General features: G+C 49.0%; 47 protein-coding genes, 3 tRNA genes and 1 pseudogene (1 of these 51 only partly in view). 38 read left to right on the forward strand and 13 right to left on the reverse strand.

Annotated features, from left to right (window positions below):
* The 3 genes from EJL91_RS00255 to EJL91_RS00265 form a co-directional block, all read left to right on the forward strand.
* Positions 1 to 1,777, forward strand: the 3' portion of a protein-coding gene (locus EJL91_RS00255; protein WP_243125191.1) for a helix-turn-helix transcriptional regulator. It extends 248 nt beyond the left edge of the window; the window shows 1,777 of its 2,025 coding nt (coding positions 249-2,025); its start codon lies off the left edge, out of view; its stop codon occupies positions 1,775 to 1,777.
* Positions 1,774 to 2,832: a TRAP transporter substrate-binding protein gene (locus EJL91_RS00260; protein ID WP_125139975.1), complete on the forward strand. Its 1,059-nt coding sequence runs from the start codon at positions 1,774 to 1,776 to the stop codon at positions 2,830 to 2,832. Before EJL91_RS00255 ends, EJL91_RS00260 begins: the two co-directional genes overlap by 4 nt.
* Positions 2,833 to 2,920: 88 nt before the next feature.
* The gene (locus EJL91_RS00265) at positions 2,921 to 3,445 is read left to right on the forward strand and encodes a helix-turn-helix domain-containing protein (RefSeq protein ID WP_243125192.1); all 525 of its coding nucleotides are present in this window, start codon (positions 2,921 to 2,923) and stop codon (positions 3,443 to 3,445) included.
* Positions 3,446 to 3,585: 140 nt separating this feature from the next.
* Here the strand turns inward: EJL91_RS00265 and EJL91_RS00270 are convergent, their stop codons facing one another.
* Positions 3,586 to 5,535, reverse strand: coding sequence for an ABC-F family ATP-binding cassette domain-containing protein (locus EJL91_RS00270; RefSeq protein ID WP_125139976.1), 1,950 nt, complete (start codon positions 5,533 to 5,535; stop codon positions 3,586 to 3,588).
* Between the two features lie 160 nt (positions 5,536 to 5,695).
* On the opposite strand from EJL91_RS00270, the gene EJL91_RS00275 reads away from it, so the two are divergent.
* From EJL91_RS00275 to EJL91_RS00310, 8 genes are all read left to right on the forward strand, one after another.
* Positions 5,696 to 6,388 (forward strand): redox-sensing transcriptional repressor Rex, encoded by a 693-nt coding sequence (locus EJL91_RS00275; RefSeq protein WP_125139977.1) that lies wholly within the window; start codon positions 5,696 to 5,698, stop codon positions 6,386 to 6,388.
* Complete coding sequence (gene acpS / locus EJL91_RS00280) at positions 6,385 to 6,747, forward strand: holo-ACP synthase (RefSeq protein ID WP_125139978.1); 363 nt, start codon at positions 6,385 to 6,387, stop codon at positions 6,745 to 6,747. Before EJL91_RS00275 ends, acpS begins: the two co-directional genes overlap by 4 nt.
* A 2-nt stretch (positions 6,748 to 6,749) precedes the next feature.
* Positions 6,750 to 8,315: an NAD(P)H-hydrate dehydratase gene (locus tag EJL91_RS00285; RefSeq protein WP_125139979.1), complete on the forward strand. Its 1,566-nt coding sequence runs from the start codon at positions 6,750 to 6,752 to the stop codon at positions 8,313 to 8,315.
* A complete protein-coding gene (gene alr, locus EJL91_RS00290) occupies positions 8,278 to 9,459 on the forward strand; it encodes an alanine racemase (RefSeq protein ID WP_125139980.1) in 1,182 nt (393 codons plus the stop codon). The genes EJL91_RS00285 and alr overlap by 38 nt, the downstream gene beginning before the upstream one ends.
* A gap of 180 nt (positions 9,460 to 9,639) precedes the next feature.
* On the forward strand, positions 9,640 to 9,987 hold the full coding sequence (locus EJL91_RS00295; RefSeq protein ID WP_003504415.1) for a type II toxin-antitoxin system PemK/MazF family toxin: 348 nt from the start codon (positions 9,640 to 9,642) through the stop codon (positions 9,985 to 9,987).
* Positions 9,988 to 10,447: 460 nt separating this feature from the next.
* The gene (locus EJL91_RS00300) at positions 10,448 to 11,803 is read left to right on the forward strand and encodes a hemolysin family protein (RefSeq protein WP_125139981.1); all 1,356 of its coding nucleotides are present in this window, start codon (positions 10,448 to 10,450) and stop codon (positions 11,801 to 11,803) included.
* 112 nt (positions 11,804 to 11,915) lie between these two features.
* Positions 11,916 to 13,301: an MATE family efflux transporter gene (locus EJL91_RS00305; RefSeq protein ID WP_206429437.1), complete on the forward strand. Its 1,386-nt coding sequence runs from the start codon at positions 11,916 to 11,918 to the stop codon at positions 13,299 to 13,301.
* Positions 13,302 to 13,397: 96 nt separating this feature from the next.
* Positions 13,398 to 14,039, forward strand: coding sequence for a sugar O-acetyltransferase (locus tag EJL91_RS00310; protein ID WP_125139982.1), 642 nt, complete (start codon positions 13,398 to 13,400; stop codon positions 14,037 to 14,039).
* Here EJL91_RS00310 and asnB read toward each other — a convergent pair.
* Both asnB and EJL91_RS00320 read right to left on the reverse strand, forming a co-directional pair.
* Positions 14,026 to 15,885 carry an asparagine synthase (glutamine-hydrolyzing) gene (asnB, locus tag EJL91_RS00315; RefSeq protein ID WP_125139983.1) on the reverse strand — a complete coding sequence of 620 codons (1,860 nt, stop codon included), beginning with the start codon at positions 15,883 to 15,885 and terminating at the stop codon, positions 14,026 to 14,028. The two genes, EJL91_RS00310 and asnB, sit on opposite strands and share 14 nt — an antisense overlap.
* A gap of 78 nt (positions 15,886 to 15,963) precedes the next feature.
* Entirely contained in the window at positions 15,964 to 17,373 is a 1,410-nt protein-coding gene (locus EJL91_RS00320) for a citrate transporter (protein ID WP_125139984.1), read from the reverse strand.
* Between the two features lie 751 nt (positions 17,374 to 18,124).
* Between EJL91_RS00320 and ltrA the strand changes: the two genes are divergently transcribed.
* The 5 genes from ltrA to EJL91_RS00345 all read left to right on the forward strand — a co-directional run bounded on the left by ltrA (position 18,125) and on the right by EJL91_RS00345 (position 23,650).
* On the forward strand, positions 18,125 to 19,420 hold the full coding sequence (gene ltrA, locus EJL91_RS00325) for a group II intron reverse transcriptase/maturase (RefSeq protein ID WP_125139985.1): 1,296 nt from the start codon (positions 18,125 to 18,127) through the stop codon (positions 19,418 to 19,420).
* Positions 19,421 to 20,049: 629 nt separating this feature from the next.
* Complete coding sequence (locus EJL91_RS00330; RefSeq protein WP_125139986.1) at positions 20,050 to 20,298, forward strand: hypothetical protein; 249 nt, start codon at positions 20,050 to 20,052, stop codon at positions 20,296 to 20,298.
* A 98-nt stretch (positions 20,299 to 20,396) separates the two neighbouring features.
* Positions 20,397 to 21,125 (forward strand): YebC/PmpR family DNA-binding transcriptional regulator, encoded by a 729-nt coding sequence (locus EJL91_RS00335; protein ID WP_125139987.1) that lies wholly within the window; start codon positions 20,397 to 20,399, stop codon positions 21,123 to 21,125.
* A 283-nt stretch (positions 21,126 to 21,408) separates the two neighbouring features.
* Positions 21,409 to 21,870 carry a hypothetical protein gene (locus tag EJL91_RS00340; protein WP_125139988.1) on the forward strand — a complete coding sequence of 154 codons (462 nt, stop codon included), beginning with the start codon at positions 21,409 to 21,411 and terminating at the stop codon, positions 21,868 to 21,870.
* Positions 21,871 to 22,222: 352 nt separating this feature from the next.
* Positions 22,223 to 23,650 carry a sodium:solute symporter family protein gene (locus EJL91_RS00345; RefSeq protein ID WP_125139989.1) on the forward strand — a complete coding sequence of 476 codons (1,428 nt, stop codon included), beginning with the start codon at positions 22,223 to 22,225 and terminating at the stop codon, positions 23,648 to 23,650.
* Between the two features lie 108 nt (positions 23,651 to 23,758).
* Here EJL91_RS00345 and EJL91_RS00350 read toward each other — a convergent pair whose 3' ends face one another.
* Positions 23,759 to 24,307 (reverse strand): pyruvate kinase alpha/beta domain-containing protein, encoded by a 549-nt coding sequence (locus tag EJL91_RS00350; protein WP_125139990.1) that lies wholly within the window; start codon positions 24,305 to 24,307, stop codon positions 23,759 to 23,761.
* 278 nt (positions 24,308 to 24,585) lie between these two features.
* On the opposite strand from EJL91_RS00350, the pseudogene EJL91_RS00355 reads away from it, so the two are divergent.
* Positions 24,586 to 26,247, forward strand: a pseudogene (locus tag EJL91_RS00355) (acyl-CoA dehydrogenase family protein); the annotation flags it as partial.
* A 64-nt stretch (positions 26,248 to 26,311) separates the two neighbouring features.
* Positions 26,312 to 26,869, forward strand: coding sequence for a hypothetical protein (locus tag EJL91_RS00360; protein ID WP_125139992.1), 558 nt, complete (start codon positions 26,312 to 26,314; stop codon positions 26,867 to 26,869).
* 140 nt (positions 26,870 to 27,009) lie between these two features.
* On the opposite strand, the gene EJL91_RS00365 is transcribed toward EJL91_RS00360, so the two are convergent.
* On the reverse strand, positions 27,010 to 28,470 hold the full coding sequence (locus EJL91_RS00365) for a nicotinate phosphoribosyltransferase (RefSeq protein ID WP_125139993.1): 1,461 nt from the start codon (positions 28,468 to 28,470) through the stop codon (positions 27,010 to 27,012).
* Positions 28,471 to 28,597: 127 nt separating this feature from the next.
* Positions 28,598 to 30,718, reverse strand: a complete 2,121-nt coding sequence (locus tag EJL91_RS00370; RefSeq protein WP_164516717.1) for a PTS sugar transporter subunit IIC/EAL domain-containing protein — start codon at positions 30,716 to 30,718, stop codon at positions 28,598 to 28,600.
* A 505-nt stretch (positions 30,719 to 31,223) separates the two neighbouring features.
* On the opposite strand from EJL91_RS00370, the gene ileS reads away from it, so the two are divergent.
* The 11 genes from ileS (at position 31,224) to EJL91_RS00425 (ending at position 42,674) form a co-directional block, all read left to right on the forward strand.
* Positions 31,224 to 34,364, forward strand: coding sequence for an isoleucine--tRNA ligase (gene ileS / locus EJL91_RS00375; RefSeq protein WP_125139994.1), 3,141 nt, complete (start codon positions 31,224 to 31,226; stop codon positions 34,362 to 34,364).
* 16 nt (positions 34,365 to 34,380) lie between these two features.
* Positions 34,381 to 36,834, forward strand: a complete 2,454-nt coding sequence (locus tag EJL91_RS00380; RefSeq protein ID WP_125139995.1) for a glycogen/starch/alpha-glucan phosphorylase — start codon at positions 34,381 to 34,383, stop codon at positions 36,832 to 36,834.
* Positions 36,835 to 37,371, forward strand: a complete 537-nt coding sequence (locus tag EJL91_RS00385) for a hypothetical protein (RefSeq protein ID WP_125139996.1) — start codon at positions 36,835 to 36,837, stop codon at positions 37,369 to 37,371. It begins immediately after the preceding gene.
* Positions 37,372 to 37,492: 121 nt separating this feature from the next.
* Positions 37,493 to 38,407, forward strand: a complete 915-nt coding sequence (locus EJL91_RS00390; RefSeq protein ID WP_125139997.1) for a SpoIID/LytB domain-containing protein — start codon at positions 37,493 to 37,495, stop codon at positions 38,405 to 38,407.
* A gap of 40 nt (positions 38,408 to 38,447) precedes the next feature.
* Positions 38,448 to 39,221, forward strand: coding sequence for a M23 family metallopeptidase (locus tag EJL91_RS00395; protein WP_125139998.1), 774 nt, complete (start codon positions 38,448 to 38,450; stop codon positions 39,219 to 39,221).
* A 266-nt stretch (positions 39,222 to 39,487) separates the two neighbouring features.
* Positions 39,488 to 40,081, forward strand: a complete 594-nt coding sequence (locus tag EJL91_RS00400) for a lactate utilization protein (protein ID WP_125139999.1) — start codon at positions 39,488 to 39,490, stop codon at positions 40,079 to 40,081.
* Between the two features lie 155 nt (positions 40,082 to 40,236).
* Positions 40,237 to 40,668, forward strand: a complete 432-nt coding sequence (locus EJL91_RS00405; RefSeq protein ID WP_125140000.1) for a CBS domain-containing protein — start codon at positions 40,237 to 40,239, stop codon at positions 40,666 to 40,668.
* Between the two features lie 381 nt (positions 40,669 to 41,049).
* A complete protein-coding gene (locus tag EJL91_RS00410) occupies positions 41,050 to 41,547 on the forward strand; it encodes a spore coat associated protein CotJA (RefSeq protein WP_243125193.1) in 498 nt (165 codons plus the stop codon).
* Between the two features lies 1 nt (position 41,548).
* Entirely contained in the window at positions 41,549 to 41,803 is a 255-nt protein-coding gene (locus tag EJL91_RS00415) for a spore coat protein CotJB (RefSeq protein ID WP_125140001.1), read from the forward strand.
* A 3-nt stretch (positions 41,804 to 41,806) separates the two neighbouring features.
* A complete protein-coding gene (locus tag EJL91_RS00420; protein ID WP_125140002.1) occupies positions 41,807 to 42,415 on the forward strand; it encodes a manganese catalase family protein in 609 nt (202 codons plus the stop codon).
* 88 nt (positions 42,416 to 42,503) lie between these two features.
* Positions 42,504 to 42,674, forward strand: a complete 171-nt coding sequence (locus tag EJL91_RS00425; protein WP_125140003.1) for a DUF1540 domain-containing protein — start codon at positions 42,504 to 42,506, stop codon at positions 42,672 to 42,674.
* A gap of 127 nt (positions 42,675 to 42,801) precedes the next feature.
* Here EJL91_RS00425 and EJL91_RS00430 read toward each other — a convergent pair whose 3' ends face one another.
* Positions 42,802 to 43,344 (reverse strand): helix-turn-helix domain-containing protein, encoded by a 543-nt coding sequence (locus EJL91_RS00430; protein ID WP_423243424.1) that lies wholly within the window; start codon positions 43,342 to 43,344, stop codon positions 42,802 to 42,804.
* Positions 43,345 to 43,601: 257 nt separating this feature from the next.
* On the opposite strand from EJL91_RS00430, the gene EJL91_RS00435 reads away from it, so the two are divergent.
* Positions 43,602 to 44,969: a sodium-dependent transporter gene (locus tag EJL91_RS00435; protein ID WP_125140005.1), complete on the forward strand. Its 1,368-nt coding sequence runs from the start codon at positions 43,602 to 43,604 to the stop codon at positions 44,967 to 44,969.
* Between the two features lie 31 nt (positions 44,970 to 45,000).
* Positions 45,001 to 45,582 (forward strand): LysE family transporter, encoded by a 582-nt coding sequence (locus tag EJL91_RS00440; RefSeq protein ID WP_125140006.1) that lies wholly within the window; start codon positions 45,001 to 45,003, stop codon positions 45,580 to 45,582.
* Between the two features lie 181 nt (positions 45,583 to 45,763).
* Here EJL91_RS00440 and EJL91_RS00445 read toward each other — a convergent pair.
* Both EJL91_RS00445 and EJL91_RS00450 read right to left on the reverse strand, forming a co-directional pair.
* Positions 45,764 to 45,835, reverse strand: a tRNA-Glu gene (locus EJL91_RS00445).
* 12 nt (positions 45,836 to 45,847) lie between these two features.
* A tRNA-Pro gene (locus EJL91_RS00450) sits at positions 45,848 to 45,921 on the reverse strand.
* A 120-nt stretch (positions 45,922 to 46,041) separates the two neighbouring features.
* Here EJL91_RS00450 and EJL91_RS24440 point away from each other — a divergent pair.
* Together EJL91_RS24440 and EJL91_RS00455 are read left to right on the forward strand one after the other, a co-directional pair.
* On the forward strand, positions 46,042 to 46,200 hold the full coding sequence (locus EJL91_RS24440) for a hypothetical protein (RefSeq protein WP_164516714.1): 159 nt from the start codon (positions 46,042 to 46,044) through the stop codon (positions 46,198 to 46,200).
* Between the two features lie 95 nt (positions 46,201 to 46,295).
* A complete protein-coding gene (locus EJL91_RS00455) occupies positions 46,296 to 46,718 on the forward strand; it encodes a putative ABC transporter permease (protein WP_125140007.1) in 423 nt (140 codons plus the stop codon).
* A 101-nt stretch (positions 46,719 to 46,819) separates the two neighbouring features.
* Here EJL91_RS00455 and EJL91_RS00460 read toward each other — a convergent pair whose 3' ends face one another.
* The 3 genes from EJL91_RS00460 to EJL91_RS00470 are packed head-to-tail and all read right to left on the reverse strand — an operon-like array spanning position 46,820 to position 49,690.
* On the reverse strand, positions 46,820 to 47,878 hold the full coding sequence (locus tag EJL91_RS00460) for a ComEC/Rec2 family competence protein (protein WP_125140008.1): 1,059 nt from the start codon (positions 47,876 to 47,878) through the stop codon (positions 46,820 to 46,822).
* A 50-nt stretch (positions 47,879 to 47,928) separates the two neighbouring features.
* A complete protein-coding gene (locus tag EJL91_RS00465) occupies positions 47,929 to 49,260 on the reverse strand; it encodes an MATE family efflux transporter (protein WP_125140009.1) in 1,332 nt (443 codons plus the stop codon).
* Entirely contained in the window at positions 49,250 to 49,690 is a 441-nt protein-coding gene (locus tag EJL91_RS00470; protein ID WP_125140010.1) for a MarR family winged helix-turn-helix transcriptional regulator, read from the reverse strand. The genes EJL91_RS00465 and EJL91_RS00470 overlap by 11 nt, the downstream gene beginning before the upstream one ends.
* Before the next feature lie 133 nt (positions 49,691 to 49,823).
* Between EJL91_RS00470 and EJL91_RS00475 the strand changes: the two genes are divergently transcribed.
* Positions 49,824 to 49,894, forward strand: a tRNA-Gly gene (locus tag EJL91_RS00475).
* 185 nt (positions 49,895 to 50,079) lie between these two features.
* Here EJL91_RS00475 and EJL91_RS00480 read toward each other — a convergent pair.
* Positions 50,080 to 51,756, reverse strand: a complete 1,677-nt coding sequence (locus EJL91_RS00480; protein WP_125140011.1) for a PspC-like choline-binding domain-containing protein — start codon at positions 51,754 to 51,756, stop codon at positions 50,080 to 50,082.
* A gap of 284 nt (positions 51,757 to 52,040) precedes the next feature.
* Between EJL91_RS00480 and EJL91_RS00485 the strand changes: the two genes are divergently transcribed.
* The 4 genes from EJL91_RS00485 (at position 52,041) to EJL91_RS00500 (ending at position 57,376) form a co-directional block, all read left to right on the forward strand.
* Entirely contained in the window at positions 52,041 to 52,748 is a 708-nt protein-coding gene (locus EJL91_RS00485) for a response regulator transcription factor (RefSeq protein ID WP_125140012.1), read from the forward strand.
* Positions 52,741 to 54,081, forward strand: a complete 1,341-nt coding sequence (locus tag EJL91_RS00490; protein WP_125140013.1) for a HAMP domain-containing sensor histidine kinase — start codon at positions 52,741 to 52,743, stop codon at positions 54,079 to 54,081. The genes EJL91_RS00485 and EJL91_RS00490 overlap by 8 nt, the downstream gene beginning before the upstream one ends.
* A 213-nt stretch (positions 54,082 to 54,294) precedes the next feature.
* Positions 54,295 to 56,169 (forward strand): glycine betaine ABC transporter substrate-binding protein, encoded by a 1,875-nt coding sequence (locus EJL91_RS00495; RefSeq protein WP_125140014.1) that lies wholly within the window; start codon positions 54,295 to 54,297, stop codon positions 56,167 to 56,169.
* The gene (locus EJL91_RS00500; RefSeq protein WP_125140015.1) at positions 56,156 to 57,376 is read left to right on the forward strand and encodes a quaternary amine ABC transporter ATP-binding protein; all 1,221 of its coding nucleotides are present in this window, start codon (positions 56,156 to 56,158) and stop codon (positions 57,374 to 57,376) included. Before EJL91_RS00495 ends, EJL91_RS00500 begins: the two co-directional genes overlap by 14 nt.
* Positions 57,377 to 57,671: the final 295 nt, after the last annotated feature.

The following is a 57,671-nucleotide window of genomic DNA, read 5'->3' on the forward strand; positions in this document are numbered from 1 at the left end:
CAGCCGCCTGATGGTTTCGGGCAAAAACCTGCTTCAGCAGCAGGCGATGAACGTGGTGCAGGAGCTGTCAAATCTCGTGGACAGGGACGAGGATGTGACAGAGGCATATCTGTACCTGCCTTACTCGGACAAGGTGCTCAGTTCGGATAAAAGCGTGGTTAACAGCGAGAGCTTTTCCAGGCAGGAACTTCTGGATGTTGAGGGCGCCGCCGCAGGGAACGGGAATTTTACCGGGGCTATGAAAACAGGAGGCTTTGGAAACGGTTTATTCTGCCTGGACGGTGAGGGATGGATGATAATGGATTATCCCGATGCGAAGACACTGGCAAGGGTGATTCTCAGGCTGAATCTTCCCGAAATTTACCGGAAGATGGGACTGGCGGCGGAGCAGACGACGGGAAGCGGGATGATTTATGTCTATGACGGCAGGGGAATCCCGGTTTTCTCGGGCATGCTGGCCTATCCCGGCGCGGAGCGGCTGATGGTCTCGGAGCAGGAACAGGCAGGGGATAGGAAGGAGATTTACCGTTCCGGGGAAGGATACATTCTGGTTTACCAGTCGGACAGGACGGGGTGGTATTTCATACAGCATATGGACGGGATTCATCTGGATGTGGAGGCGCCCAGTCTGGTGAGAGCTTTGGTTACATACGGACTGTTTGCACTGGTGCTCCTGACAATTGCGTCTTTTTACCTGATATGGCGCATTTACCGGCCTTTCCGCGCACTTTTGGAATCGCTGATCTCACAGAAGAACCAGGGCGGCGGGATAGGAAACGGCGGGGTATCGGCTACCGAACAGGAGTTGCTGCGGGGAATCGTTAAGGAGGACCGAGAGCAGAACGAGAGACTGAAGGATATCCTCCAGTCGGTTGGGGCCTCGCTCAGCGAGCATCTTTTTAAACAGCTGATGACCGGCAAAAGCTGGGATGAAAATGCGGTGAGGCAGACCCTGGAACAAATCCAAAGTCCATTTCCGCTTGACGGCAGCTACCGTGTTCTGGCTCTTACCTACAGGAGCAGGGAACATGGCGGTGAAAGTGCGGTGGACGGAGAGCTGTACGGACTCCAGGTAATCCGCTGCAGTGAAGAGTACTGGGGGAAAGCGGCTCTGGTCCAGTCCGTGGATATGGAGGAACAGAAGCTTGGAATCGTACTCTGCATGAAAACGGCCATGACGGAAACAACATGGTACCGGGAGCTGGAACGGTTTGAAAAGTCCCTTCGCCGCCGTCTTGCCGAACGTGGTTTTGAAGTGGCGGCGGGAGGAAGCGATCTGGCGGGAACTTTCTTTGATTTAAACGTTCTCTGGCTGCAGGCACTGGCAGACTTGGAACAGAGGATGGAGAGCGCCAGGCCGGAGAATCCGGGCGTGCAGATGCTTGGCCGCTTATTAAAAGGAGATAGCGGGAAGAAGGAGCAGGAAGGAAACCGGGAGGTGCATATCCGCGTGGAGCGTGCAAAGGAGCTGATTAAGGACGGATATGGCGACAGCTCCCTCTCCCTGGAGAGCATCAGTGAAAAGCTGGGACTTACGGCTCCTTATCTGTCCAGAATCTTTGCGGAGCACCAGCCGCCGGGGTTCCTGGATTATCTGAACCGGTACCGTCTGGAGCGGGCAAAAGACTTTCTCAGAAAGACGGATGAGACGGTCGGAGATATTGGACTCAGGGTGGGATTTAACTCACCGCAGAGTTTTATCCGCGTGTTTAAGCGGTATGAGGGAGAAACTCCGGGCCAATTCCGGGCCAGGATAAAGGAAGGGGGAGACGCATGAGAATAAAAGGCGTTTTGGCGGTTTTCTGGGCGGCCGTTTTCTTACTTTTGTCCGGATGCGGAGCCGCACAGCCCGAGACGGAGCTTTTCAGCCTTCTTCTGAAGGAGCGGGAACCGGATACGAAGGCCGGGCAGGAGGAAAAGGTGATTCTCCTGACGCATTCCGCCACCGCATACAGTACAACCCAGAAAATTGCCGGGCGTTTCAAAATGCGGCTGGAGGAGAGCTCGGACGGTGGATTTCTCGTGGAAACATTCCCGGATGATACCTTGGGACATGTCAACGACAGCGATAAACCTCTTCTGAACGGGACGGTGGAGATGAGAATCGGACCGGCCGCCACGGAGACAATGGAGGCGATGCTGTGGGCGACCACCTTATCGGCCGCCTCCCTGGAAGAGATAGACGGACTTCTCAGGGAAGGTGAGGTCCGCCGGATGCTGGAGGAGGAATGTGAGGAGCGGGGAACAAAGCTCCTGGCCGTTTTCCCCGCCCATTACCGGGTGTTGACAAGCAACGAAAAAATAACGGAAGAAACGGATTTTTCAAAGCTCCAGATAAGGATATATTCCTCGAATGCGATGGAAGGGGCGTACTGGCAGAGTCTGGGCGCAGAGACGAAGTTATATGATATCCATCAGGTCTATTCCGCGCTTCAGCAGGGGCTTGTGAACTCCCAGGAGAATACGCTGCCGCTGATTGTCTCCAATTCCATTGAGCGACTGCAAAAGTACCTGATCCACACCAATCATAAAATCTACTTCGATTGTATGCTGGTGGGAGGGGAATTTTATGATTCGCTGAGCGGGGAAGAACAACAGATTTTGCAGGAGACGGCGGAGGAGATGGTGGAGTACGCCAGAGAGACCGACGAAAGGGAGCTTTATTCCTGCAGTGAGGTCCTGTCCGAATCCGGCATCGAGACGGTGGAGCTTTCCGACGAACTGCTTCACAGGATGAGAGAAACGGGAGGTCCCGTGGTGGAAGCCGCTTTGCGGGCCAGGGCCGGGGATGAGAAGATAGACCGACTGCTTAAGGCACTGCGCGGGGAGTAAACGGTAACATGTAAACGTTCCTTTGTAAACCACCGGTCGGGCAGACTAACCTGCCGGTCGGTTGAGGTGTTCCGGGGAAAGTGGTATCATGGAACCGATAACCGCGGGATATGCGGGAGCGCATTGGCTGCCGTGTGGTTCACCGGGAGAATGGAGGTATATGGTTATGGAAAAGCGGACGATGGGAATGACAATTGCCTCCCTTCGCAGGGACAAGAAAATGACGCAGGCTGAGCTGGCCGCAAAGATGGGGGTGACGGACAAGGCGGTTTCCAAATGGGAGAGGGAATTGTCCTGCCCCGATGTGAAATCCCTTCCAAAACTTGCAGAGATTCTGGGAATATCAATTGACGAACTGATGCAGGCCGAGGCGCCCGCCCAGGAACCGGAGAGAAGTAAGAATCTGCAAATCCATGAAATTGTTATGCTTGTTTTTAAGGCGGCTGCCCTGGCTATGGGAATCGCAGTCATTGTCCTGTCGTCCATGAGAGCGCTTGATATGAACTCGGGATTTACGCTCCTGGGAATCGGGCTTGCCTGTGTGGGGATCTGTCTGCTGCAGAAGGACGGAAAGCAGAACGGCGGAAAACAGAACGGACAGAATAAAGAATAGGGAAAAGAGCAGGAAGCAAATAGAATAATAAGAGAGGAGAACATTCAAAAATCGCTAACCGCGCTGATTTTAAAATGTTCTCCTCTTTAATTGAGTGGCAACGGGAATCCGTTGAGCCGTGCATTCTGCTTATAAAAAAGTCACTCGGCGTCTTCCGCCAGTTCCTCCCAGGTTTCATAGAGTTTTTCAAGTTTGGAAGCGATTTCTTCTTTCTCTTTATTAAGCTCCATCAGCCTAGGCACGTCTGAGAATACTTCTTCCAGGCAGAGCAGCCCGTCGATCTCCTGTTCCCTTGTTTCCAGGGCATGTATCTCATCCTCCGTCTTTTTCAGGGCATTCTGTTTTTTGCGCAGTTTGGCCTGCAGTTCCTTCTGCTGTTTCCAGTCCATAGAAGACGAAGGAGCGGAGGAAGACTCGGAGACGGAGGCAGCGTTTGGATTGGGGGCGGACGAAAGATCCTCGGCCGGGGCATAAAGCTGCTCCATCGTATCTTTCTTTTCCAGGTAGTAATCGTAATTCCCGATATAATTAATCAGGGTCCCTTTTTTCAGATCCAGGATTCTGGTGGCCGTTTTGTTGATAAAATAACGGTCATGGGAGACGTACAGCACGGTTCCCGTATAATTTACCAGGGCGTTTTCCAGGATCTCCTTGGAGGTTATGTCAAGATGGTTGGTCGGCTCATCCAGGATCAGGAAATTGGCCTCGGAGAGCATCAGTTTTGCCAGGGATACGCGTCCGCGCTCACCGCCGCTCAGATCGCGGATCAGCTTAAACACGTCGTCACCGGTGAAAAGGAACGCGGCCAGGATATTGCGGATCTGGGTGTTGTTCATGTTCGGGTAAGTGTCCTGGATCTCCTGGAACAGGGTCTTATCCATGTGGAGCACCTGGTGTTCCTGATCGTAATATCCCACCTGGACCTTTGCTCCCAGCGTAATCTCCCCGGCATCCTGTTTTACCAGTCCGTTAATGATTTTCAGGATCGTGGTTTTGCCGGTGCCGTTGTTGCCGATGATAGCAATGCGTTCGCCGCGCTTGATGTCAAAATCCACGTTCGAAAAAAGCACCGGCCCGTCGAACTTCTTGGTGAGCCCGCGCACGGTCAGGACGTCGTTGCCGCTGACAATGCTCGGCTCAAGCGTGATGTTCATCGCATCGTTTAATTCTATCGGTTTATCCAGCACGTCGATCTTAGCCAGCAGCTTTTCCCGGCTTTCCGCCCGCTTAATCGACTTTTCGCGGTTGAAAGAACGCAGCTTTGTGATTACCTCTTCCTGATGTTTGATTTCCTGCTGCTGGTTTAAATATGCTTTCATGATTCCCGCGCGCAGCATGGCCTTCTTCTCGCCGTAGGCGGAGTAGTTACCCTGGAAGGTGGTGGCTTTGCCGTTGTCCAGCTCGATGATCTTTGTCACGACGCGGTCCAGGAAATAGCGGTCATGGGCCACAATTACGACGGTTCCCGCGTAGTTGATAAGATACCCCTCCAGCCAGGCGATGGATTCCATGTCCAGGTGGTTGGTCGGCTCGTCGAGCAGGATAATATCAGGTTTCGAGAGCAGGAGCTTGCCAAGGGAAACGCGCGTTTTCTGGCCTCCTGATAATTCCTTAACCGGTTTTCTGAATTCTTCTTCCACAAATCCCAGGCCCTTCAAGACACCGGTAATCTCACTCTGCCAGGCATAGCCGTTCATCAGCTCAAACTCGTGGTTCAGCCTGCTGTAGGTCTGAAAAAGCTCCTCCAGCGCATCGCCCTCTGTATGCTTCATTTTTATCTCCAGCTCACGGATCTGCTGCTCCATCATGAGGATGGGCTTCTTGACCTCCATAAGCTCGTCATATATCGTGTTGTCGCTGCTGATATCCTGGTGCTGCGCCAGATATCCGAGGGTCTTTCCGCGGGAACAGACGACCTCCCCCTCATCGGCCGCCATCTGGCCGACAATGATTTTAAAAAGCGTTGTTTTGCCGGCGCCGTTGATTCCGACAATCGCCGCCTTCTCGCGTTCTTCTATATGGAATGACACATGCTCCAGTATGGAGTCGGTGCCGAATGCTTTTGATATGTTGTTACATGACAGAATCATAGTATCCTCCAGGTTCATTGGTGTTTATACCGCTAATGGTTAATTATAGTATAAACAGAGCGGTTTTTCAAGGCTCAGCAAAAAACCTTTGACAATAATTTGTCATATGCTATAATAATTATTAGTAATTTATTTTTCAGAGAGAAGGTGATGAAGAGCCGTGGAGCAGAAAGAGATTTCAAAAGCAGTGATTTCCAGGCTGCCAAGATACTATCGGTATTTGGGAGAGTTGCTGGAAGAGGGTGTCGAGCGGATTTCTTCAAATGATTTAAGTATCAGAATGAAAGTGACGGCTTCTCAGATTCGGCAGGATCTTAACAATTTCGGCGGTTTTGGACAGCAGGGGTATGGATATAATGTGAAGTATTTATATACTGAGATTGCGAGGATTCTGGGAATTGACAGACAGCATAACCTGATTATCATAGGCGCCGGCAATCTGGGTCAGGCTATCGCCAATTATACGAATTTCGAGCGGCGTGGTTTTATCATCAAAGGAATGTTTGATGTGAATCCCCGTCTGGTAGGTCTGGTAGTCCGCGGAGTTGAGATCAGGGGGATTGAAGACCTGGAACAGTTCATCAAGGACAACGAGGTGCAGATTGCAGCCCTCACGATTCCGAAGTCTAAGGCGCCTGAGATCGCAGAGCGTCTTGTCAAAGCAGGAATCAAGGCTATCTGGAATTTTGCCCATACGGATCTGCAGGTTCCCGACGATGTGGTAGTGGAGAATGTGCATTTATCCGAGAGTCTGATGCGTCTTTCTTACCGCGTCTGCAACATGCAGGATCAACAGGAACGGGAGAGAGAAGAGGCCCTTGGAAGAGCAGGAGACGCCAGAGAGAAGAAATGATTATAGGTGTTGGAACAGATTTAATCGAAATAGAACGAGTTAAAAAAGCCTGTGTTAAAGAGGCTTTTTTACTGCGTGCATATACAGAGGAAGAGTGCCGGCAGGCCGGGGGGAATATAACCCGGCTGGCCGGCAATTTTGCCGTAAAAGAAGCGGTTTCCAAAGTGTTTGGGACGGGATTTCGAAGCTTCGGGCCGAGGGAGATTGAGGTTCTGAGGGATGAGCTGGGGAAACCCTACGTTAATTTGTATGGGAAAGCAAAGGAGCAGGCGGACGAACTGGGGATAAAAAGGCTGTTTGTATCGATCAGCAATACGGCCCGGTACGCATCTGCCTATGCAGTGGGAGAGGGGGACTGAATATGAGACGCCTTGTAACCGGGAAACAGATGAAAGAGATAGACGCCTATGCGATTCAGACCGTGGGGATTCCGTCCATGGTGCTGATGGAGCGGGCCGCCCTGAGCGTGGCGGATGAACTGGAACTGGAATATAAAAGAACAGGGAAAAAGCCCTTTGAGAAGGCCGTTACCCTGATATTCTGCGGAACGGGCAACAATGGCGCCGACGGAGCCGCCGTTGCCAGGATTCTCCATCTGAGGGGTTTCCAGGTTTCCGTTATCACTGTGGGGGACAGGGAACGATGGACCGAAGAGATGAGAAGCCAGATAGCAATTGATGAGAAACTGGGAATTGCCGTGGAAAGCTTTGGCGGGTATCTTCCCGGCCGTTTTGACGTGGCGGTGGACGCCATCTTCGGAGTGGGGCTTACAAGAGACGTGGAAGGCGAATTTAAAGAGGCGGTGGAGTTTCTTGCCGGCTTGAACCCGGAATTTACCGTGGCGGTGGATATTCCGTCCGGTATCAGCTCTGAGACGGGGCGTGTTATGGGAACGGCGGTAAAAGCGGATCTGACGGTGACATTCGGCTATGAGAAGGTGGGAACGGCAATCTATCCGGGAAAAGGCTACAGCGGCCGTGTGGCGGTGAAAGACATCGGCTTCCCGGATTTTGACTCCTATGAAGGAAAACGCTATTTTACTTATGAACCGGGAGACCAGTTAAGGATTCCCGGACGGAAGAAAGATTCCCATAAGGGGACGTACGGAAAAGTGCTGATTGCGGCAGGTTCCAAAGGGATGTGCGGGGCCGCCTATTTAAGCGCGCTGTCGGCATACAGGACGGGAGCCGGCCTGGTGAAAATCCTGACAGTGGACGGCAATGTGCCGATGCTGCAGACACTCCTGCCCGAGGCTATTATCACATCGTATCCGGAGGAGATGGAGGCCGAGGAGCCTGAGGCGTTCAGGGAGCTTGTGGAGCGGGAATGCGCCTGGGCCAGCGTGATTGTCCTGGGACCTGGCCTCGGAAGAGGACGCCACGTGGTGAAACTGACGGAATACGTGCTTTTATCGGCTTATGTCCCTATCATACTTGATGCGGACGGACTGAATACCGTGGCGGAGTACCCGCATCTGGCGGAATTCTTTACGGAGAATGTGATTGTAACTCCCCACCTGGGGGAAATGGCCAGACTGGTGGAAAAGGATATCGCTGAACTGAGGGAGGATCTTCCCGGCGCGGCCGTCGGCTATTGTGAGGAGAAGGGCGTGACCTGTGTTTTAAAGGACGCCGTTTCCGTGGTGGCGGGGAAGGACGGTTCCGTCTATATCAACAGCAGCGGCGGAGGAGCCATGGCAAAAGCCGGTTCCGGCGATGTGCTGACCGGCCTGATTGCGGGGCTCATTGCCTTAGGCCTTCAGGAGGATGAGGCGGCGGCCATGGGCGTGTGGCTCCACGGGCTGGCGGGAGAGAGCGCTGCGGCCGGAAGAGGGGAACATTCGGTTCTCGCCAGGGAAATCGCGGATTCAATCATGCAGGAGGACAATAATGGAAGAACCATACAGCAGAATTTATGCGGAAATTAACCTTGACAATATTATAAAAAATATGGAAACGATGGGAGCCGGACTGCCGGAGGGAACCGGGATGATTGGCGTTGTAAAAACAGACGGCTACGGCCACGGCGCGGTACCGGTTGCAAAAGCCATCGATCCCTTTGTCTGCGGCTACGCGGTGGCTGCGGTCCCGGAGGCCGTAATACTCCGGAAACACGGCATTACAAAGCCGATTCTGGTATTGGGCAATACACACGAAAGGGATTATAAAACGATCCTGGAGTACGGCATCAGGCCGGCTATATATGAATATTCCAAGGCGGAGGCCCTCTCAAGGGAGGCTGTCGCGGAGGGAAAGACGGCGTTTATCCATATTGCGCTGGATACGGGGATGAGCCGGATCGGCTATCAGCCCGGCGGGGAGAGTCTCGGTGAGGTGGAGAAAATAAAGGCGCTTCCCGGTATCACGGTAGAAGGCCTTTTCACCCACTTCTCCAAAGCGGATGAGACGGATAAAGACTTTACGGCGCTTCAGTATGAACGGTATATGGAATTTGCCGAAGCGCTGAAAAGCAGGGGAATCGAAATACCGGTCCGTCACTGCGCCAACAGCGCCGCCATCATGGATCTGCCTCAGATGGGCCTGGACGCGGTTCGGGCCGGAATCTCAATGTACGGAATTTATCCCTCCGACGAGGTGAATCAGGAGATGGAACTGCGCCCCGCCATGGAGATCAGGAGTTTTATTACCTATGTTAAGGAGATAGAGCCGGGAACGCCCGTAAGCTACGGCGGAACCTTTACGGCCGACAGAAAAATGAGGATTGCCACAGTCGGAGCCGGGTATGGGGACGGGTACCCCAGAAATCTTTCGGGAAAAGGCTGCGTCCTGATCCGGGGCAGACGGGCGCCGATACTGGGGCGTGTCTGTATGGATCAGTTCATGGTGGACGTGACGGATATACCGGGAGCGGCGGAGGATGACCGCGTCACACTGGTCGGCTGCGACGGAGAAGAGAGGATTTCCATGGAAGAACTGGCCGGAATGTGCGGAGGGTTCCGATACGAGATTCCCTGTGTCCTGGGAAAACGTGTTCCCAGAGTATATACAAGGAACGGGAAGATCGTCGGCAGCAAGGACTGGTTCGATGACAAATATGCCGACTTTATGTAGAACGGCATGATAAAGAAACATGCTCAATTTTCATTTTCCGGGGAACTGCAGGCCTGTTTTTCCCATATGATAAATCAGTAGGGAATAACGGGATGAAAAAAGAATTGCGGTCGGCGGAATACTCGGGTCAAAACAGGTCAATACTAAGGACATAAAGAATTTTGACGGAGAGTGAAACAAGTGATTATCAGGCGTGGAGATATTTATTATGCAGACTTAAGACCGGTTGTCGGCTCGGAACAGGGAGGCGTCAGGCCGGTGCTGATTATACAGAATGATATAGGGAATAAGCACAGCCCAACCGTAATCTGTGCGGCAATAACATCCAAGATGAACAAGGCAAAGCTGCCAACCCATGTGGAGTTAAACACGAAGAGGTGTGATATGATACGGGATTCCGTAATCCTCCTGGAGCAGCTTCGGACCATAGACAAACAGCGGCTGAAAGAGAGAATCTGCCATATTGATGACGAGCTGTTAAAGGACGTGGATCGTGCGCTGATGATAAGCCTTGAGCTGGATACATAGGTTATCATTGACGGTTGCCGTTCATATCGGCTCTGTTTTGCGAAGCGTTTTTAGCGTTTTTTGTGTATTACAGGGCGTATTACCGCACACGGAGTGGATAGTTATGATTGACGAACCTCATGGAAAGATGATATAGTGACAGATGTCAGGATTAATATTCTGCAAAGTTTTTTGGCGCAGCAGAATGTTTAAGGTTACTGTTCACACGGATGTATCCCGCGAGGTGTTTTCACGTGTTTTTCGTGAAAATCCCGAGTTAAGCGGCGCGAAACGGAGTTTTTTGCCGTTTCTGTACATCGCGAAGCGGATTGCTGGGCACGGAGTGAACAGTAAAGGTTTAAGAACGGGCATCTGGCGGAAAGATTATAACCGTACGAATGAAACGATGAAAAGTAACCGGAGCGGAACGAATACGGCCGCAGCTTTTCACCGCTATTAATAAAAGGAGTAATTAAAAAATATGGACGATGGGTATTGGCCCTTAAGTATACTGATACTTGTTGGTTTTATTCTGATTGACGCTGTTTTATACGGCTTTGGTTCAGCCATTCAGAACATGAATGTGAACAGTCTCGAGAAGGAGGCGGAAGAAGGAAACGAACGGGCAGGGAAGCTTTTGAGGCTGATCAATAAACCTGGCGAATTTATTTATACGGTCCAGGTGATGACCAATATAATCGGAATTCTGGCAGGAGCCTATGTGATGAGGCAGTTGGGGCAGCTGTTTACGATGCTGATAAAGCATTCGCAGGATGGCCATGAGATGCTGGTTTACACAGCCTGCGTTGTGGCTGCCGGAATTGTTGTGCTGTCTGTGCTTATCAGCTTTGGGATTGTGATTCCGAAGAAGTGTGCGGCCAGAAAGCCGGAGAAGTGGGGGTATGGAGTTTTCTCCATGGTGCAGGTGATTGTGTTCCTGCTGCGTCCCTTTACATTTCTTGTGTCGGCGCTCTCGGCCCTGGTGCTGAAGCCGATGGGGATTGATTTAAATTCCGACGACGACAATGTGACGGAAGAAGATATTATGCTGATGGTCAATGAGGGCCATGAGCAGGGAGTCCTGGAGGCCGGGGAAGCCGAGATGATCACGAACATTTTCGAGCTGAACGACAAAGAGGCCGGGGACATTATGACCCACAGAACCAATATAACGGCGCTGGACGCCTCCCTGTCCTTAGATGAGGCGGTAACCTATATACTGACGGAGGCGAATAACTCGCGTTTCCCTGTATTCGAAAAGGATATCGACGATATTGTAGGAATTCTCCATATGAGGGATGCCCTGGGGTTTGCCGAGAAAGAGGAAAACAGAAAGAAAAGTCTAAGAGAACTGGACGGACTTTTACGGGAACCCCATTTCATTCCGGAAACACGCCATGTGGACACGCTGTTTAAAGAGATGCAGTCCCAGAAAATACATATGGAGATTGTGGTGGACGAGTATGGCCAGACTGCGGGAATCGTGACGATGGAGGATATCCTGGAGGAGATTGTGGGAAACATCCTGGATGAATATGACGAGGATGAGGAGTACATTTCCAAACGTGACGACGGAAGCTTTATTTTTGACGGGCTGGCTCCCCTCGATGAGGTGGGAGTAGCGCTGAATATTGAATTCGACGATGAGGATTACGAAAATTACGATACGTTAAACGGATTTCTGATCTCCAAGCTGGACCGCATCCCCGGAGAGGGGGAGCAGCCTGAGGTGGAGTACCGGAATTATCTTTTCAAGGTTCTGTCGGTTGAGAACAAGATGGTCCACGCAGTGACTGCGACGCCGGTTTCCGTGAAGAAAACGGAAGAGAAAGAATAAGAACAGTAAAAGTTTGAACGCCTGAGCGTTGCCCGGGCGTTCTTTTTGGCTTTTTGGAAGGTGCGAAAAGACAAGACAGAAGAGGAATGCAGAAGAGAAAAAGGCAGGGAAGATGAAAAAGATATTGGAAGATACAAAGATTATGATGACGGACAGGATATTCCTGTCCAAGGCTGTAAAAATAGCGCTGCCGGTAGCTATGCAGGGTATGCTGAATACAATTGTAAATATGGTGGATACCATGATGATCGGTTCCCTGGGGGCTACATCCATCGCTGCGGTGGGACTGGCCAACAAGGTGTTTTTCGTGATGACGCTTCTGGTGTTCGGAATTGTAAGCGGTTCGGGGATTCTGGCGGCGCAGTTCTGGGGTACACACGATATCAAGAATATCAGAAAGGTTCTGGGACTGGCGCTGGTTCTGGCCACCTGTGCGGCGCTTGCGTTTTTCATCCCGGCGGTGGCGGCTCCGCAGAAGGTAATGAGAATATTTACAACGGGGGAGGATGCAATACGCATCGGAGCTTCTTACCTGTCCCTGGTGGCGCTTTCTTATCCATTTATCGCGGTCAGCAATACATACGTTGCCATGCAGAGGGCGGTGGGCAAGGTAAAAGCCCCGGTAGTCATCAGCAGCTGCACGATCCTGATTAACATATTTTTTAACTATACTTTTATTTTCGGTAAATTCGGCGCGCCTGCCATGGGCGTGGTCGGTGCGGCTTTAGCCACACTGATTGCACGTATCGTGGAGATGACGGCCCTGCTTTTAGTGGTGTATTTAAACAAATCGCCCCTGGCCTGCCGCCCGAAGGAACTGTTCGGCTACTCGGCCGCTTTTGTGAAAAAATTCTTTGCCACGGCGTCACCGGTTATTGCCAATGAGTTTATCTGGGGACTGGGAGTTACGATGTATTCACTGGCATACGGGCGTATGGGGGATAATGCGGTGGCGGCGATTACGGTAGCTACGACGATACAGGACATCATGTCGGTCCTGTTCCAGGGACTGAGCGCAGCAACAGCCGTAATTCTCGGAAACGAGCTGGGAGCCGGCCAGATGAAGAGGGCCGAGCGGTATGCGAAGAACTTCCTGATTCTTCAGTTTATCATCACCGTGATTATGGCGTTCTTCTGTGCGGGTGTCCGCTGGCAGATTATTGATCTCTACAGGCTGTCCGGTGAGGTGGCCCGCGATGTGAGCCGGTGCCTGATCGTCTTTTCACTGTTTATGCCGTTTAAGATGTTTAACTATGTCAATATCGTGGGAGTGCTGCGAAGCGGCGGGGATACCGCTGTCTGCCTCTTTCTCGACTGCAGCGGCGTATGGCTGATCGGAATTCCGATGGCTTTTGTGGGGGGATTGGTTTTAAAACAGCCTATCTATATTGTCTATGCTATGGTGACGCTGGAGGAGGTTTATAAGACGGTTCTCAGTTATCTTCGGTACAGACAGAGAAAATGGCTTAAGAACCTGACGGCGGAGATACAGGGGTAGTGTAGGGAGTCACTGCAATAGCGGTGGAAATGCAGGAGCAACGCAAAGCGGTAATCCCGTACGGAGTAAAATCAGTAATAGTGGAGGGGAAGAGAAGTGAACGAGGAAGAGAAAATCTATCAGGGAAAGATGTTTGACCCCAGAAAGAAAGAACTGAAAGATATCAAACACAGGGCGCACGAGGCATGCCGCCGCTATAATGCCATGGATGAGTATGATGAGAAACGCCTGCCAATCATCAGGGAATTTATCGGAGAAATTGGAAAGACCTATTATTTTCAGGGGCCTGTCCAGTTTAACTATGGAACCCATACCTTTATCGGAGAGAATTTCTTTGCCAATTTTAACCTTATGGTGATGGATGACGCAAGAGTCTATATCGGAGATAATGTCTGCTTTGGCCCTAATGTATCGCTGATGGCGACCAACCATCCGCTGATTGCAGAGGAGAGAGTGGGGCTTGATAAGGACGGCAACACGACGATGGCGGAATTTGCAGAGGAAATCCACATCGGGGATAATGTCTGGCTGGCCTGCAACGTGGTGGTTCTTGGAGGCGTGAGGATCGGGAACGGGGCGGTGATAGGAGCCGGAAGCGTTGTGACGAAAGACATTCCTGACAATTATCTCGCTTTTGGCAATCCCTGCCGCCCGGTGCGCCCTATTGGCGCAGAGGACAGCAGGAGAGATTTGATACTTGAGGAAGACCTGGAACATTTCAGCTTCAACAGGAAATGATGACTCCGTATTCCCGCATCCAGAAATCTACCTGGATCAGATAGGCCATGAGCTGCGGGGCGGCCATCAGCTGGCCGTACCAGGGTTTTCCATAGTCGGACGGACTTTCAAGGAAACGCTCCACCTTCTTTTTATCCAGGAAAGGGAGTACCGGTGAAGAAGAATCGCCGAGAATATCACGGACCCGTCCCGCCAGCAGGGCCTCGTAGTTCCGGTCGTAAGTTTTAGGGTAGGGAGATTTGCGGCGGAACAGGATTTCATCCGGCAGAAGGCCGCGCCCGGCTTCACGCAGCAGCGCTTTTGCAACGCCTCCGCGGGCCTTCATCTCCCACGGCACGTTGAAGAGATACTCGATAATGCGGTGATCGGCAAAGGGAACGCGGGCTTCCAGGCCGCTGTACATACTGGTGCGGTCCATTCTGTTTAAAAGAGTCTGCATGAACCAGCGCAGGTTCAGATAGGAGATTTCCCGGCGCCTCGCCTCTTCTGCATTTTCACCGTCCAGCTTCGGCACCTCTGCAATGGAAGCGTCATAGGTTTGTTTGACATAGTCGTCCATTCTAAGGTAATCCAGAAAGTCGTCGGACAGGAGCACTTTTCTAGCCTCCAGATCCATCGTCCAGGGGAAGGTATCGGCCAGGAAACATTCTTTTTTATGGAACCAGGGATAACCGCCGAAGATCTCGTCTGCGCATTCCCCGGTCAGCGTTACCTTGTGCTGTTTTGCAACGAGGGAGCAGAAATAGAGCAGGGAAGAGTCCACGTCGGCCATAGCGGGAAGATCGTGGGCCTTAACTGAATCAAATAAAAGGTCTGCCTGATCCTTTGTGGAGCATTCCAGGTACGTATGCTCGGAACCGAGAAAATCCACCATTTTATCGACATAAGGGCGATCCTGGGAAGGCTGGAATGAGCTGGCCTTAAAGTTTTCTGCGTTTCCGGTAAAGTCAAAGGAATAGGTGTGAAGACGTCTGTTCTGCTTTTTTAGTTCCTCCGCACAGACGGCGGAGACGAGGGAGGAATCGACACCGCCCGATAAAAAGGTACAGATGGGGACATCCGACACCATCTGGCGCTTTACGGCGTCCCGGAGAAGAAAACCGGTTTTCTCCACCGTATCTTCGAAGGAGTCGGTATGGACATGGCTTTCCAGCTTCCAGTAGGCCTCCTGACGGTTGCCGGAGAGGGTACAGCTGAGGAAATGGCCGGGCAGCACTTCATGGATATTTTTATAGACACCGCATCCGCTGGTTCTGGCCGGACCGATGCTGAAAATTTCATTTAAGCCCTTTTTGTCTACCTCCGGACGGATTCCCGGAAAGGCGAGAAGGGCTTTTAGTTCCGATCCGAAGATAACTGTATCGCTATCTTTACGGACCGTGTAAAAAAGAGGCTTGATCCCGGAACGGTCGCGGCAGAGCAGAAGCCGGTTTTTGGACGTATCCATGATAGCCAGTGCAAAAATTCCGTTTACCCTGGTAATGAAATCACTTCCCCAGGCCTGATAGGCTTTTAACAGTACCTCCGTGTCACCGGAGGTGTCGAAGGAATGGCCTTCCAGGCGCAGTTCCTCCCTCAGTTCTTCCGTGTTGTAGAGTTCTCCGTTATAGACGATGCCAAAGCCTTTGGAACCGTCCTTCCCTATCATCGGCTGATGCCCGGTGACCAGATCGACGATAGACAGGCGTACCTGGGCCAGGCCGAAATGTTCATTCAGGAAACAGCCCTCATCGTCCGGTCCCCTGCGCTTCTGGGCCCGGTTCATCGCGTCCAGAATATTCATGTTGTTCTCTTTTTCCTGTGTAAAATCTTTGTTTGGGTTGAAAAACCCGGCAATTCCGCACATAAAGATTCCTCCTTAAATCTGCCGTTTCTGTGCATCGCGTAGCGTGATTACTGGGAACGGAGTGAACAGTGACAAAATTTATACCAACATCAGGCAGGCGGCTGCAAAGGCGGCCGTAAAACCGATTAGAACCGGAATGAGGTTCTTTCGTGCCAGCTCGATGGGGTTTACATTACAGATGGCGGCAACCGGAATCAGCCCCCAGGGAACAATAGTGCCCCCTCCTACAAAGATGGCTCCTATCTGTCCCAGGGCAGCCAGAACCGGTACGGAGGCAGAGGTTGCGGTCCCGAAGGTGTGGGCCAGGGCGCCTGTCAGCGGAAGTCCGGAGAAACCGGAACCGTCAAGGCCCGTCAGGCCGCCGATCAGAAGCTGGAAGAATGCGGCGATATAGGGATTAAGGGGGGTATGGGAGGCAAGCCAGAGCGCCCAGTCATTCAGGATTCCGCTGCCGAATCCGTCTCCCAGGATGGTGGTGATTCCGCCGCCGCCAAGGAAAAAGAAGGCGCCGATGACGATGACAGGGGCAAAGATTCGGATAGCGAACAGAAATCCATCGGTCAGATACCGGGTTACTTTTTCCGGTGAATGTTTTCCAAAGCCGATTACGGCTCCCAGGCACATGAGCAGTACGGCCGTGCCGGATACGACGCTGGTAGCGTCCCCGCCGTTCAGGTTAAAGACGAGCATGCAGACAATGTCGGCCAGAAAGGCTAAAACGACGGCTGCAGCCAGGATTTTAGCTGCCTTTGGATTCGGAATTACAGGTGTTTCCTCCTCGTTTGCCTCCTGCTTGAAATACGGAACATTATAGCGCCTGTCGGAAGAGCAGACGGTGATGCCCATGGATTTGCGGTTCAGTAAAAAAGCGGACAGGACGGTGACGCCGCCCATGACCCAGAAAACAGGCCAGGCTTCGGAGAGAATGTCGGCGGCGGAGATACCGGCCGCCGCGCCCGATACGGCGGGAGCGCCCTGGATTACAACGTCATAGCTTAAGGCAAATCCATGGCCGAACAGGTTCATGGCCATTGCGGCGGCGAGTGGTGAGAGGCCGGCGCGCACCGCAAACGGAATCATGATAGCTCCGACTAGCGCAACGGAAGGAGAAGGCCACAGAAACAGGGAAAATACAAACATCGTGATACCTAAGAGCCACCAGGTGCGGGACGGTGTTTTCATCACCTTGGACATAGGTTCCATTAATAGCCGGTCGCTTCCCAATTCCCCCATGCACTTTGAAAGTGCGGTGACTAGGGCAATGGTGCCGATTACCTCCATGAACTCCTTGGCGGCGTATAAAATTGCGTTAAACACGGTCTGAATACCGCCGATAAAGGAATGCAGCCCCAGGGCGCCCAGCAGAAAGAGAAACAGCACGCAGATGAGCGGCGTATCGCGCCTCATCACCATCACGGCCAGAACAGAAAATACTCCGACCAGATAGAGAATGTGGAGCGGAGTAAGGATTACAATAGAATCAGGCATAATTTATGTCTCCTGAGAAAAAGGATATACTACCATAATATGTAAGAAGGTGGGAGAACGTTAAAGGGGGATTAGTTGAGATGCGAGGACGCCTCTGTAAGATGGCGGACGGGGGAGTGGGTGGGTGTGTATGAGTCTTCAGTCCCGGTTTGTAAGTTGTCGTGAGGGGGAATCCAGGAGAAAAAATTCCTGCGGGGACTCGCTCCCGCTTGTGGAATGCGCAGCGGATGCTAGTGCGCCCAGAAAAGGGTGTGATATTTAACAGGTGGAAACCCTGTCCGGCAAGGTGCTAACCACACCACCGGTAGCGAGTCTTGGGCTGACAACAGTAATGCGGCCAGTTAAGCGTAGACAGCCAGGTAATAGGGTTGAGTGATAGAGCACCGAAACGCTGTGAAAATCCAGCAGGCCGACGCTTTTAGTGTAGTGGAAGGCAATATGTGGGCTTATCGATAGGGTGAGATTTTCCACACTGCTGCGGTGTCCGAGAGCCAATCATGTTATACAATGATATCATGTCAACTGGGGAGAGCCTGCCGTCTCCCCTCCTTGTGTGGGGAAGGGGTATGCCGACCGGAAAGGGAGGCAAACGGGTGGCAGGCAGTCGGAAGGCCGAATAGTACCGAAAAGGCGGGGAACCGCACCGCTAAAGGGAAGTCGAGAAGGGGCCGGGGAATCCTCCTGGCCCTGCCTTATAAGGCAATATCAAAGAGGAAACATCAACTGCACACAGAGGTAGGAGAAAAAAAAGATGGAAACGAAATTGGCGAGAATATCACAGATGTCAAGCGAAAATCCGGACATGGTATTTACGTCCATCGGGCATCTCATCAACAAAGAGCTGTTGAAGAGCTGCCATGAAAAGATGGATGGAAAGAAAGCAGTGGGAATCGATGGAGTGAGCAAAGCGGAATACGAAAAGAATCTGGAAGGGAATCTGGAAGATCTGGTACTGCGGCTGAAAAAGAAATCGTATAAGCCAAAGGCAGCCAGAAAAGTGGAGATACCGAAGGAGAATGGGAAAACGAGGCCGCTGAGTATCTACTGCTATGAGGATAAGTTGGTACAGGAAGCGTTAAAGGAACTGCTGGAAGCCGTGTTTGAACCCCATTTCTATGAAGAGATGATGGGATTCCGTCCGGGAAGAAGCTGCCATCAGGCAATAAAGAAACTGAACGGGATGCTGGAACGGGAGAAAACGAATTATGTACTGGATGCAGATATAAAATCCTTCTTTCAACATCTTGACCATGACTGGATTGTACGGTTTATAGAATCCAAAATCAAAGACCCAAATATCACGCGCCTGGTAAGGAGAATCCTGAAGAGTGGAATCCTGGAGGATTACCAGTACCATGAGACCGTGGAAGGAAGCGGCCAGGGCTCCGTATGCTCCCCGGTGCTGGCAAACCTGTATATGCATTATGTGCTGGTATGGTGGTTTGTGGAGAAAGTGAAGCCGGGGATGAAAGGCTACTGCGGCCTGGTGGTGTACGCCGATGATTTTGTAGTGTGCTTCCAAGATAAAGAGGAGGCGGAAGAATTCTATGAACGGTTGAAACGTAGGCTGGGGCACTTTGGGCTGAGCCTGGAAGAGGATAAAAGCCGTCTAATTGAATTCGGTAGGTATGCGAAGGAACGCAGCCAAAAAGAAGGGAAAAAGGCGGGGACATTCGACTTTCTAGGCTTTACACACTACTGTAGCGAGAACCGGAACGGGAAGTTCAGAGTGAAGAGGAAAACCAGTAAAAAGAAGTTGGCGAAGAAGAGCCGGGAAATGAACGCGCATATTAAGCGGAAGAGACATGAAGACCCCAAGGAGCTCATCAAAAAGCTGAACGAAATTTTAATTGGCTACTACCATTACTACGGAATCACAGATAATAGCCGAAGTATCTGGTGTTTCTACGAGCGTGTAAAAAGACGGCTGTACTACTGGCTGAACCGAAGAAGCCAGAGAAACAGCTATACGTGGGAGGGATACAGGGAGTTGTTAAAACAGTATCCCCTCAAACGGCCAAAAATCTATGTCAACGTATACGCATGATAGAAGTGAACGATGCGCCTTATAAAGAGCCGGATGCGGGAAAGCCGCACGTCCGGATTTCTGTGAGGGGTGTGCCCTGTAAGGGGCACATCTACTCGACGCTTCGTGTAAGACCTCAGCAAGCACCGGCGGATTCCAAGGTCTCCCTTCGGAAAGTTTTCTCCTTCCTTCCCCGGGCAGGTGGTCGACGGGACTGAAGACTCAGGGAAGTGTGTTGCCCCGTCCGCCGGCTTCAGGGGCTGATTGTCTCTTTTGTCAAGTGGGGAGGTGGTATTGTCGCTTCCACGATATAGTCGTAACTATTTTACATTCTGACGGCATTCTGGGCTGCATAAAAAGAGTATCAGAATAAACAATAAACAGTCTAAGATTCTAAGTTTACATAGTCTCATATTGAACAAGGTGTAGTTTTCAGGCATCCAGAGAAACGTAGCGGCAGCGACAAGCGCCTCCCCCATTGAAGAAAAAGGACAAATCAGCCGCCGCAGGCTAGGGGCCGGGCTGCTGTCTTGGCTGGGTCTTTCGTCCCGGACATAACCTTCCTGCGGGGAAGAAGGGAGAAAAAGATTCCGGAGGGAACCTGGGAGTTCATTGGTACTTACCGAGGTCTTTTCGAGGTTAGTACCATTATGTACTCCAACGAGCGCGAGCGTTTCCCGCAGGAACTTTTTCTGCCCGTATTCCCCGCCCACGACACCCTGACGCCCGGGACGAAAGACTCATCGATCCCCCTCACCACCCCGGCCCCTGGCCTGACGGCGGCGTCCTCATTTCTCAACTCCACCCCTATTTGTGCCCGAACTGTTACTAAGCCAGGAAAAGTCAGGCAAAGAGAGTGGAAAAATACTTGCTATCCGAATTCATTAGTGATAGAATAGTAAAGATTGTGAGCACAAATACCATGTAACATTTAATTCAGGGACACGGAAGAGGCGTCCCTGGAAATTATTTTAAAATAGAAAGAGGAGTGTTATTTATGTCAGGACATTCAAAGTTCGCCAATATCAAGCACAAGAAGGAAAGAAACGACGCAGCCAAAGGAAAAGTTTTCACTGTAATCGGACGTGAAATTGCCGTAGCGGTAAAAGAGGGCGGAGCTGATCCGGCTAATAACAGCCGTCTTCGCGACGTAATTGCCAAAGCAAAAGCGAACAACATGCCGAACGATACGATTGACAGAGGCATTAAAAAAGCAGCCGGAGATGCCAACTCCGTCAGCTATGAAAACCTTACATACGAAGGATACGGCCCCAACGGCGTCGCTATCATCGTAGACACACTGACCGACAACAAAAACCGCACTGCGGCTAATGTGAGAAGCGCTTTTACAAAGGGCGGCGGCAACGTTGGAACACCGGGCAGCGTTTCCTTTATGTTCGATAAAAAGGGCCAGATCGTAATCGATAAAGAAGAGTGCGAGATGGATGCGGATGAACTGATGATGCTTTCCCTCGATGCAGGGGCAGAAGATTTCGCAGAGGAGGAAGACAGCTTTGAGATTATCACAGCTCCGGAGGATTTTTCCAAAGTCCGCGAGGCTCTTGAGAAAGAGGGAATCCCGATGCTGGAGGCCGATGTGACTATGATCCCTCAGACATGGGTGGAGCTGACAGATGACGACGCCATCAAGAAGATGAACCGGATTCTGGATCTTCTGGATGAAGACGACGACGTCCAGGCAACATACCACAACTGGGATGAATAAAGAATATCCCAAAGAATGACTAAAATTAAAGCAGTCCAAAGATTATATGACGTAAAGTGAGCAAAAATCCTGCTGGTAATGGTATAAGGAGGATTTTAAGATGCTCTGTTACGGATGTGGAAAGACTCTTTTCTGAACACTGTGATGGTGGGAGGAGGGGAGTCTTTTTTATATCAAGAAGAAAGTGCTGCTATGATATAAAAAGTCCTCCGGGCCGGACACCTTCCTGTTGAAATAATCATGATAGCCAGTTACAATAAAGAAAAATTCGTGAGGTAATTTGATGAATAAGAAAAAAATAATAACAATAATAATAGCGGCGTTTGCCGCGGTTTCACTTGGAGGGATTTTAGTTGGAAATCCGATTATGGCATATAACAATCACCGGTTAAAAAAAGCCGTTATTTCTGCTGCCCATCAGGAAACCGTAGCATTGAATGAGATTATCCCTTTTGATTGGGATGCCGTGTACACATTTTCCCCGTATGCGGACAAGGCGGAAATAGAAAAGACAATCGGGTTTCACAGTACAAGCGTGAAAGCAAATAATATCAACGAAGGTATGGTTCATCTGCTTTTCGTGAAGGATAAAAAGGTGATGGCGAGTGTACTGGGATATAGTGATCATTTAGGGTACCGAATCGATTTTCCTTCAAAAGTAACGTTTGCTGAAAATGCCCTATTTCATGTATCAAATTCCGACGGTATCGTAACGTTGGCATATGTGCCGTCCGGCGCGGTGTGAACGCGGCACTTATTCCTGTTTACTGATTACCGGAATAAATAAAATTAATTAGAATCTTGACGGTAATATCTGAAAAATGTTATAATCTTACAAGGATGGTTTTAATTGCCTGATAATTGGGCTTGAATACGAATCTTATCATATCTATTACAGTTATTGAATCTGTTACCCATGGAAGTCCTTTCCATGAGAATTCCGTAAGGAAAAGAGAATTTAAAAATGCTCAAACGAGTAATACAGAGCAAAACAAGTGGGAAAAAGAGAAGAAAGTATCTGCTGATGTAGGACTGGCCTCAGTTCTTTGGACAGGCTGATGCTGTCTCTTTAAAAATAACATAAAGGAGGGTTGCTTATGCAGGATTTGAGCAACATTACGACACTGGATCTGGTAATAGTGGCGCTGTATCTTTTGGGGATGCTTGGGATTGGAGTTTATTTTGTCAAGCGGATTCAGAATGCGGGCGATTACTATGTGGCAGGCCGGAGCCTTGGTCCTTTGGTTCTGGCGGGAACGGTTTGTGCAACAATTATCGGCGGGAGCGCCATGATGGGCAGGGCGGGACTCGGATACGATTACGGTTCCATCGCTATTGTGACGGCGCTGCCCTACCTGATAGGCATGCTGGTATTTTCAGGAATCAGCGGCAGAATTCAGGAGGTGGGAGTAAAACATAACATCTCATCCATCCCTGAACTGTTTGAAAAACGGTTCAGCAAAACAGCCAAATGCCTGATTGCGCTTTTAATCGGCTATACGATGATGGGGACCGTAGCCTCCCAGATAACCGCGACGGCAGTGATTTTCAGGATGGTAGGAAGAAAAGTGGGAATTACATACGAGGTAGGGGCCTGCCTGGCGACCTTTATCTTTATATTCTACACGGCGGCTTCCGGGCTTTTTGGCGTCGTGTATACGGATGTGGTGCAGTTTTTCATGCTGATCATCTTTGTCTATATCCTGCTCCCGCTCTCGGGAATCCGCTATATCGGGGGATTTGGAACTTTCTGGAGTAATGTTCCGAAGGAGATGCTGATTCCTTCCGTGGACGGCAAGGTAATCGGCGATATTGTGACCTATCTTGTCTTTACAATGGCTGGCGCCGAGATGTGGCAGAGAGCGTTTGCAGCCAAGGACAGGAAGACGGCAAAGGCCGGTATGTTCTGGGGAACCGCAATTTACGGATGTACCATCTTTATTATTCTTTCATTGGGTCTGATGGGAAGACAGATTCTGCCGAATATTAAAGAGATGTACGGAACGGCCGAGGCCGTTGTTCCTGCGCTGGTAATCCATATTCTGCCTGCGGGTATTACGGGGCTCTGCCTGGCGGGACTTCTTTCCGTTATGATGAGTTCGGCCGACAGCTATTTGTTGATTTCCACACAGACATTTGTTCAGGATCTGGGGAAAACTCTGAATCCAAAGATGTCGGATAAAAGGGAAGTCTTTATTTCACGTATCTTATCGGCGGTTCTGGCGATAGGGGCGCTGATTATTGCCCTCTATATCAAGAACGCCTACAATGCACTGATGTTTGCATGGACCTTCTATGCGGCATCGGTCGGACTTCCGGCCCTGGCCGCCCTCTATTGGAGAAAGGCCACGAATGCCGGAATTATCTCCAGCATTGTGTCCGGTTTTGTGGTAAGTATCGGCTGGGATTTGATAGGAAAACCGTGGGGACTCGGTTCTGCGGTTCCCGGTTCACTGGTGTGCGGCCTCGTCCTCGTCACGGTGAGCCTGGCCACCTACAAGACGCAGCCATCGGAAATGATATAACATATTAACAACGAAAAGCACGCTTCGCGAACTTTTCATTGCCGCTCAATAAAACCACATCACGGGCATAAAAGATGCGGGTGATGTGGTTTTGTATTTCCGCAGAAATTAAATATTGTACGGCTTGCAGATAATTTCGTTGATTTTAGTTTCGAGAACATTGTTTGCGTGCGCAGGCCTCATAATCACGGCAGTGTCGGCGCCGCGCGTTGAACCGCCGATGGCAATAATGTCTTCACCGTAAGGAATCAGTCCCGCATCAAGCGCCATGATGGCCGTCTCCACGCAGACTTTTGTTCCCTGCCCAAACATTCTCAGGGTATCGGCGATGATTTCCACCGGATGGATTCCTCCGTATTTCCTGCTGATGCCCCTCTCGGCGCCGCTCAGCACATGGGTGGTCGAAAGAACACGGATTCCCGCCGCATTGAGTTCACGGACGGTCTCCTCAGTCATTACATTTTTCCCCGGCTCGCTGAAACCATAAGCGTATGCGACACAGACTATATTCAAATCTTTTTCGCCTTTCAAAAGTTTGGCAGTGTCGCCGTGGCTGCTTGCCACTACAATATGCCCGATATTTCTGGCTTTGGCTGTTTCAACGGCAGCTTTTACACATGCTCCGGTATTTTCAGTTCCTTTGTTTACAAAATACATAAGCATCTCCTTTCAAATAGCCGCAGTCCGACGCTGAAGCCAGACTGCTGCATGATATTTTTTTGGCTGAACAGTGAATCTTTCATTATTATAGGTGGTTTTAAACCGTATTGCAAATGTGAAAAAAAGAATTTATCCCCATCCAGGTGAATTTAAAAATAGTGTTTGACAAAAACTGGAAACAGGTATACTATTAGAATATAATAATGATAATAATTACTGATATTTATTGCGCGGGCAGATTTTACAATGAGAAGAGATGAAGGAGGAACTGAAATATGTCATTTAAAACAAGTGAGCAGCACGAAGAATTGAGAATGAGAGTCAGGGAGTTTGCAGAGACCGAGGTAAAGCCATATACCTTTTTACTGGATCAGAATAATGAATTTCCGGCAGAGGCGATCCGCAAGTTTGGGGAAATGGGACTGATGGGGATTCCATATCCGAAGGAATACGGAGGGGCCGGCCTGGATGCACTCAGCTATGCTATTGCAGTGGAAGAATTATCCAGAGTGGACGGAGGAACCGGCGTTATTCTTTCTGCACACGTTTCCCTGGGAAGCTATCCGATCTATGCATACGGCACCGAGGCCCAGAAGCAGAAATATCTTGTTCCCCTGGCAAAGGGTGAGAAGCTGGGAGCATTCGGACTGACGGAACCGAATGCGGGAAGCGATGCAGGCGGAACCGAGACAACGGCGGTTCTGGAAGGTGAATTTTATATTTTAAACGGAGGCAAAATCTTTATTACAAATGCGGACAAAGCCGACACTTATGTTGTTTTTGCCGTTACCACACCGGGCATCGGCACAAAGGGAATCAGCGCTTTTATTGTAGAGAAGGGATGGGAAGGTTTTTCATTCGGAACCCACTATGACAAGATGGGAATCCGTTCATCCGCTACGGCAGAGCTGGTTTTCAAAAATGTGAAGGTGCCAAGGGAAAATCTTCTCGGTAAAGAGGGAGAGGGCTTTAAGATTGCTATGGGCACATTGGACGGGGGACGTATCGGAATCGCCGCCCAGGCGCTTGGAATTGCCCAAGGCGCTTATGAAAATGCTCTTGAATATGCAAAAGAGAGAATCCAGTTTGGCGAGCCGATTGGCAAACAACAGGGAGTGTCCTTTAAAATTGCCGATATGGCTACAAAGCTGCGAGCTTCCCGTCTCTTGGTTTACAGTGCGGCGGAGCTGAAAGAAAAGCATGAGCCGTTTGGTATGGAAGCGGCTATGGCAAAGCAGTACGCATCCGACTCCTGTGTGGAGATAGTGAACGAGGCGCTTCAGGTATTTGGCGGAAGCGGCTACATGAAAGGCATGGCAGTGGAGCGCGCCTACCGCGATGCGAAAATCTGCACCATTTATGAGGGAACAAACGAGATTCAGAGAGTTGTAATCGCCGCTTCTATCCTCGGAAGGATGAAGAAAAAAGAGGCAGCGCCGGGAAAGAATGAGGGGGCAAAAACGGCATCCAGAAAAGGAATGGTGCTGCGGTTCGGTTCCATGAAGGACAGAGTGGAATCCCTGGTTTCCGATTTGAAGAAGGAAGGCATCGACTTTTCACTCCGCGTGGATCCCACGACTCCGATTGCCTCTGCAGAGCGCGTTGTAAGCGCAGGACAGGGGATTGGTTCAATTGAAAACATGGAGTTAATAAAAGCCCTGGCCGAGAAAACCGGCGCCGCAATCGGCTCCTCAAGGCCTGTGGCAGAGATGCACAAATTTGTCGGCATGGACCGTTTCGTCGGAATGTCCGGACAGAAGTTTAAAGGCAAACTCTACATCGCCTGCGGTATATCCGGAGCGGAACAGCATCTGAAGGGAATTGCGGATGCCGGAATCATCGTGGCAATCAACAACGACCCGGATGCGCCGATTTTCCAGAGCGCCGATTACGGTATTGTGGGGAATCTGGAGGAAGTGATTCCAATGCTCCTGGATGAGTTGGGAAAATAATCGAGATGTAAGGACGCCTCTGAAACATGGCGGACGGCAGGTGTTGGCTATGAAAAAGAAAAGTTGGCTGATTATGGCGGCAGTAGCGGCAGTAACCGTTCTTTTGTGCCTGAATACATTTCATTCCCCCTCAGTCACCGGAATTGTTTCTAAGGGAGTGAAGTTTCTGCTTGCATTTAAGGCCATGGAAGCGAACGATCCGTACAGTGCAGTGTATACACTGCGTTCAGGTATCACAGGCAGCACATTTACTGTTAATGCAGATAATTATGAAACTGGTTCCGGTTCATTTGACCGGCTTCACCTGTCGGATGATTATGGAGATATACTAGGCAGCCGCCTTAGGGCGGGAGAGGAGATAGCCCTGCCTTTTGAGGAAGGATTCAGTGTGAAATTCAGCGACTCTGGCTATATCTGGTTTTATGTCTGGCGCTCGGAAGGCGGATTTGAGCTGAAATTCGGTTCCGAGTATGCAGAATGCGGAGAAAGCGCAGAGGGAAAAAAATATCATATTAAACTGGAAAATGATGAAATGATTTTCGAGATTCCGGTGAAAGGGGACCGTTATTCGTCATATCGATTCGGTATAAATCAGAAATCCGACTAAAGGCAGAGGAACAATAACGGCATAAACAGGCAGACAGAAATCTACTTCCGATTATATTACTTCAGAAGGGGATTTCTGTCTGTTATATTGAGTGGCAATGAAAAGTTCGCCAAGCGTGCTTTTCGCTGCTGTGAAATATTCTAATTGTTGTAGTGATAACTGTCCAGGAGCTGATTCTTCATATGCCACAGTTCGTTGGATAAATCCACATGAATTTCATGTGGGTTTACAAGACGCCGGGACTCATCCCAGAGCGTTTCCTGCTCCTGTTTGCAGTAAGTGCGGATATCCATAACCTTCGGAGACTGGTAAATGCACTCGCCGTTCTTAAATACAGGGACAAGCAGTTCACGAAGCGTATAGGAACCGGGGGCCAGATGGGTCTTTTTCCAGGTTTCCACCGGATCGAAGAGCAGCAGCGAATTATTCTCGTCGTAGGCCTCATCTACAAGACAGATCAGGTCGGCAATGATTTTTCCGCTTTCCTTATCATAAACTCTGCGGATCGTCTTATTCCCGGGGTTTGTAACCTTCTCCGTATTTTCAGAAAGTTTGATCTTCGGGATGAATTTTCCGGTTCTCTTATCCTTGATGGCGGCCAGCTTATATACTCCGCCGAAAGAAGGACAGTCCTTGGAGGTGATCAGATTGGTTCCGACACCCCAGGAATTGATGGTTGCTCCCTGAATCTTTAAGCTGTCGATCAGATATTCATCCAGATCATTTGAGGCGGAGATGGTGGCATCCGGGAAACCGGCCTCGTCCAGCATTTTTTTCGCCTTTTTCGACAGGTAGGCAAGATCGCCGCTGTCTAAACGGATTCCGTAGAAGGTCAGCGGAATTCCTGCCTCCTGCATTTCCTTAAACACCTTTATGGCGTTGGGAACACCGGAGTTTAATGTATCATAAGTATCAACAAGGAGAATACATGCGGACGGATAAAGCTTCGCATAGGTGCGGAATGCGGTCAGTTCATCCGGGAAGCTCATAATCCAGCTATGTGCATGAGTGCCTTTGATCGGAACGTCAAAAAGCTGTCCGGCCAGTACGTTGGAAGTACCGATGCATCCTGCAATCATCGCTGCCCTGGCTCCGTATGTTCCGGCATCCGGTCCCTGGGCGCGGCGAAGGCCGAACTCCATGATTCCATCCCCGCGGGCGGCGTAGACGATACGCGATGTCTTGGTGGCAATAAGGCTCTGATGATTGATAATATTTAAAATCGCAGTCTCCACCAGCTGGGCCTCCATGATGGGGGCGATAACTTTTACGATGGGTTCACGCGGAAATATGACCGTACCTTCCGGGATTGCGTAGATATCACCGGAGAATTTGAAGTGGAGCAGGTAATCAAGGAAATCTTCGTCAAAAAGTCCCACGCTCCTCAAATAGTCCACATCTTCAGGCTCAAAATGAAGATTTTTTACGTATTCAATTACCTGTTCCAGTCCGGCGCAGATGGAAAACGCGTTGCCGTCCGGATTGCTTCTGTAAAAAGCGTCAAAGATGACGGTTTCATTGGCATCCTTTTCCTTGAAATATCCCTGCATCATCGTTAACTCGTACAGGTCTGTCAGTAATGTCAGGTTCCTTTGGTACATAGTCTTCTCCTTAGTTTATCTTGTTTGATAATAGTGAGAAAAACCTCACTAAGTGCTCATAGTATACCACAAATTTGGGAAAAAACAAAAGAATGACAAAAAAATGTCAAATCAATTCAATTTGGGGTTACTGTCCAAACGGGCGGCATTCTCCTTCTGATGAACAGAAAGTCTCTATGAATTCAGAAAGCGCCAGAGGCCGGCTGTAGTAATATCCCTGGAAGATGGTGCAGCCCAGCTTCAGCAGCACATCCCGGTGTTCTTTAGTCTCCACATATTCTGCAACGACACGGCAATTCAGTTTTTTGGACATCTGGATCAGACCGGATATAATTTCCTGGGAGCGTTCATTGGACAGAAGCTGAGATACAAGCTGACCATCCAGCTTGACCTCGTTGAAGATATCCGATTGAAGCTGAAGAATGGAGTTGTGCCCCATTCCGAAGTCATCCAGGCTGAAGCCGATTCCATTGTTCTGAAGAGGTTCTATCTGTTTTCTGAGATAGTCCGATATTTCTAATGCCGCGCGTTCGGTGATCTCTAATACAAGATGGACGTTCGTCAGGTTATAACTCTGTATCGTGAGAAGCACATCATTAAAAAAGCGGTCGCCCTGGATCTGTTTTGGTGAGATATTGAAGGAAAGAAAGATATCATCTTTTATCTTCTCTTCCAGGAGGCCGGCGTCCTGACATGCCCTGTTCAGGAGATACCAGGTCAATTCATCCAGGGAGCCGCTCTCATATGCCAGACTGATAATAAGCGGAGGAGAGATGTATCCCGCCACAGGGTGGTTCCAGCGGAGAAGAGCCTCCAGGCCGTGGAGCTTTTCCCGGTCTGAAACCTGGGCCTGGTAAAACAGCTGTATCTGTCCGCGTTTGATTGCATTCTGCAGATCCATGGACAGGGTTTTTGCATAATGGTAACAGGTGTAGCTGTGATGGAGGTAGCGGGGGATTATGCCCGTTTTCTCACCTACGGCCATATCCTGTTCCATTCGGTGTATGGCTTGTTTGAATTTTTCTGTTTCATTTTGTTCACTCCGCTTGATGAACGGGATGTAAATCAGGGTACCAATCATAATGTTTACAAGCTGTAACAGGCTGCCGGCCACGGAACCGGTGGCCTTATAGCCGCTAAAAAAAATCGGGACGGTCCATTCCACGGAATGGGTCACAATGGGTACCAGTCCGATGCCGGTGGCCAGGGCGCTTAAAAGCGTCAGGACAACCGGAGTGAGGACGAAGGGAATGAGCATTGTAAAGTTAAATATAATCGGAAAGCCGAATACGGCAATTTCACTGATGTTAAATAACGCGGAAGGAAAGGCCACGAGAGACATCTTCCGGTTATGGCTTTTCTTAGAGGCAACGCACAGAGCCAGTACAAAACTCAGGGCAGTTCCGCATCCGCCCAAAAAGACAAAAGTATCTAAAAATGTCTTGGAATAAATTTCAGTGGGGATTTTTCCTGCCAAAAGCAGGGCGCTGTTAATTTCAACATTCTGTTCAAACAGCCTTTTTGACACGGCATCGAGCGTGTTTGTACCGTGAATTCCCATGAACCAGAGCAGGTGCGTGATTACAACATAAAGCAGGATACCGAATATATTACCGCTGAGGCCTCCGAACATTTTGAGGAACAGAAAGGAACCAAAATTGGTGATATTGTTTCCGCCCCAGGCTATACGCAGAAGATATCCCGTTACAGCAAAGACAGAGATAATGACGGATACGGGAAACAGGCTCTGGATAGAGAGATTAAACAGATATTCCGCTCCAATGGTATGGAGCTTTTCAAAACGGCTGCAGAATATGAAAATACGCCGAAAGAGGGAGCACGAGAGCAGAGTGATGCTCATAGCTGTGAAGACCCATTCGGCATTGAAGATGTATTCGTTCTGGCTGTCGATTCCTCCGCAAAAGGCAAGAAAAGAGCAGACGGAAACAAGGGGATAGATTAGAAAACGTTCGGGCTCAGCCAGCATTCCGTAAGAAAGGCTGATCGTGATGGAGAGAACCAGGGCAAGAGAATCCAGGCTGATATTATATATGGTATCCAGAAGCGTGGAGAGCATGCCGTCCTTCCAGGAAACAAGGAAATTCTGATAGCTTTCATTAGGGAAGTTCCTGAACAGCAGGGCAAAAGAACCCAAAATGAGTACGGGTATCGCGATAGTAAGACCCTGCCTCACAGCCTGGGCCCAAATTGAGTTTTGAAATTTTGCGATAGATTCACGGCGATTCATAAGGATTCCCTTTCAGTGGTGGCGTTTCTCGTAAAAGTATACCACATTGCGATGGAAAAAACAAACAATACGGCCCGGCATTTCAACGGAATTTGATGTCATGAAATCCGGACGCCGGTCTTGACAAGTGGATGGAAAGTGTTTACAATTAAACGGATAGATATAAATTTGAAATGATTAAAACTAAAATGCAGAAAGACTTTGATAGAGACAGTAGTTCCGTTATGAAAACCAAAGCGAGGCCGGGGCGGTGGGAGCCGGCTGTGAGTAGGACGGCAATGAAGATCACTCTGGAGTTTCAGGCTGAACCTGGCGTCCGGCGGCGTCATGAGTAGGTTTTGACGGGATCCCCCGTTACAGGGAGCGCATATGAACGTATGCAGTAATAGGTGGTATAACAAGTAGGCCCTTGTCCTGTTACAGGATAGAGGCCTGTTTTTTTATTTTTACGGAGAAACCTGCGAACAGGTTTCTGATTATATTTTCAGATTAGGAGGAATGAAACATGTACGACAAAGTCTCTACAAACTTAAACTTTGTTGAAAGAGAGAAAAATATCGAAAAGTTCTGGGCTGACAATAAGATCTTTGAGAAGAGCATCGACAGCCGAAAAGACGGAGAAACCTATACGTTTTACGACGGACCGCCAACGGCCAATGGAAAGCCGCATATCGGCCATGTCCTTACCCGCGTTATCAAGGATATGATTCCGAGGTACCGCACCATGAAGGGATACATGGTTCCGAGAAAAGCAGGCTGGGATACCCACGGTCTTCCGGTGGAGCTGGAGGTTGAGAAGAGCCTTGGCCTGGACGGCAAGGAGCAGATTGAACAGTACGGTCTTGAGCCGTTCATCGAGCACTGTAAAGAGAGTGTCTGGAAATATAAGGGAATGTGGGAAGATTTTTCCTCCACGGTCGGCTTCTGGGCCGATATGGATGACCCTTATGTAACCTATCACAACGAATATATCGAATCCGAGTGGTGGGCCTTAAAGAAGATCTGGGACAAGGGCCTTTTATACAAAGGGTTCAAGATTGTGCCTTACTGCCCGCGCTGCGGAACCCCGCTTTCCAGCCATGAGGTGGCACAGGGATATAAAGATGTAAAAGAGCGTTCCGCCATCGCAAGATTCAAAGTAAAAGGCGAAGACGCCTATATTCTGGCATGGACCACAACACCGTGGACGCTGCCCTCCAACGTGGCTCTCTGCGTGAACCCGGTGGAATCCTATGTAAAAGTAGAGATGAAAGAGGACGGCACTGTATATTACCTGGCCGAGGCTCTCTGCGATACGGTTCTGGGAGAAGGCACCTATGAGGTGAAAGAAAAATATACGGGAAAAGATCTGGAATACAAGGAGTATGAGCCGTTATTCGACTTTGCCGTAGAACTTGCTAAAAAACAGAACAAAAAGGCATACTATGTGACATGCGATACCTACGTTACACTGACGGACGGTACCGGCGTCGTACACATTGCGCCTGCCTTCGGTGAGGATGACTCCAAGGTCGGCAGAAATTATGACCTGCCGTTCGTTCAGCTCGTCAATGCCAAGGGTGAGATGACGGAAGAGACACTCTGGCCGGGAACGTTCTGCAAGAAAGCGGATCCGATGGTTCTTACGAACCTGAAAGAGAGAGGCCTCCTGTTCTCAGCTCCTGTATTTGAGCACAGCTATCCGCACTGCTGGAGATGCGACACCCCGCTCATCTATTATGCAAGAGAGTCCTGGTTCATCAAGATGACAGAGGTGAAAGAGGATCTGATCCGCAACAACAATACAATCAACTGGATTCCGGAGAGCATCGGCAAGGGCCGTTTCGGTGACTGGCTGGAGAATGTCCAGGACTGGGGCATCAGCCGTAACCGTTACTGGGGAACGCCTTTAAATATCTGGGAATGCGAATGCGGCTGCCAGCACTCCATCGGCAGTATTGAAGAATTAAAGAGCATGTCGGAGAACTGCCCTGAGAATATCGAACTTCACCGCCCATATATCGACGAGGTGACAATCACCTGTCCGAAGTGCGGAAAGCAGATGCGCCGTGTGCCGGAAGTAATCGACTGCTGGTTCGACTCAGGCGCCATGCCGTTTGCACAGCATCACTATCCGTTTGAGAACAAAGAGAAATTTGAGCAGCAGTTCCCGGCCGATTTTATCTCCGAGGCCGTGGATCAGACGAGAGGCTGGTTCTATTCCCTGCTTGCAATTTCCACGCTGATCTTCAATCAGGCCCCGTACAAGAATGTCATCGTTATGGGCCATGTCCAGGATGAGAACGGACAGAAGATGAGTAAGTCCAAAGGCAACGCGGTCGATCCGTTCGACGCACTGGAGACATACGGAGCGGATGCCATCCGCTGGTATTTCTATGTCAACAGCGCTCCATGGCTGCCGAACCGTTTCCATGGCAAAGCCGTTATGGAAGGCCAGAGAAAATTCATGGGAACTCTGTGGAATACCTATGCATTTTTCGTTCTTTACGCAAATATAGATAATTTTGATGCGACACAGCATCAGCTGGAATATGATAAACTTCCGGTAATGGATAAATGGCTGCTGTCCAAACTTAACACGCTTGTGGGTAAGGTGGACGACGACCTGGCTAACTACAGAATCCCAGAGGCTGCCAGAGCTCTCCAGGATTTCGTGGACGATATGAGCAACTGGTATGTCAGAAGAAGCCGTGAGCGTTTCTGGGCAAAGGGAATGGAGCAGGACAAAGTAAGCGCCTATATGACCCTTTACACAGCGCTTGTCACCGTGTGCAAGGCCGCCGCTCCGATGGTGCCTTTCATGGCGGAGGATATTTACCAGAACCTTGTAAGAAAGATTGATAAAGAAGCGCCCGAGAGCATCCATCTCTGTGATTTCCCCGAGGTTGACGAAAGATGCATCGACAAGGAGCTGGAGTCCAGAATGGACGAGGTACTAAAGATTGTAGTATTCGGCCGCGCTGCCAGAAATACGGCCAACATCAAGAACCGTCAGCCAATCGGCAGGATGTTTGTGAAAGCGGATACGGCTCTCCCTGAATTTTATCAGGAGATCATCGAAGATGAGCTGAATGTAAAAGAAGTGAAATTTACGTCCGATGTGCGTGATTTCACATCCTACAGCTTTAAACCGCAGCTTAAGACGGTTGGGCCAAAATACGGAAAACAGCTTGGAAACATCAGGAAAGCGCTGGCTGAAATCGACGGAAATACGGCAATGGATACGCTGAATGAGACGGGAAGCCTGAAATTTGACTTTGACGGCACAGAGGTTATCCTGACGGCAGACGACCTCTTAATCGATACAGCCCAGGTAGAGGGCTATATCTCCGAAGGAGACAATTCCGTGACGGTTGTGCTGGATACGAATCTGACACCGGAACTGGTTGAAGAGGGATTTGTCCGCGAAATCATCAGCAAAGTCCAGACCATGCGTAAGGAAGCCGGTTTTGAGGTAATGAACCATATCAACGTGTTCCAGGATGAGAATGATACGATTGCGGCCATCCTCAAAAAGTATACGGAAGAAATCAAGAGTGAGGTTCTGGCAGACAACATTATGCTGGGACAGACCGGAGGATATGCAAAAGAATGGAATATCAACGGTGAGAAGGTCATGTTGGGTGTAGAGAAGACCACCGACTGATTCAGGAGGATAACGAATGCAGACTTTTAATAAGGAAGCTATAAAGAGAAGTATTATTGACAATGTGAAAAACCAGTTCAGAAAGACCATCGACGAGGCGACGCCGCAGCAGGTATACCAGGCCGTGGCGTATGCGGTAAAAGATGTGATTATCGATGAATGGATCGCCACCCAGAAAACATTTGACGAGACAAAAGCGAAAAAAGTGTACTATCTTTCCATGGAATTTCTGATGGGCCGCGCCTTGGGTAATAATATCATCAACCTGGGAGCACAGAAGGAAATCAGGGAAGCCCTGGAAGAACTGGGCTTTGATTTAAACGCCATCGAAGACCAGGAGCCGGATCCGGCTCTTGGCAACGGCGGCCTCGGCCGTCTCGCCGCCTGCTTCCTGGATTCCCTTGCCACACTGGGATATCCGGCATACGGCTGCGGCATCCGTTACCATTACGGCATGTTCAAACAGAAAATTGAGAACGGCTATCAGATTGAGGTGCCGGACGAGTGGCTGAAGAACGGTTATCCGTTTGAAATCCGCCGTGCAGAATATGCGACCGAGGTTAAATTTGGCGGCTACGTGAAGACGGTCTGGAACGGACAGCGCAACGTGTTTGTCCAGGAAGGATACCAGTCCGTACAGGCAATCCCTTACGATATGCCGATCGTCGGCTACGGCAATAACGTGGTCAATACGCTGCGTATCTGGGATGCCCAGCCAATCAACACCTTCAGCCTTGCCGCATTCGACAAGGGAGATTACCAGAAGGCGGTAGAGCAGGAGAACCTGGCTAAGAACCTGGTAGAAGTGCTTTACCCCAACGACAACCACTATGCGGGCAAGGAACTGCGTCTGAAACAGCAGTATTTCTTCATTTCCGCCAGCCTTCAGGTTGCGATTAAGAAATTTAAAGAGCATAACGACGACATCCATAAACTTCCGGAAAAAGTTGTATTCCAGATGAATGATACGCATCCGACCGTTTCGGTTGCGGAGCTGATGAGGCTGCTTCTGGATGAAGAGCATCTGGAGTGGGAGGATGCCTGGGCAATTACGACAAAATGCTGTGCCTACACCAATCACACCATCATGGCAGAGGCTCTGGAAAAATGGCCGATTGAGCTGTTCTCCAGACTGCTTCCGCGTATATACCAGATTGTAGAGGAGATTAATCGCCGCTTCCTGATCGAGGTGGGCGAGAAATACCCGAACAATTACGAAAAAGTGAAGAAAATGGCTATTATTTTTGACGGACAGGTAAAAATGGCCCATCTGGCTATCGTGGCCGGTTTCTCCGTCAACGGTGTTGCCAGACTCCACACGGAGATTTTAAAGAAACAGGAGCTGAAAGATTTCTATGAGATGATGCCTGAGAAATTCAGCAACAAGACGAACGGCATCACCCAGAGGCGTTTCCTGCTCCACGGCAATCCGCTGCTGGCCCAGTGGGTGACAGACAAGATTGGCGACGAGTGGATTACGGACCTTCCCCACATCAGCAAACTGGCTATTTATGCGGATGACGAGAAGTGCCGCCAGGAATTCATGAATATCAAGTACCAGAATAAGCTGCGCCTGGCAAAATACATTAAAGAACACAACGGAATCGACGTGGATCCGCGCTCCATTTTCGACGTGCAGGTAAAACGTCTCCATGAGTACAAACGCCAGCTGCTAAACATCCTCCACGTTATGTATCTCTATAACCAGCTGAAGGATAACCCCAATATCGATATGGTTCCCAGAACCTTCATTTTCGGGGCGAAAGCGGCGGCAGGCTATCAGATTGCAAAGAAGACAATCAAACTGATCAATTCCGTAGCCGATGTGATTAACAACGACAAATCGATCGGCGGAAAGATTAAGGTTGTATTTATCGAGGACTATAAAGTGTCCAATGCCGAGATGATTTTTGCCGCATCCGATGTCAGCGAGCAGATATCCACGGCCAGCAAAGAGGCGTCCGGCACCGGCAATATGAAATTCATGCTGAACGGAGCCCTTACCCTGGGAACCATGGACGGAGCCAACGTTGAGATCGTGGAGGAAGTAGGAGAGGAGAATGCATTTATTTTCGGCCTCACCTCCGATGAAGTCATTAATTACGAGAATAACGGCGGCTACAATCCGGTTGAGATTTTCAACACTGACCAGGAGATCCGCCGCGTGCTGATGCAGCTCATTAACGGTTACTACGCACCGCAGGATCCGGAGCTGTTCCGCGATATTTACAATTCTCTTTTAAATACGAAAAACAGTTCAAAAGCTGACACCTATTTTATCCTCAAGGATTTCCATGCATATGCCGAAGCACAGAGAAAAGTGGAAGAGGCATACCGCGATGAGAAGAGATGGGCGAAGGCCGCTATGATGAATGTGGCATGTTCCGGCAAGTTCTCCTCCGACCGGACGATCGAGGAGTACGTAAGGGATATCTGGCACCTGAAAAAAGTAAAGGTAGAGATGGACTAAATGAGAACCAGTTTTCTTTCAAAAAACCATTCCAGGAGCAGGAGATTATCCGTTTCCCTGCCGGTCGTTCTGGCTCTGGCCCTGTTTATCATTTCGGTGGTTAGTTTTATCACCTTTTCCGCCAGTAGCAGCGCCCAGGCGGAGAGGATTCTTAAAAAACTGTACACATCGGAAAAGGTGGAGGAGCTTGAGGAGGCAACCAGCGTCGGCCTGCCCCGGATGTACGAGGAGCATTTTGCCGGTGATTTAACCGACAATGGAAGAGAATCACTTCTCCCTATCGGAATCCCCTACACGCTGTATTTGCAGCAGCTTGGGGCTCCGGTGGAGCGCGTCTATGCGCAGCCGCCGGAACTTGTGAAGGAAGAGGATAACGGAAAAACCGTCAGCTACCGGTATACGGTCGAGACTGAGTTTTATCTGGAGAGAAGACTTGAACCGGTTGCGCCGGTGGTCAGGAAAACATTTATCGGCACGATTACGCTCCGGAAAACAGGATTTTTAAAATGGAAAATGGATGCTGTTACTGCCGGGTAAGAATCGGGGCGGGAGCAGTGTCCGGGTAATTGAATAGAAGTGGTTGGAATAAGAATCCGGCCCGTTACATAAAATGATAATGCGATATCTATTATTTTATGGAACGGAGCCGGTTTTTTATATGAGAAAAGCAGCAGCAATCTGCCTGATGGCAATTTTGATACCATACATAGCGACACTTGCCTGGACAGGCCGTGTGGAGGGAAATACGGAGAAAGGGAACTTATCTGGCAGGGTGGTCCTGCTGGACCGTGACGGTTCCATGTCGCCGGTGGATATGGAGGAATACCTGATTGGGATTACGGCGATTCAGATTCCGGCGGAGTACGGCGAGGAGGCAATTAAAGCCCAGGCCATTATCGCCAGGACCTATCTCTGCCGGCAGATGCAGGGAAAAGACAGGATCGAGGAGTCGGCCCTGGATCTCGATTACCTGGAGCAGAGCCAGATGGAGGAGATGTGGGGAAAAGCCGATTACCTGACAAATTACAAAAAAATCAGGGATGCCGTCCAGGCAACGGCCGGGCAGGTCATCGAATATAACGGAGATTACATAGAACCTTTATTTCACCGTTTAAGCGCCGGAAAGACGAGAACCGGGGACGAACTTCACCCTTATCTCGTTTCAGTGGACGCCGGCGAGGATGTGGAGGGAGAAAACTATCTGGGAGTATATACGTTTACCAGACAGGAGATGGCCGATAAGCTGAATTCCATGTCCGATTCGCCGGAAGTCAGGCCGGAGGATGTGCTTGAGAGCATCCAGGTCATTAAAAAGGATGAGGCCGGGTACGTGGAATCGATCCAGGCCGGGTCAAAAAGCTACAGCGGCGAGGAGATCCAGTATGCTCTGGGACTTCCGTCACCGGCCTATACATTCGAGGCTGCGGAGGAAAACGTACGGTGTACCGTGAAGGGGCTGGGCCACGGATACGGCTTTGATCAGTACGGCGCCTCGCTGAAAGCGGCGCAGGGGTGGACGGCAGAAAAAATTCTGGAATTTTATTATAAAAATATTGTTGTAGTTTTTGAATAAAAAGCTTCGGTCAGGTAAGAATATAACCGAGGTGATAAACGTGAAAAATAAGATGAATCAGTTGTTCAAGGACAAATTGTTCCTTGTCATGATGGTGTTAGGCCTGCTGACTATAGTAGCTGCGGCAGGAGCGGTAAAGATTAGAAAGGGAGATAACATTAACGAGCAGAATCCGTACCTGGAAGCGCCACAGACCCAGGGTATCCTTGCGGAGAACATACCGCAGAACAAAACCGGAAACGGTGGTAAGACGGAAAATGCAGAGACGAGAGCACAGGCGGCGGGAAGTTCAGACGCTTCCTATTCTTCCGATGATAAATCAGACTCCGCAGACAAAGGAGAAAACACTGCCAAAGCGGCAGGAGCAGCAGATGGCGCAGTAGGAGCGGTTACGCTCAATTACAGCGGAAAACGCGACCTTCAGTGGCCGGTCAGAGGAAATGTAGTGCTGGATTACAGCATGGATACAACCATCTATTTCCCGACCCTTGACCAGTACAAATGCAACCCGGCCCTGATTATTCAGGGAGATGTAAGTGATCCGGTCAGCGCACCGGCGGATGCAAGAGTCCTGGAAGCCGGCTCTAATGAGGAGATTGGCAATTACGTGGTTCTTGACCTGGGTAATGAGTATACAGCCGTATGCGGCCAGCTTAAGGACGTACAGGTAGCGGAGAATGAATATGTGACAAAAGGAACTCTGCTCGGATACGTGTCTGAACCCACAAAGTATTATTCAATTGAAGGAAACAACGTATATTTTGCGCTGCTGCACGACGGACAGTCTGTCGATGCCCTTGACTATCTGGAATAACCGGAAAACAGAAAGAACTGAGAAAACTGAATAGTGAAAAAAACATAAAAGTACCGCGGCAGTTTACGGAAGGAAAAGTTCCTTGCGTAAAGTGTGGCGGCACTTTTATTTGTGAACGGGAACGACCTGATTTATAGCGAAACTATTTCCTTTTCAGGTTTACTTCCTGCTATGACTGGATGTATAATGGAAAAAGCAGGTAATATCCATGAAAAGTGGACGAACAGGCAGCAGATATTTGTGATTTAGTAAAAAGGAGAACTGCTATGAATCAGGAATTGCTGAAAAAGAATTTTGAAAACCACGGTTTTAAAACGGCTTTTTTTGCGACGGGCAAAGAGGCGGCTGACTATCTTATGGGCCGGATACAGGGGCACAAGGTCTCTGTCGGAGGCAGCATGACGGTCAAGGAGATGGGACTTTTTGAACTTCTCCGGGAGAAGAATGAGATGGTATGGCATTGGGATGTTCCGGGCAGGGATACTCTGATGAATGCCAGGACGGCGGATGTTTATATTACAAGCGCCAACGGAGTTTCGGAGACAGGAGAACTGGTTAATATAGACGGTACGGGGAACCGCGTATCCCAGACACTGTATGGACCGGAAAAGACATATTTCATTGTTGGAAATAACAAAATCAGGGCGGATCTGGCCGGAGCGATGGACCGGGCAAAGAATGTGGCGGCCCCTAAGAATGCTAAACGCCTGAATTCCGCCACACCATGTGCGGTGAAAGGCGATCGCTGTTATAACTGCAGCAGTCCGGGGCGAATCTGCCGTTCAACGGTGATTATGGAACGGCCGTCCAATGGGATGGAAGTTGAGATTGTATTTGTGGACGAGCCGTTAGGATATTAACGGCGGATTATGCGTTCAGACCGCATAAATATGCATATTTCTTAAAATTTAATAATTCTAATGGAAATATCATGATTTGTTCACAAAGTTTTCAAAGGGGAGCGTTATAATATCAGCATGCTAAGACAGCATAGAAACACACAAGGAGAAGGCAGATGAATATTTTATTTTTTTTAACACCTAAAAGCGAAGTTGCGTATATAAATGATGACGATACGTTAAGACAGGCACTGGAAAAGATGGAATACCACAAATATGCGGCTGTTCCTATCATTAACCGCCAGGGGAGGTACATAGGTACGCTGACGGAAGGAGACTTGCTTTGGGGCATAAAAAATAAGTATGATCTATCGCTTAGAGATGCGGAGCGGATCCGCATTACGGAGATTCCAAGAAGATCGGATAATAAGCCGGTATTGGCGGACTCGGATATGGAAGATTTGATTGACAAAGCCCTGAACCAGAACTTTGTTCCGGTACTCGATGATCAGAAGAACTTTATCGGAATCATTACGAGAAAAGACATTATCAAGTATCTGTGCAAGGAGAAGGAGAGGGAACTGAGGACAGGAAAAGAAGTGAAATAAAAAGATTTATGAAGATGCGAAAGAGATGCCGGACGGTGCTTTCGCATCTTTTTTTATGTCACATTGTCATTTACAACATAGAATAGAGTATAAGTGCTCAGGAAAGGTTTAATGAATATGAATTGTTTTAATCCTCAGTGTTCAGACGGAATGGATTTCAGAAGACAGGATTCCAGGTCTGATATGTCAAACTGGTATGCTGATCAGGGTTATCCACCCTGCGGAATGCCGCCAAGAATGATACAGCCCCCAAGAGAATCAGGTTCCCGCCCATCGGGGCGCGCTCCGTGGATGCCCGCAGAATCAGGCTCAATGTCCTCCGAAAACAGGAATATGTCCGAAAGAACGGGCGGAGTGAGAGCGGGTATGAGATCCACTCCAATGCCTGCAAATATGGGAACAGTCCCGACCGATATGGGAACCGCACCGATGCAGTCCAACATGGGGGCAGTTCCGCCGAATATGGGAACAATGCCATCGAATATGGGAACAATGCCATCGAATATGGGAACAATGCCATCGAACATGGGAACAATGCCATCGAACATGGGAACAATGCCTGCAAACATGGTGACAATGCCTGAGAACATGGAAACGATGCCAGCAAACATGGGTACAATGCCAGACAACATGGGAACTGTTCCGGAGAACACAATCACGATGCCGGCAATGACCGGCAATATGCCTGCAGGAAGCGAAATGATACCGGAACCTCAGCAGAATACGATGTTCTGTGAAGATTTGGACCGTTTTCCGCTCGGTATGGGTTATGTCCCCATGCAGAGATGGTCACAGCCGTCCCCGATCGATGAAGGATTTTCAAGAGGAACAATTTTTGCCGAGCTGGATCTGCCGTTTGTAATGGGGAGGTGCATGTAAAATGAATGAAACTGCCAGAATGTTACTTCAGAGAATCGACGAAGCCAGTTTTGCCGTGGACGATATCGTCCTGTACCTGGATACGCATCCCGATGATTTGAATGCCCTGAATTATTACCATTATGTAGCCCAGATGAGAAAAGAAGCAATGGATGCCTATCAGGCTCAGTTTGGTCCGCTTCAGACGGATGGGGTAGAGAGTGATTCATCATGGACGTGGCTGACAGACAGATGGCCATGGGAAGGAGAGATGTAAGGTATGTGGAAATATGAAAAACGTTTACAGTATCCGGTAAAAATTACACAGTCAAATCCCCAGATGGCGCAGTTCATTATGAGTCAGTACGGCGGCCCCGACGGAGAAATAGGAGCTTCCATGCGCTATCTTTCCCAGCGATATTCCATGCCGTATAAAGTGGGCAAGGGACTTTTGACAGACATCGGAACAGAAGAGCTGGCACATATGGAAATAGTGGCGGCAATCATTCATCAGCTGACACGGAACCTGACTCCGGAACAGATCAAGGAATCAGGATTTGGTCCTTACTATATCGACCATACAACCGGCATCTGGCCGCAGGCCGCAGGCGGAATCCCGTTTAATGCATGCGAGTTCCAGTCCAAGGGAGATCCGATTACCGACCTCTTTGAAGACATGGCGGCAGAGCAGAAGGCAAGATCCACCTATGACAACATTCTCCGCGTCGTAAAAGATCCGGACGTATGTGATCCAATCCGTTATCTGAGAGAGCGTGAGATTGTTCATTTCCAGCGTTTCGGCGAGGGACTCAGAGATCTTCAGGAGCATCTGGACAGTAAGAATTTCTATGCTTTTAATCCGTCATTCGACAAAGTACGCAGCGAATAAAAAAAGTAAAAAATTTCCGTTTGACCTCCGCACATAATTTTTTAATATTTGCAGATAATAATAAAAAATCAAAGGAGGCATACTCATTATGGTAACAAACGGAAAAAATATTTGTATCGAATGTTCTATTAACAACTGTGCATATCATGCAAAAGACGAGAACTACTGCACATTAGAGAAAATCAAAGTTGGCACGCACGAGGCTAATCCAACCAAGAAAGAATGTACAGACTGCGAGTCTTTTGTTAACAGAGCATAAACTGCGTCAGATTGTTCTTCCTTTACAAAAAACTGTCCGGAATCCTTGCGATTACGGGCAGTTTTTTTGTGTTGAGTGGCAATGAAAAGTTCGTGAAACGTGCTTTTTGCTGTTGTGGAAATAGAATCTAAGGGTTAAATATGATCATATGCAAAATTGCGGTCTCATTTCCGATATTTTTATAGGAATGCATGTTGTCGGCTTTAAAACGGATGCTTTCGCCCTTTCCAATGACAAATTGCCGGCCGTCGGTATCAATCTCTATGTGCCCGGTAAAGACTGTGATAAATTCGATGGCTCCTTTAAGATGCGGTTCCGACTTCCAATAGCTGCCTTCTTTCAATTCCAGATAGTAGACCGCAAATTTGCGGTTGTCGTCATCCGGGAATATAGAATAGTTTTTGACATTTCCCTGATCCTCCAGAAGCGGCTGCAGTTCCGACGTTTTTACAATTTCATACGGACTTTCGGGTCGGACGGTCAAAGCGTCAAAAGGAACACCCATGCCATTGGAAATTTTCCAAAGCGTTGATATAGTCGGGTTCCCTTCCCCGCGTTCAATCTGTGCAAGCATACTCTTGCTGACGCCGCTCAGTCTGGAAAGCTCGTCCATGCTTAATTTGTTCTTTTCACGAAGCCCCTTTATGTTCTTCGCAACAATTTGATTCATAGAGTCCAAAAAAGATCACTCCCCCCTATTGACAATATAATGAACAAGATGTATTGTTATATTGTACATATGCAATATATTGCTCGTTTCATACTATTATAAAGTTTTGTGTTCGATTTGTAAAGAGGGAAGGAGAATTACAATGAAAAAAATGGTTGAAAACTTTTTTAAATGGTGGCTTTCGATTCATCCGGGTAAGGTATTGATTTCGGAGAGATGGTTGAACCTGGGGAAGAGCGGGGGAGAACGGAATTGATATGAATAGAGAGCATTTTTCTTCCCGGTTGGGATTTATAATGATTACCGCAGCCTGTTCGATCGGTTTAGGTAATATTTGGCGTTTTCCTTATATTACCGGGAAATATGGCGGTGCGTCCTTTGTTCTGCTTTACATGGTTTTTCTGGTAATCCTCGGGCTTCCCATCGTAGTGATGGAATTTGCCGTTGGGCGGGCCAGCCAGAGAAGCACGGCCCTGTCCTTCAATCTGCTGGAGCCGAAGGGGACGAAGTGGCATTATTTTAAATATGCCACCATTATCGGAAATTATTTATTAATGATGTTTTACACTGTCATCAGCGGCTGGCTGTTCTACTATTTTCTTGAAATGGTGAAAGGCCGGTTCCAGGGACTTACCGCTGCCGGAGTAAATCAGGTTTTTTCCGGTTTGCTGGCGCAGCCCGGTACCATGTTTTTATGCACGGCTCTGATGCTCAGCTTTTCTTTCGCCGTCTGCACTGCAGGTCTGCAGGCAGGTGCGGAGCGAATAACAAAAGTCATGATGTTTCTGTTGTTCAGCCTCCTGCTTGTGCTGGCAGTGCGTTCCGTAACGCTGCCGGGAGCGGAAGAGGGGCTGCGGTACTATTTGATTCCCGACTTTAGAGCTATGCAGGAGATTGGGCTGTCCCAGTGCATCTTTGCCGCAATGGGGCAGGCGTTCTTTACATTGAGCATCGGTATTGGCACTCTGTCTGTTTTCGGCAGCCGGATTGACAAAAGCCATTCCCTGACCAGCGATGCGCTTTATATGGGAATTTTGGACACCGTAGTGGCCCTGCTTGCCGGCCTTATTATTTTCCCGGCCTGCTTCAGCTTTGGCGTACAGCCGGACAGCGGATCGAATTTACTTTTTATCACGATGCCGAATATTTTTAACATAATGGGCGGAGGACGGTTTTGGGGAGCCCTGTTCTTTCTGTTTATGGTTTTCGCTGCGGTTTCTACGGTGATTGCGGTGATAGAAAACATTATTACTTATGTAATGGATGCAACAGGATGGAGCCGGAAAAAGTCGTCGGTATTTAACTTTTTGCTGCTTTTACTGCTTTCACTGCCATGTATTCTCGGTTATAACGTATGGAACGGCTTTCACCCCTTTGGAGGCGAAACTTCAATTCTTGATTTAGAGGACTTCATACTGAGCAATAACCTGCTTCCTCTTGGGAGTTTGGTATTCCTTTTGTTTTGTACTCGCCGCAGCGGGTGGGGATGGGACGGTTTCTATAAAGAAACATCGATTGGAAAAGGCCTGTCATACCCCGGTTTTGCCAGGAAATACATAAGTTATTTTCTGCCGCTGATCGTTCTTCTTATTTTCATTAGCGGCTATTCTTCTTTTTTTAAATAAGATTTTTAATGGAAGTTGGGAGGTTTTTAAAATGTTTCACTTAACAGATTTTTTAATATACTGTTTTATAACCGCATATACGCCGGGAGCCAATAATCTGATGTCGATGAGTAATGCGATCCGGTTCGGCTTTCGCCGCAGTGTACGCTTTAATATAGGAATTTTAGCCGGATTTGGAATTGTGATGTCGGTTTGCACTCTGTTCAGCGCCACTCTGTACTCGTTTCTTCCCAAAATAGAAATGGTGATGAAGATTCTGGGCGCTGTCTATATGCTGTTTCTGGCCTGGAAGGTTTGGAAAAGCGCTGTCGAGGCAGGTGAGAAGGATGGGAAAGAGGTTGGATTTTTATCTGGCATGGTTCTGCAATTCGTCAATCCGAAAATATATATTTATGCCATCACCGCAATGACGCTCTATATTCTGCCTGTCTATCATTCCGTCGCGGCTATGACGGGATTTACCGTCCTTTTGGCTGTGATTGGCGCGTCGGGCTCTTTCATATGGGCAATGTTTGGCTCGGCTTTTTGCAAATTCTTTGCTAAACATACGAAGGCGGTAAATCTTGTTATGGCATTGCTGCTTGTCTATTGTGCTGCTGCATTATTTTTATAACAACCGCCGTTTTCAACAGAACAAGGAATCCCGTTTGCGGGATTCTTGCGATGCCGCACGGTTGCTTCAGCAACTATTTACCTCTGCGCGGCATGTGCATCCTCGCGGAGCGTTTTTGATTCATAGGACGTAATTTCCTATGAATTAAAAAAAGCTGCTGCAGTAACTGCAACAGCTTTAGTGACCTGTCCGGGAATCGAACCCGGGTTTACGCCGTGAGAGGGCGTCGTCTTAACCGCTTGACCAACAGGCCTAATCTTTGAAATCGAGGCGACGTGATTCGAACACGCGACCTCTGCGTCCCGAACGCAGCGCTCTACCAAACTGAGCCACGCCTCGATGTCGTTTAATGGCGAGCGAGTTATATCATACCACCATTTTGCAGAAAAAGCAAGAAAAAAAGCAAAAAAAATAAATATTTTTTTTCGGGCCGTCCATACTAATAATGAGGTGAATAAGATGGATGAGAAAATGAGCTGGAAACAAAGTGAAGAATTACAGGAAAAAAAGAACCTGGAGAAGTTCAACAGCATTACCCAGAAGGTAAAACCGGAGAACCAGAATCAGACCCACAACGTGCGAAAAGAAGCTGTGGATACGAAAATGAGACAGGTGTAAAAAAACTCCGGGCAGGAACGCGCAGCGGCATACGGGAATGATGCCGCTGATGCGGCCATATTCTGTAAATAACAAAGAGAAAAGGATATGGTTGCATGAGCCATAAACTTTTTAACAAATATCTTATCCTGTTCGACACGGGAGGCCTTTTGTATGTGATTCTGGAGCTGCTGTGGAGAGGCTGGTCGCACTGGAGCATGTTTATTCTGGGCGGAATCTGCTTTATTGCACTGGGGCTGATAAACGAAGTTTTTCCCTGGGATATGCCTCTGTGGAAGCAAATGCTGACAGGGGCGTGCCTTGTGACGGCTCTCGAATTTATAACAGGATGTATTGTAAATCTGTGGCTTGGGTGGGACGTGTGGGATTACAGCAATCTGCCCGGCAATATACTGGGGCAGATTTGCCCGCAGTTTTTTGTCGTGTGGATTTTCGTGAGCCTGGGAGGGATTGTACTCGATGACTGGCTCAGATACAGGTGGTTCGGAGAGACATTTCCCCATTACAGGCTGTGGTAGTGAATGAAATCTTCGACAGGCGGGAACAGGACGGCCGGTTTGTCAAAATAGATGAGACAAAAGCCCCTAATGTCACTGTAACTGCACAACACCTTCTTCCATCAGGAAGCGGGAGAGGAGACCGTGAGTCCGGTTCCGTCGCTTGTGATGGTGATGGTGCCGGATTCATCCGTGCGCAGAACTGTAATATCACGTTCTTCAAGGCGTTCCAGTACGGCTTTGCCCGGATGACCATAGGAATTATCGAGGCCGCAGCTGATGACCGCAATGGATGGGTTCACCCTGTCTAAGAGTTCATCACCGGTGGAAGTGGGAGAGCCGTGGTGGCCGACGCAGAGTACATCTGCCGAAAGATCGGGCCAGAATTCCGTCATTTCTTTTTCGCTTTCTTTCTCCGCGTCTCCCGTGATGAGGAATGAGGTATCTCCATATACGAGACGGATTGCAATGGAATAATTATTTACATCGTCATACCGGTCCGAGAGCGGGGCCAGAATTTCAAAATATCCGCTTCCCAGGGGGTAACGTTCACCCGGCACCGGATGTTGAATTTCCTTTCCAAGCTCCTTTACCGTGTTTAGAAAGGAACCGTATATTTTTGTCTCGGTTTCGTAATCAGGTCCCAGAATCAGGGCTGTATTAAAAACATGGAGAGCGCCCACAAGTCCGTTTAAGTGATCGGCGTCATAATGGGATGCAACCAGATAATCGAGGTCTGTGACGCCCTTGTCCTTCAGGTAGGCGACCACAAAGGAGGAGGCGGTCCTGTCTCCGCCGTCATACAGCATAAAATGCCCGTCCGCATTGATCAGAACGGACAATCCCTGTCCGACGTCCAGAAAATTCATTTCCAGACTGCTTCCATCCGGAAGCTCAAGGTTATTGCCGCCGGAAGAGTTGCCGCCGGCCGATGAACCGTCTGTCCGATTCGGGCTGAATCCCGATCCGGTATTATCACCCGGAAGAGAACCGGGGGCCGCGTCGGAAACAGCCTCTGAGACGGCGGTATAGGCGCTCCGGAAATCAGAATCCTGGCTGAGAACTCCGGTGATCCTGCCGGAAATGGAATCCGGCAGCAGGCCGAAGATACAGAGCAGCGCAATCAGGATAAATGCCGCTTTTTTGATGTTTTTTTGGTCATTACGTTTCTTTTTTGTCATTTGTGTCCTCCTTCTATGTCATCGAAATAATAAGCCGTATTATAGCGTGTTTACAGATAACTGTAAACCTTCCTGTACTTCCAGGTCAGCGCCGCTGCCAGCAGGCAGGCGAGAGCCTCGGCGGCCGGGGTGGCGTACCAGACGCCGGTGATGCCAAAGAGAGAGGAAAACAGCAGGATAGCCGATACCAGCAGCACAAGCGTCCGCATAAAAGAGAGGACGGCCGACAGGGTGCCGTTGCCGAAGGCGGTAAAGAGCGCCGATATAAAAATACTGAACCCTTTAAACAGGTAACTCATGGCAAAAATGCGCAGTCCCGTCCGCGCCAGTTCATATACCATGCTTCCGGCCGGTGAGAAAACAGCGGCGAGCTGATCCGCAAAGAAAACCGTTCCTGCCGTCATGATAACGCCGACGCCGGTACAAAAATAAAAACTCAGCCGGAACAGTTTTTTAAGTCTGCCGTGATCCCCCTTGCCGTAATTATAGCTGAAGAGCGGCGCCACGCCGATGGAATAGCCGAGGTTTATGGCAATGAGTACAAAGTCAAGGTACAAAAGGATGGATATGGCCGCAACGCCGTCCGGTCCCACCAGACGCATCATAATGATGTTGAATAACAGGGTCGTTACGCTGGAAGACAGATTGCTGACCATCTCGGAGGATCCGTTTGTCATTGCCCGGATCAGGTTTGGAATAGAAACCTTCGGCTTTACAAAATGCAGGGGCGCCTCTTTATGGCGGGCAAAATAATACAGCCCGAATACGGCGGCGATAAAGTAACCGATTCCCGTTGCGATGGCAGCGCCGGCCACTCCCATATGGCAGACTGCAATAAAAAAGTAATCCAGAAACACATTAGCCAGTCCGCTGGCCAGTGTTACAAGAAGGCCGATACCCGGCTTCCCGTTTGCAACGAAAAGGCTCTGAAACTGCACCTGTAGCAGGCTGAAGGGCAGAAACAGGATAATAGGAAGCGCGTAGTCGCGGCAATAATCAAAAACGGCTTCATTGGCGCCCAGCAGATGGATAATCTGCCCGAGGAAGAGATAGGAGAGCACGGAAAAAGCAATACCAAGCCCGATTGTAAACAGGATAATAAAGGTCACAATCTGGTTTGCCTCCTGCTGCCGCCCTTCCCCCAGCTTCCTTGAAACAATGGCCGTGGTTCCGGTTCCGAACATCGTACCCAGGCCGACAACTACGCTGATCAGCGGGTAAATAATATTGACGGCGGAGAATGCGTTGGTGTTTACAAGACGCGATACGAAAATTCCGTCAACAATCGTGTAGAGTGACATTACAACCATCATAAAGATAGACGGCAGGGTGAATTTAAGGATTGATTTCAGGGTGATGTCCCTGTTCAGTTCATTGTTCATCGGTTAATTTCCTCCAGTTATATCCGGAAATGGTCTCAAGGATATCCCCAAACAGATCCAGTTGTTCTTCCGTATATTTGTTTCTTAGCTCGGCTTCCGCTTTCTGGAAGATCCGGTCATAATTCTTCATAAGTTCCCCCGTTTCAGGGCTGAGCTTTAAGTAGTACACACGTTTATCGAACGTACTCTGCTCCTTTTTAACGATATTCTGCCTCACCAGCTCATTAATCTTAATGGTAACGGCCGACTTTGTTATATGCAGCATCTCGGCCAGCCTGCTGACCGTGCAGTTCTCCGTCTGTTCAATCACATTGATATAGAGAAGGCTGTTGTAGGAAAGGCCGTTAAAATAATCGCTTCCGTTCATCAGCTGCAGCTCATACAGAGCCATATGATAATAAAAGCTGTTCATTTTTTCCGTAATTCCCATTTTTCACACTCCTTTAGTTTGATGAATTTAATTAAATTTGCTTAACTATATTACTGCTAAAAAAAATATATGTCAATCACTTTCGTTGACTTTTTCTGAAATCGTGATATAATAGCCTCATGGGTTTTGTAATGCAGATATGGTTCATTGGTAGAACGCTAGCTTCCCAAGCTGGAAAGGCGGGTTCGATTCCCGTTATCTGCTTTAAAGAGTATTATTTCGAGATACTGTGTAAACGGTATTTGGGAATAATACTTTTTTAATTTAAGAGTCTTCAAACGGGCCGGACCACGAGTCCCTTCCGGGCAACACAAAGACGGGACCCATATGAGTCCCGCCCCGCGTTCAAAAAGATTTCAAAAAGAGTACAAACATTCAGGAAACCTGGTTTATTTCCATCTGTTATTGAGCTTTTCATGTACGTCATACCACATCTCGGCAGCCTCGAAACCGCCGTCTTTCTTTGCAGTAAAACGATAGGTGTAAACGTCGTTGTCGTAAAGCTGGATGGACGGAATCATCACATAGGAATCTTCATATTTGCCGTCCTCATCGACATAGTCGCCTGTTGTTGAATCAGTGCTTAAGGTTTTTTCAAGCAGTTCCGCAGCCGTGTAGGTTGTTCCCTTACCCTCGTCCAGAGTGATGGACTTAACGGAATCATCGGAATTAAACGCTACCGCCACTTTATCTTCAGAAATAGAAGAGTTTTCAATATTAAAGCCCTTCTTGCCTTTCTGAATCTTGCCCTTGCTGTTTACAAGATAAATCTTGCCGTTATAGAAGACCAGACGGTTCTCGTCGTCTGCGGTAAGTTTCTTACCGTTGAAGTACAGATAACCGCTCTTTTCCCCATTGAAGCCCTGGCCTTTCTTGCCGTTGCTTGTATTGAAAAGGAATTCATAACTGTCGTCGTCACAGTCTACGTTTGCAACTTTACCGAATACAGGGTATCCGTTTTCATTGAAGTAATAGAAGCCCTTGTCATCCGGTGAGTATTGAAGTCCGGTCAGGTTGCGGCCGTATTCGTCAAAGGCATAGTACTGTTTGCCCATCTTGTCGCTGTCCACCTTGATGCGTTTTACATAAACAAGGCCGTCGTCGTCTTTGACGCGTGTATCTTTATAAGAATCCGCCCGTTTCGCCTTACCGTCTTTAAAGTAGTACCAGTAAGAGTCATCGTCGGTCTCTGTATCGATGGAACCGCTGATTTCGTACCAGCCGTTGGCTCTCCATCCTTCCTCAACCGCATTTGCATAAAGCATATGGTCAATCTGGGAGGAACCAGGTGTAGCCGCATTTCCATCCAGGCTGGCATTCGGCTGGCTGGCCGGGGCGGCTCCGGCAATCTTTCTGTCGTTGACCCACTCGTAAAGCATCTGGCCGTGCTCATTGAAATAGTAGTAACGGCCGTTGACCTTCTTTTTGTCGGCGTCTTTTGTCAGCTTACCGCCGGCGCCGAACCAGTACCAGCCCTCGTCGTCACATGGGTCGGAGCTGTCGTCCGTACAATCAAGGGCATTGGCGGCGCTGTTGTCATCCTCACTGCCTGGCCGTTCCAGCCACAGCCACTGATTGTCTTTTCGGGTACCGTCGTCCTCACCGCCCAGATAGTAGACGGTGCCGTCCTTTTCATACCATCCGGTTGCCATCTTTCCGTCTTCATCAAAATAATACGTTTTTCCGTTAATTTTTTTAGACGTGGAAGTTAGCTTGTGGCCCTTACTGTCAAAGTAGTACCAGTAATCGCCGTCCTCGCCGGGGTCATCCCCCTCGCCGGATGATACCTTAATCCAGGAATTAACGAGTCTCATGCCCCGTTCATTGACGTAGCTCTCATCATCAACCCAGGACATGGTCAGCATGTCGCCCTCATCATCGAGGTAAAACCAGCTGGAACCGTCTTTTCTCCACTCACTGGTCACCATGTCGTCGTCCGAATCATAATAATGCCAGACTCCGGAATCATCTTTTTCCCACCCGGCGGCGTAAGAAGTCATGGAAGCGCCCATGGCAAGTATTGCTGCCACCCCGAGCACAGGGACTAATCTTGTTTGTTTTTTCATTAATAAATGCACACTCCTTTTTGTAATTCTGAATTTCTTGAGATCGGTTTTGGGCCGCTGCGCCTGTGCACACTGACCGGCGCCGGTTTCAAGATGCTTTCATCATACCGTGCAAATCTAAACCGTTTCTAAAACCTTTTTTAATGATTCTAAAGTAAAAAATTCGTAGGAAGTATGTACAGAAATGTTAAGAAAAAATTGAAAAACGTAAATATTTGTTATGGTACAATCCCTGTGGCGGGCTCGGACACGTTTTTCCGGCTCTGCGAACGGAGGGAAAAAGCATGAGTAATGCAAACATTTTAGTAATAGAAGATGACGAGGATATCCGCGAGGGAATCCGTATTTTACTGGAGAGTGAAGACTACCGTATCATAGAAGCTGCCGACGGCTGGGAGGGGTTAAGGCTTCTGGCCGACGATACGGATCTTGTCATATTAGATATTATGATGCCCGGTATCTCGGGCTTGAAAACATGTGAGGAAATACGAAAGATATCTTTTGTCCCGGTGCTTTTCCTGACCGCAAAAGCCCAGGAATCTGATAAACTCATCGGCCTGATGGCGGGAGGGGACGATTATCTGACAAAACCGTTTTCCTATGCGGAGCTGCTTGGAAGGGTGAAGGCGCAGCTCCGGCGTTACCAGATTTACCGGGGAAAGGAAGAGGAGACGGTAAAGACAGGGGAACAGTATATCGAATCGGGCCGGTTCCGTATTAACGAAAATTATAATGAATTGTTTGTGGATGGTTTGGAAATGAATCTCTCCGATATTGAATACCATATCCTGCTTCTTATGATGCAGTATCCGAAACGAATCTTTTCCGCCCAGAATCTCTACGAGAGCATCTGGAGCGAGCCATATTTCTATTCCTGCAACGCCACGGTGATGGTGCATATCCGAAATCTGAGAAAAAAAGTTGAGAAGGACCCGCAGAACCCAGTATCCATCACAACGGTCTGGGGAAAGGGGTACCGGTTTGATGAATAAAATAAAACTGGCAAAGACAGATACAATCTATTACCGTTTCCTGAAATTACTGGCTGCCGCGCTTGTCGCCGCCCTGCTTTTTTTCCTTTTGCTCAATTGGAGCGGAAGCATTATGCTGCGTTCTTATTTTGAAAAAACAAATTATATGGAACGGGAGAACCAGAGAAGAGTCGATGATTTCAGAAATTATGTGGAAAAAAACAAGCTCACGTCCATGGACTCGGACCGGCTGTCCGAATGGGTGAACCGCCAGTCCGTAGTCTGGATGCAGATTTACCGCGACCATATTCTGCTCTACGATTCACAGTTCCCTTATATGAAAGCTAACCCGGAATTTCATGTAAAAGGGGAATTCTACGAGTGGGAATCCTACAAGGTCGTCGATTTCCAGGACGGGCCGGCACAGGTTTTTCTGACGGGAATGTACACTTACCAGTTCTTTAATTATGCCCTGATTGTTGAATTCTTTCTTTCGTTTCTGCTGTTTACCGGGATTATCATGGCGGGAATCCGAAGTTCCATGAAATATATCCGAACCCTCAGCGCGGAGATTGGGATTCTGGAGGGCGGTAATCTGGATTACCGTATTACGATCATGGGAAATGATGAGATGACGGTTTTAGCAAAGGGATTGGATAATATGCGCCAGTCCATCCGCGATCAGATTCGCCAGGAGACGGAGCTGATCCGCCTTAATCAGTCCATGATTACCAGCTTGTCACACGATCTGAGGACCCCTTTGACGGCGCTTCTTATCTATACGGAGATCCTTAAAAATGAGGTTGACGCCGACCGGGAACAGATGCAGAGATGGGTCCGGAAAATCGATGTAAAGGCGCATCAGATCAAAGATATGGCCGACTGTATCCTGGAATATTCCCTTCAGAAAAAGAAGGCTGAACTCGTCGTCCTGGAACAGAAAAGCTTCCGTTCTGCATTTTACGATATCCTTTCTGAGACTCGCATCTGTCTGGAGCAGAGCGGATTTAACATTCGTGGCTCCCTTTTCTGGGAGAACAGAGAAGTCTCCGTTGATCAGAAATATGTGACCAGAATTCTCGATAATATCAGTTCTAATATAATTAAGTACGCTTCCCCGAAGGAGCCTGTCAAGCTGGCTGTTTTCTACAGTCCGGACGGCTGCGGTTTCCTGTTTGAGAACACAAAGCAAGGCGACACTTCCCAGGTGGAAAGCGTTGGCATCGGAGTCCGGAATATTTGTGAAATGATGGAGGCCATGGGCGGATTCTGTGAGGTGGAGGAATCGGAAAAAACATATCGAATCCGATTGACTTTTGTTCTGCAAAACAGTGCAGAAAATGGGAATACTTAAGAATACGGCCCTAAATAGCGGTAAAAACAAAGATGTGGGGATATTTTCCAAAAAATTTATTATTCTAACAATTTCTAAAAAAATGTCTTAAGAAAAAGTTAATAAAAATTTGTTAGCTAGCTAAACATTGCGGATTCAGTGAATAGCTGTTATACTATAAAAGAATCAGAAACAGAAGAGTATTACAAAGAGTTGACAGACAGGAGGGGTTACATGAAGAAGAAAAGAATGGTAGCTGCTGTTCTGGCAATGGTGTTGACCTTAGGGGCAGGGCTGGCCGGGTGCAGTACAAAATCGAAAGAGATTGTATTTGCCGACGTAGGCTGGGACAGTGTCCGGTTTCACAATGCGGTGGCGGGTCTGGTAGCGGAGTCTGCTTTTGATTATTCCTGGACTGAGATGCCGGGTTCCACTCCAATCATGCATGAAGCGCTTAAGAGCGGCGAGATTGACGTGAATATGGAAGAGTGGACTGACAATCTGGCAACCTATCATGAGGACAGGGATGCAGGACTTTTTAAAGATTTGGGAACGAACTTTGGGGATAACACTCAGGGGTTCTATGTGCCCAGATATGTGATAGAAGGTGATCCGGAGCGCGGCATTGCACCGATGGCGCCGGATTTGAAAACAGTGCAGGATCTCAAGAAATATGCCGACGTGTTCCCGGATGACGAGAAGCCCGGAAAAGGCCGCATCTACGGGGCGATTCCCGGATGGGAAATCAACGAGGTTATGCAGAAGAAGGTGCAGTATAACGGCCTCGACAGCCAGTACAATTATTTCCAGCCCGGCTCCGATTCGGCGCTTTCGGCGGCATTCACCTCAGCCTATGAAAAAGGCGATCCGATCGTCGGATATTACTGGGAACCGACCTGGCTGACAGGTAAGTACGACCTGGTGCTTCTGGAAGACACGCCGTATGTGGATCTGGAGAAGTTTAAAGCCGGGGAGACGGCTTGTCCTTCCGTCGACGTCACCGTTGGCGTAAGCAACCAGTTCTATGAAGCGGAACCGGAGTTCTGCGAATTCCTTGAGAAATATCAGACAAGCAGCGCCCTGACATCAGAAGCCCTTGCGTATATGCAGGATACGGGCGCCGATTACGGCGAAGCGGCGAAGTGGTTTTTAACCCAACACAGCGAATTTATTGACCAGTGGCTGCCGGAAGAAAAGGCGGCCGAAGTAAAAGGCGCTCTCGGACTGGTGGAAGAGAAGCCGAATTACTTCTTTGAGTTCCCGTTCGTCATCCCGATCGATGTAAGCGCCTTTGATGCCTCCGTCAAAGCATTTGCGGGCCAGGCCAGCGTATTTAAAGCAATCAGGAACGGACTCAACGTACTTATTAACGTGTTAAATGCAATTCTTAACCTGATTCCGTGGTGGCTTCTGCTGGTGATCGTTTTCTTCGGCGGATACAAGCTGAGCGGCAAACTGAGAAACGGTTTTATCTATTCCGCCCTTCTTTTCCTTGTGGGAGTGATAGGACTTTGGGATTTGATGTATGAGACGCTGTCTATCGTACTGGCATCGGTGGTGATTTCGCTTCTGATTGGTCTTCCCGTGGGAATCCTGATATCGGGAAGTGAAAAGGCGAATGTGATTATCCGGCCGATTCTGGATACGATGCAGACAATGCCTGTATTCGTATATCTGATACCTGCGACCCTGTTCTTCGGGCTGGGCAAGGCTCCGGCTGTTATTGCCACGACAATCTACGCGATCGTGCCGGTGATCAGACTCACCAGCCACGGAATCAGGCAGGTGGATCCGGAGGTGGTTGAGGCGGCGCGGTCGTTCGGTTCCACGAAGATGCAGTGCCTGTTTAAGGTTCAGATACCGCAGGCTCTTCCGACTATCCTGACCGGCGTTAACCAGACGCTGATGATGGCTATGGCCATGGTAGTTACCTGTTCCATGATCGGCGCCTCAGGCCTGGGAATGGAGGTATTGATCAGTGTAAACCGTACAGAGATAGGAAGAGGACTTCTCTCCGGTACGGCAGTTGTAATTGTGGCAATCCTCATGGATCGCCTGACTCAGGGATGGTTCAAGAGAAAGGAGGAGAATGCGGATGGCAGAAAATAAAGTTACCAGTAGCGTTACCAGTACCGAGAAGGAAAACGATTATATCTTACAGGTGAAAAATCTGACGAAACTCTATGGAGCCTCCAATAAGGCTGAAGCGGCCAAGATGATGAAAGAGGGCAAAAACAAGGATGAAGTATTCCGGGAAACCGGCGTCACCGTGGCCCTCTGGGATGTGAGCTTCAAGGTAAAGCGGGGAGAAGTCTTTGTTATCATCGGGCTTTCGGGCTCCGGCAAATCCACGGTTGTCAGGATGTTAAACATGCTGAATAAACCGTCCAGCGGCCAGGTAATCTATGAAGACAGTGAGATTGACACTTTTAGCAAAAAGGATTTGAATGAGTACCGCCGCGATAAGATTTCCATGGTATTCCAGAGTTTTGGCCTGATGAGCCACAGGGATGTCCTGGGTAATGTGGCCTACGGCCTGGAGGTCAAGGGCGTGCCCCGGGTGGAGCGGGAACGCAGGGCAACGGAGATTATTGAGATGGTTGGCCTTAAGGGGCATGAACATACCTCGATCGGAAGCCTGTCGGGCGGCATGAGGCAGAGGGTCGGCATTGCCAGGGCGCTTGCCAATGATCCGGAAGTGCTCCTGATGGATGAGCCTTTCTCAGCCCTGGATCCCCTGGTAAGAAAGGATATGCAGTTCGAGCTTCTGTCAATTCAGAGAAAATTGGAGAAAACTGTGGTTTTCATCACGCATGATATCAACGAGGCATTTAAATTAGGCGACACTGTTGCGATTATGAGGGACGGCCGTCTCATTCAGGTGGGTACGCCGGAAGAGATGAGCGCCAACCCTGCGGACGACTATGTGCGGGAATTTATCAACAGCGCGGACATGACAAAAGTGCTGTGTGCCAAACATGTCATGATCGTTCCCTGCGTGGTGCGTGCGACGGATTCCCCGGAGTATGCGCTGAGAGAGATGAAGAGCAGCGGCGTATCCACTGCCTATGTGGTTGACCGCCATATGAAATTCCTTGGTATTGTCAACGTTGAGGCGGCCATCAGAGCGAGGAGGGAAGAGAAATCCCTGAAGGAAGTTTATGTCACGGATGTGGCAACCACGACGAAGGACACGGTCATCAGTGATATTCTGCCGATAGCGGCGGAAGCGAAATATCCTATCGCCGTGCTGGAAACGGATGGCAGTCTGGTGGGAATAGTATCAAAAGCGTCGGTGCTTTCCTCGCTGATGTAAACGGGCAGGGTAAATAAGTATAGTGATGTGGAGTCCGGAAGAATCGAAAACGGAATTTGTAGAAAAGTTAACGATTAAGACCGGTTAACAGAGTGATAAAAAAACGGCCGTTCCAGCCAATTCTGTGCGGGAACAGCCGTTTTTTTGCGCCTGAGAAGCCTTGAAACAGGTGGATTTATGCCTTTTTTTACGCAAACATGCGAAAAGGTCTCCACGGTATGATATTGTGTTCTTTCCTTATTGAAAAAACAGGATATGGTGGTATAATAGGAAAATAGACATACCAGACAAAAAC

The sequence above is a fragment of the Clostridium transplantifaecale genome, from assembly GCF_900626075.1.
Taxonomy (GTDB): Bacteria; Bacillota; Clostridia; order Lachnospirales; family Lachnospiraceae; genus Otoolea; species Otoolea transplantifaecalis.

Coding starts and splice junctions, on each gene's coding strand:
- EJL91_RS00260 (WP_125139975.1), top strand. CDS start 1,774: ATGAGAATAAAAGGCGTTTTGGCGGTTTTCTGGGCGGCCGTTTTCTTA.
- EJL91_RS00265 (WP_243125192.1), top strand. CDS start 2,921: ATGGAACCGATAACCGCGGGATATGCGGGAGCGCATTGGCTGCCGTGT.
- EJL91_RS00270 (WP_125139976.1), bottom strand. CDS start 5,535: ATGATTCTGTCATGTAACAACATATCAAAAGCATTCGGCACCGACTCC.
- acpS (WP_125139978.1), top strand. CDS start 6,385: ATGATTATAGGTGTTGGAACAGATTTAATCGAAATAGAACGAGTTAAA.
- EJL91_RS00285 (WP_125139979.1), top strand. CDS start 6,750: ATGAGACGCCTTGTAACCGGGAAACAGATGAAAGAGATAGACGCCTAT.
- alr (WP_125139980.1), top strand. CDS start 8,278: ATGGAAGAACCATACAGCAGAATTTATGCGGAAATTAACCTTGACAAT.
- EJL91_RS00300 (WP_125139981.1), top strand. CDS start 10,448: ATGGACGATGGGTATTGGCCCTTAAGTATACTGATACTTGTTGGTTTT.
- EJL91_RS00305 (WP_206429437.1), top strand. CDS start 11,916: ATGAAAAAGATATTGGAAGATACAAAGATTATGATGACGGACAGGATA.
- asnB (WP_125139983.1), bottom strand. CDS start 15,885: ATGTGCGGAATTGCCGGGTTTTTCAACCCAAACAAAGATTTTACACAG.
- EJL91_RS00320 (WP_125139984.1), bottom strand. CDS start 17,373: ATGCCTGATTCTATTGTAATCCTTACTCCGCTCCACATTCTCTATCTG.
- ltrA (WP_125139985.1), top strand. CDS start 18,125: ATGGAAACGAAATTGGCGAGAATATCACAGATGTCAAGCGAAAATCCG.
- EJL91_RS00330 (WP_125139986.1), top strand. CDS start 20,050: ATGTACTCCAACGAGCGCGAGCGTTTCCCGCAGGAACTTTTTCTGCCC.
- EJL91_RS00335 (WP_125139987.1), top strand. CDS start 20,397: ATGTCAGGACATTCAAAGTTCGCCAATATCAAGCACAAGAAGGAAAGA.
- EJL91_RS00340 (WP_125139988.1), top strand. CDS start 21,409: ATGAATAAGAAAAAAATAATAACAATAATAATAGCGGCGTTTGCCGCG.
- EJL91_RS00345 (WP_125139989.1), top strand. CDS start 22,223: ATGCAGGATTTGAGCAACATTACGACACTGGATCTGGTAATAGTGGCG.
- EJL91_RS00350 (WP_125139990.1), bottom strand. CDS start 24,307: ATGTATTTTGTAAACAAAGGAACTGAAAATACCGGAGCATGTGTAAAA.
- EJL91_RS00360 (WP_125139992.1), top strand. CDS start 26,312: ATGAAAAAGAAAAGTTGGCTGATTATGGCGGCAGTAGCGGCAGTAACC.
- EJL91_RS00365 (WP_125139993.1), bottom strand. CDS start 28,470: ATGTACCAAAGGAACCTGACATTACTGACAGACCTGTACGAGTTAACG.
- EJL91_RS00370 (WP_164516717.1), bottom strand. CDS start 30,718: ATGAATCGCCGTGAATCTATCGCAAAATTTCAAAACTCAATTTGGGCC.
- ileS (WP_125139994.1), top strand. CDS start 31,224: ATGTACGACAAAGTCTCTACAAACTTAAACTTTGTTGAAAGAGAGAAA.
- EJL91_RS00380 (WP_125139995.1), top strand. CDS start 34,381: ATGCAGACTTTTAATAAGGAAGCTATAAAGAGAAGTATTATTGACAAT.
- EJL91_RS00385 (WP_125139996.1), top strand. CDS start 36,835: ATGAGAACCAGTTTTCTTTCAAAAAACCATTCCAGGAGCAGGAGATTA.
- EJL91_RS00390 (WP_125139997.1), top strand. CDS start 37,493: ATGAGAAAAGCAGCAGCAATCTGCCTGATGGCAATTTTGATACCATAC.
- EJL91_RS00400 (WP_125139999.1), top strand. CDS start 39,488: ATGAATCAGGAATTGCTGAAAAAGAATTTTGAAAACCACGGTTTTAAA.
- EJL91_RS00405 (WP_125140000.1), top strand. CDS start 40,237: ATGAATATTTTATTTTTTTTAACACCTAAAAGCGAAGTTGCGTATATA.
- EJL91_RS00410 (WP_243125193.1), top strand. CDS start 41,050: ATGCCTGCAAATATGGGAACAGTCCCGACCGATATGGGAACCGCACCG.
- EJL91_RS00415 (WP_125140001.1), top strand. CDS start 41,549: ATGAATGAAACTGCCAGAATGTTACTTCAGAGAATCGACGAAGCCAGT.
- EJL91_RS00420 (WP_125140002.1), top strand. CDS start 41,807: ATGTGGAAATATGAAAAACGTTTACAGTATCCGGTAAAAATTACACAG.
- EJL91_RS00425 (WP_125140003.1), top strand. CDS start 42,504: ATGGTAACAAACGGAAAAAATATTTGTATCGAATGTTCTATTAACAAC.
- EJL91_RS00430 (WP_423243424.1), bottom strand. CDS start 43,344: ATGAATCAAATTGTTGCGAAGAACATAAAGGGGCTTCGTGAAAAGAAC.
- EJL91_RS00435 (WP_125140005.1), top strand. CDS start 43,602: ATGAATAGAGAGCATTTTTCTTCCCGGTTGGGATTTATAATGATTACC.
- EJL91_RS00440 (WP_125140006.1), top strand. CDS start 45,001: ATGTTTCACTTAACAGATTTTTTAATATACTGTTTTATAACCGCATAT.
- EJL91_RS24440 (WP_164516714.1), top strand. CDS start 46,042: ATGGATGAGAAAATGAGCTGGAAACAAAGTGAAGAATTACAGGAAAAA.
- EJL91_RS00455 (WP_125140007.1), top strand. CDS start 46,296: ATGAGCCATAAACTTTTTAACAAATATCTTATCCTGTTCGACACGGGA.
- EJL91_RS00460 (WP_125140008.1), bottom strand. CDS start 47,878: ATGACAAAAAAGAAACGTAATGACCAAAAAAACATCAAAAAAGCGGCA.
- EJL91_RS00465 (WP_125140009.1), bottom strand. CDS start 49,260: ATGAACAATGAACTGAACAGGGACATCACCCTGAAATCAATCCTTAAA.
- EJL91_RS00470 (WP_125140010.1), bottom strand. CDS start 49,690: ATGGGAATTACGGAAAAAATGAACAGCTTTTATTATCATATGGCTCTG.
- EJL91_RS00480 (WP_125140011.1), bottom strand. CDS start 51,756: ATGAAAAAACAAACAAGATTAGTCCCTGTGCTCGGGGTGGCAGCAATA.
- EJL91_RS00485 (WP_125140012.1), top strand. CDS start 52,041: ATGAGTAATGCAAACATTTTAGTAATAGAAGATGACGAGGATATCCGC.
- EJL91_RS00490 (WP_125140013.1), top strand. CDS start 52,741: ATGAATAAAATAAAACTGGCAAAGACAGATACAATCTATTACCGTTTC.
- EJL91_RS00495 (WP_125140014.1), top strand. CDS start 54,295: ATGAAGAAGAAAAGAATGGTAGCTGCTGTTCTGGCAATGGTGTTGACC.
- EJL91_RS00500 (WP_125140015.1), top strand. CDS start 56,156: ATGGCAGAAAATAAAGTTACCAGTAGCGTTACCAGTACCGAGAAGGAA.